General features: G+C 70.5%; 52 protein-coding genes (2 of these 52 cut by a window edge). 21 read left to right on the top strand and 31 right to left on the bottom strand.

All coding sequences use genetic code 11. The features are described from left to right. The 15 genes from ACFVYF_RS28415 to ACFVYF_RS28345 all read right to left on the bottom strand — a co-directional run. Nucleotides 1–1043 carry the 5' portion of an ABC transporter permease gene (locus tag ACFVYF_RS28415; RefSeq protein ID WP_389459845.1) on the bottom strand. Its footprint begins 85 nt before the window's first position, so 1043 of the gene's 1128 nt are visible here — the first part of the coding sequence; the start codon lies at nucleotides 1041–1043; its stop codon lies beyond the left edge, outside the window. Then, nucleotides 1040–2704, bottom strand: coding sequence for an ABC transporter ATP-binding protein (locus ACFVYF_RS28410; protein ID WP_389459907.1), 1665 nt, complete (start codon nucleotides 2702–2704; stop codon nucleotides 1040–1042). The genes ACFVYF_RS28415 and ACFVYF_RS28410 overlap by 4 nt, the downstream gene beginning before the upstream one ends. Before the next feature lie 213 nt (nucleotides 2705–2917). Continuing rightward, nucleotides 2918–3970 (bottom strand): BMP family protein, encoded by a 1053-nt coding sequence (locus ACFVYF_RS28405; protein ID WP_389459843.1) that lies wholly within the window; start codon nucleotides 3968–3970, stop codon nucleotides 2918–2920. Nucleotides 3971–4273: 303 nt separating this feature from the next. Then, complete coding sequence (locus ACFVYF_RS28400; protein WP_389459841.1) at nucleotides 4274–5308, bottom strand: BMP family protein; 1035 nt, start codon at nucleotides 5306–5308, stop codon at nucleotides 4274–4276. Between the two features lie 264 nt (nucleotides 5309–5572). Next, the gene (locus tag ACFVYF_RS28395) at nucleotides 5573–6808 is read right to left on the bottom strand and encodes an amidohydrolase (RefSeq protein ID WP_389459905.1); all 1236 of its coding nucleotides are present in this window, start codon (nucleotides 6806–6808) and stop codon (nucleotides 5573–5575) included. 441 nt (nucleotides 6809–7249) lie between these two features. After that, nucleotides 7250–7936 (bottom strand): contact-dependent growth inhibition system immunity protein, encoded by a 687-nt coding sequence (locus ACFVYF_RS28390; RefSeq protein ID WP_389459839.1) that lies wholly within the window; start codon nucleotides 7934–7936, stop codon nucleotides 7250–7252. Between the two features lie 86 nt (nucleotides 7937–8022). Beyond that, nucleotides 8023–8322, bottom strand: coding sequence for an RNase A-like domain-containing protein (locus ACFVYF_RS28385; RefSeq protein ID WP_389459837.1), 300 nt, complete (start codon nucleotides 8320–8322; stop codon nucleotides 8023–8025). An 87-nt stretch (nucleotides 8323–8409) separates the two neighbouring features. Beyond that, complete coding sequence (locus tag ACFVYF_RS28380) at nucleotides 8410–9009, bottom strand: hypothetical protein (RefSeq protein ID WP_389459835.1); 600 nt, start codon at nucleotides 9007–9009, stop codon at nucleotides 8410–8412. A gap of 57 nt (nucleotides 9010–9066) precedes the next feature. After that, nucleotides 9067–10818 carry an RNase A-like domain-containing protein gene (locus ACFVYF_RS28375; RefSeq protein ID WP_389459834.1) on the bottom strand — a complete coding sequence of 584 codons (1752 nt, stop codon included), beginning with the start codon at nucleotides 10816–10818 and terminating at the stop codon, nucleotides 9067–9069. After that, the gene (locus ACFVYF_RS28370) at nucleotides 10818–11138 is read right to left on the bottom strand and encodes a WXG100 family type VII secretion target (RefSeq protein ID WP_389459832.1); all 321 of its coding nucleotides are present in this window, start codon (nucleotides 11136–11138) and stop codon (nucleotides 10818–10820) included. Before ACFVYF_RS28370 ends, ACFVYF_RS28375 begins: the two co-directional genes overlap by 1 nt. A 39-nt stretch (nucleotides 11139–11177) precedes the next feature. Continuing rightward, nucleotides 11178–11609: a WXG100 family type VII secretion target gene (locus ACFVYF_RS28365; RefSeq protein ID WP_389459831.1), complete on the bottom strand. Its 432-nt coding sequence runs from the start codon at nucleotides 11607–11609 to the stop codon at nucleotides 11178–11180. A 97-nt stretch (nucleotides 11610–11706) separates the two neighbouring features. Beyond that, complete coding sequence (locus ACFVYF_RS28360; protein WP_389459829.1) at nucleotides 11707–12804, bottom strand: hypothetical protein; 1098 nt, start codon at nucleotides 12802–12804, stop codon at nucleotides 11707–11709. Nucleotides 12805–12833: 29 nt separating this feature from the next. Then, a complete protein-coding gene (locus tag ACFVYF_RS28355) occupies nucleotides 12834–13772 on the bottom strand; it encodes an N-acetylneuraminate synthase family protein (protein ID WP_389459828.1) in 939 nt (312 codons plus the stop codon). A 14-nt stretch (nucleotides 13773–13786) separates the two neighbouring features. Further along, a complete protein-coding gene (locus ACFVYF_RS28350) occupies nucleotides 13787–15100 on the bottom strand; it encodes a cytidylyltransferase domain-containing protein (protein ID WP_389459826.1) in 1314 nt (437 codons plus the stop codon). A gap of 32 nt (nucleotides 15101–15132) precedes the next feature. Continuing rightward, nucleotides 15133–16440 (bottom strand): DUF6716 putative glycosyltransferase, encoded by a 1308-nt coding sequence (locus ACFVYF_RS28345; RefSeq protein ID WP_389459825.1) that lies wholly within the window; start codon nucleotides 16438–16440, stop codon nucleotides 15133–15135. 198 nt (nucleotides 16441–16638) lie between these two features. Here ACFVYF_RS28345 and ACFVYF_RS28340 point away from each other — a divergent pair, with 198 nt between their 5' ends. From ACFVYF_RS28340 to ACFVYF_RS28330, 3 genes are read left to right on the top strand one after another with little or no spacing between them, the layout of a single operon-like run. Next, complete coding sequence (locus ACFVYF_RS28340; RefSeq protein ID WP_389459824.1) at nucleotides 16639–17619, top strand: glycosyltransferase family 2 protein; 981 nt, start codon at nucleotides 16639–16641, stop codon at nucleotides 17617–17619. Continuing rightward, complete coding sequence (locus ACFVYF_RS28335; protein WP_389459823.1) at nucleotides 17616–18950, top strand: alpha-2,8-polysialyltransferase family protein; 1335 nt, start codon at nucleotides 17616–17618, stop codon at nucleotides 18948–18950. Before ACFVYF_RS28340 ends, ACFVYF_RS28335 begins: the two co-directional genes overlap by 4 nt. Beyond that, nucleotides 18947–20113 (top strand): acyltransferase family protein, encoded by a 1167-nt coding sequence (locus tag ACFVYF_RS28330; protein ID WP_389459822.1) that lies wholly within the window; start codon nucleotides 18947–18949, stop codon nucleotides 20111–20113. The genes ACFVYF_RS28335 and ACFVYF_RS28330 overlap by 4 nt, the downstream gene beginning before the upstream one ends. A gap of 48 nt (nucleotides 20114–20161) precedes the next feature. Here the strand turns inward: ACFVYF_RS28330 and ACFVYF_RS28325 are convergent, their stop codons facing one another. Beyond that, entirely contained in the window at nucleotides 20162–20812 is a 651-nt protein-coding gene (locus tag ACFVYF_RS28325; protein ID WP_389459821.1) for a TetR/AcrR family transcriptional regulator C-terminal domain-containing protein, read from the bottom strand. Nucleotides 20813–20882: 70 nt separating this feature from the next. Between ACFVYF_RS28325 and ACFVYF_RS28320 the strand changes: the two genes are divergently transcribed. Beyond that, the gene (locus tag ACFVYF_RS28320; protein ID WP_389459819.1) at nucleotides 20883–22307 is read left to right on the top strand and encodes an FAD-dependent oxidoreductase; all 1425 of its coding nucleotides are present in this window, start codon (nucleotides 20883–20885) and stop codon (nucleotides 22305–22307) included. Between the two features lie 97 nt (nucleotides 22308–22404). On the opposite strand, the gene leuE is transcribed toward ACFVYF_RS28320, so the two are convergent. The 3 genes from leuE to ACFVYF_RS28305 form a co-directional block, all read right to left on the bottom strand. Further along, complete coding sequence (leuE, locus tag ACFVYF_RS28315) at nucleotides 22405–23070, bottom strand: leucine efflux protein LeuE (RefSeq protein WP_389459818.1); 666 nt, start codon at nucleotides 23068–23070, stop codon at nucleotides 22405–22407. A 30-nt stretch (nucleotides 23071–23100) separates the two neighbouring features. Continuing rightward, on the bottom strand, nucleotides 23101–23682 hold the full coding sequence (locus ACFVYF_RS28310) for a Uma2 family endonuclease (RefSeq protein WP_389459816.1): 582 nt from the start codon (nucleotides 23680–23682) through the stop codon (nucleotides 23101–23103). Nucleotides 23683–23772: 90 nt separating this feature from the next. Next, nucleotides 23773–25353 (bottom strand): methylmalonyl-CoA mutase, encoded by a 1581-nt coding sequence (locus tag ACFVYF_RS28305; RefSeq protein WP_389459815.1) that lies wholly within the window; start codon nucleotides 25351–25353, stop codon nucleotides 23773–23775. Between the two features lie 228 nt (nucleotides 25354–25581). Between ACFVYF_RS28305 and ACFVYF_RS28300 the strand changes: the two genes are divergently transcribed. Next, nucleotides 25582–26436, top strand: coding sequence for a L,D-transpeptidase family protein (locus tag ACFVYF_RS28300; protein ID WP_389459813.1), 855 nt, complete (start codon nucleotides 25582–25584; stop codon nucleotides 26434–26436). Nucleotides 26437–26694: 258 nt separating this feature from the next. Here ACFVYF_RS28300 and ACFVYF_RS28295 read toward each other — a convergent pair whose 3' ends face one another. From ACFVYF_RS28295 to ACFVYF_RS28270, 6 genes are all read right to left on the bottom strand, one after another. Then, entirely contained in the window at nucleotides 26695–27732 is a 1038-nt protein-coding gene (locus ACFVYF_RS28295; RefSeq protein ID WP_389459812.1) for a hypothetical protein, read from the bottom strand. Next, the gene (locus ACFVYF_RS28290; protein WP_389459811.1) at nucleotides 27732–28394 is read right to left on the bottom strand and encodes an RNA polymerase sigma factor; all 663 of its coding nucleotides are present in this window, start codon (nucleotides 28392–28394) and stop codon (nucleotides 27732–27734) included. The genes ACFVYF_RS28295 and ACFVYF_RS28290 overlap by 1 nt, the downstream gene beginning before the upstream one ends. A 396-nt stretch (nucleotides 28395–28790) precedes the next feature. After that, the gene (locus ACFVYF_RS28285; RefSeq protein WP_389459810.1) at nucleotides 28791–30296 is read right to left on the bottom strand and encodes an ATP-binding protein; all 1506 of its coding nucleotides are present in this window, start codon (nucleotides 30294–30296) and stop codon (nucleotides 28791–28793) included. A 386-nt stretch (nucleotides 30297–30682) separates the two neighbouring features. After that, the gene (locus ACFVYF_RS28280) at nucleotides 30683–31414 is read right to left on the bottom strand and encodes a hypothetical protein (RefSeq protein WP_389459808.1); all 732 of its coding nucleotides are present in this window, start codon (nucleotides 31412–31414) and stop codon (nucleotides 30683–30685) included. A gap of 36 nt (nucleotides 31415–31450) precedes the next feature. Continuing rightward, the gene (locus ACFVYF_RS28275) at nucleotides 31451–32068 is read right to left on the bottom strand and encodes an RNA polymerase sigma factor (protein ID WP_389459807.1); all 618 of its coding nucleotides are present in this window, start codon (nucleotides 32066–32068) and stop codon (nucleotides 31451–31453) included. 158 nt (nucleotides 32069–32226) lie between these two features. Next, nucleotides 32227–32679 (bottom strand): hypothetical protein, encoded by a 453-nt coding sequence (locus tag ACFVYF_RS28270; RefSeq protein ID WP_389459805.1) that lies wholly within the window; start codon nucleotides 32677–32679, stop codon nucleotides 32227–32229. 182 nt (nucleotides 32680–32861) lie between these two features. On the opposite strand from ACFVYF_RS28270, the gene ACFVYF_RS28265 reads away from it, so the two are divergent. Beyond that, nucleotides 32862–35606 carry an FG-GAP-like repeat-containing protein gene (locus tag ACFVYF_RS28265; protein ID WP_389459804.1) on the top strand — a complete coding sequence of 915 codons (2745 nt, stop codon included), beginning with the start codon at nucleotides 32862–32864 and terminating at the stop codon, nucleotides 35604–35606. A gap of 263 nt (nucleotides 35607–35869) precedes the next feature. On the opposite strand, the gene ACFVYF_RS28260 is transcribed toward ACFVYF_RS28265, so the two are convergent. The 3 genes from ACFVYF_RS28260 to ACFVYF_RS28250 all read right to left on the bottom strand — a co-directional run bounded on the left by ACFVYF_RS28260 (nucleotide 35870) and on the right by ACFVYF_RS28250 (nucleotide 38908). Then, complete coding sequence (locus tag ACFVYF_RS28260; protein ID WP_389459803.1) at nucleotides 35870–36217, bottom strand: hypothetical protein; 348 nt, start codon at nucleotides 36215–36217, stop codon at nucleotides 35870–35872. Between the two features lie 182 nt (nucleotides 36218–36399). After that, nucleotides 36400–37041, bottom strand: a complete 642-nt coding sequence (locus ACFVYF_RS28255; protein ID WP_389459802.1) for a hypothetical protein — start codon at nucleotides 37039–37041, stop codon at nucleotides 36400–36402. A 217-nt stretch (nucleotides 37042–37258) separates the two neighbouring features. After that, nucleotides 37259–38908 carry a glycoside hydrolase family 20 protein gene (locus tag ACFVYF_RS28250; RefSeq protein WP_389459800.1) on the bottom strand — a complete coding sequence of 550 codons (1650 nt, stop codon included), beginning with the start codon at nucleotides 38906–38908 and terminating at the stop codon, nucleotides 37259–37261. 380 nt (nucleotides 38909–39288) lie between these two features. Here ACFVYF_RS28250 and ACFVYF_RS28245 point away from each other — a divergent pair, with 380 nt between their 5' ends. From ACFVYF_RS28245 to ACFVYF_RS28220, 6 genes are all read left to right on the top strand, one after another. Next, nucleotides 39289–39909: a 2-oxo-4-hydroxy-4-carboxy-5-ureidoimidazoline decarboxylase gene (locus ACFVYF_RS28245; RefSeq protein ID WP_389459904.1), complete on the top strand. Its 621-nt coding sequence runs from the start codon at nucleotides 39289–39291 to the stop codon at nucleotides 39907–39909. Between the two features lie 148 nt (nucleotides 39910–40057). Then, on the top strand, nucleotides 40058–40438 hold the full coding sequence (gene sdhC / locus ACFVYF_RS28240; RefSeq protein WP_389459799.1) for a succinate dehydrogenase, cytochrome b556 subunit: 381 nt from the start codon (nucleotides 40058–40060) through the stop codon (nucleotides 40436–40438). Nucleotides 40439–40443: 5 nt separating this feature from the next. Next, nucleotides 40444–40938 carry a succinate dehydrogenase hydrophobic membrane anchor subunit gene (locus tag ACFVYF_RS28235; RefSeq protein WP_389459797.1) on the top strand — a complete coding sequence of 165 codons (495 nt, stop codon included), beginning with the start codon at nucleotides 40444–40446 and terminating at the stop codon, nucleotides 40936–40938. Between the two features lie 19 nt (nucleotides 40939–40957). Continuing rightward, nucleotides 40958–42712, top strand: coding sequence for a succinate dehydrogenase flavoprotein subunit (sdhA, locus tag ACFVYF_RS28230; protein ID WP_389459796.1), 1755 nt, complete (start codon nucleotides 40958–40960; stop codon nucleotides 42710–42712). Next, nucleotides 42712–43491: a succinate dehydrogenase iron-sulfur subunit gene (locus tag ACFVYF_RS28225; RefSeq protein WP_383278432.1), complete on the top strand. Its 780-nt coding sequence runs from the start codon at nucleotides 42712–42714 to the stop codon at nucleotides 43489–43491. Before sdhA ends, ACFVYF_RS28225 begins: the two co-directional genes overlap by 1 nt. Nucleotides 43492–43761: 270 nt before the next feature. Then, complete coding sequence (locus tag ACFVYF_RS28220; protein ID WP_389459794.1) at nucleotides 43762–44169, top strand: VOC family protein; 408 nt, start codon at nucleotides 43762–43764, stop codon at nucleotides 44167–44169. A gap of 217 nt (nucleotides 44170–44386) precedes the next feature. Here the strand turns inward: ACFVYF_RS28220 and ACFVYF_RS28215 are convergent, their stop codons facing one another. After that, nucleotides 44387–45400: an aldo/keto reductase gene (locus ACFVYF_RS28215; protein WP_389459793.1), complete on the bottom strand. Its 1014-nt coding sequence runs from the start codon at nucleotides 45398–45400 to the stop codon at nucleotides 44387–44389. A gap of 229 nt (nucleotides 45401–45629) precedes the next feature. Here ACFVYF_RS28215 and ACFVYF_RS28210 point away from each other — a divergent pair, with 229 nt between their 5' ends. The 3 genes from ACFVYF_RS28210 to ACFVYF_RS28200 all read left to right on the top strand — a co-directional run bounded on the left by ACFVYF_RS28210 (nucleotide 45630) and on the right by ACFVYF_RS28200 (nucleotide 47430). Next, nucleotides 45630–46037: a hypothetical protein gene (locus tag ACFVYF_RS28210; RefSeq protein ID WP_389459791.1), complete on the top strand. Its 408-nt coding sequence runs from the start codon at nucleotides 45630–45632 to the stop codon at nucleotides 46035–46037. Further along, nucleotides 46034–46561 (top strand): thiol-disulfide oxidoreductase DCC family protein, encoded by a 528-nt coding sequence (locus ACFVYF_RS28205; RefSeq protein WP_389459790.1) that lies wholly within the window; start codon nucleotides 46034–46036, stop codon nucleotides 46559–46561. The genes ACFVYF_RS28210 and ACFVYF_RS28205 overlap by 4 nt, the downstream gene beginning before the upstream one ends. 176 nt (nucleotides 46562–46737) lie before the next feature. Beyond that, nucleotides 46738–47430 carry a TetR family transcriptional regulator gene (locus tag ACFVYF_RS28200; RefSeq protein WP_389459902.1) on the top strand — a complete coding sequence of 231 codons (693 nt, stop codon included), beginning with the start codon at nucleotides 46738–46740 and terminating at the stop codon, nucleotides 47428–47430. Nucleotides 47431–47521: 91 nt separating this feature from the next. Here the strand turns inward: ACFVYF_RS28200 and ACFVYF_RS28195 are convergent, their stop codons facing one another. Then, nucleotides 47522–49933: an MMPL family transporter gene (locus ACFVYF_RS28195; protein WP_389459900.1), complete on the bottom strand. Its 2412-nt coding sequence runs from the start codon at nucleotides 49931–49933 to the stop codon at nucleotides 47522–47524. Nucleotides 49934–50091: 158 nt separating this feature from the next. Here ACFVYF_RS28195 and ACFVYF_RS28190 point away from each other — a divergent pair, with 158 nt between their 5' ends. The 3 genes from ACFVYF_RS28190 to ACFVYF_RS28180 are packed head-to-tail and all read left to right on the top strand — an operon-like array spanning nucleotide 50092 to nucleotide 52508. Next, nucleotides 50092–50808, top strand: coding sequence for a response regulator transcription factor (locus ACFVYF_RS28190; RefSeq protein WP_389459788.1), 717 nt, complete (start codon nucleotides 50092–50094; stop codon nucleotides 50806–50808). Continuing rightward, a complete protein-coding gene (locus ACFVYF_RS28185) occupies nucleotides 50805–52280 on the top strand; it encodes an ATP-binding protein (RefSeq protein WP_389459786.1) in 1476 nt (491 codons plus the stop codon). Before ACFVYF_RS28190 ends, ACFVYF_RS28185 begins: the two co-directional genes overlap by 4 nt. Beyond that, nucleotides 52281–52508 carry a hypothetical protein gene (locus ACFVYF_RS28180; protein WP_389459785.1) on the top strand — a complete coding sequence of 76 codons (228 nt, stop codon included), beginning with the start codon at nucleotides 52281–52283 and terminating at the stop codon, nucleotides 52506–52508. A gap of 76 nt (nucleotides 52509–52584) precedes the next feature. Here ACFVYF_RS28180 and ACFVYF_RS28175 read toward each other — a convergent pair whose 3' ends face one another. Beyond that, nucleotides 52585–53640 carry an alpha/beta hydrolase gene (locus ACFVYF_RS28175; RefSeq protein WP_389459784.1) on the bottom strand — a complete coding sequence of 352 codons (1056 nt, stop codon included), beginning with the start codon at nucleotides 53638–53640 and terminating at the stop codon, nucleotides 52585–52587. Nucleotides 53641–54249: 609 nt separating this feature from the next. Here ACFVYF_RS28175 and ACFVYF_RS28170 point away from each other — a divergent pair. The 3 genes from ACFVYF_RS28170 to ACFVYF_RS28160 all read left to right on the top strand — a co-directional run. Further along, entirely contained in the window at nucleotides 54250–54996 is a 747-nt protein-coding gene (locus tag ACFVYF_RS28170; RefSeq protein ID WP_389459783.1) for an AfsA-related hotdog domain-containing protein, read from the top strand. A gap of 92 nt (nucleotides 54997–55088) precedes the next feature. Next, on the top strand, nucleotides 55089–55736 hold the full coding sequence (locus tag ACFVYF_RS28165; RefSeq protein ID WP_389459781.1) for a methyltransferase family protein: 648 nt from the start codon (nucleotides 55089–55091) through the stop codon (nucleotides 55734–55736). A gap of 4 nt (nucleotides 55737–55740) precedes the next feature. Continuing rightward, nucleotides 55741–57107: the 5' portion of a PEP/pyruvate-binding domain-containing protein gene (locus ACFVYF_RS28160; RefSeq protein WP_389459780.1), read on the top strand. Its footprint extends 1315 nt past the window's final position; only the first 1367 of its 2682 coding nucleotides appear in the window; it begins with the start codon at nucleotides 55741–55743; its stop codon lies off the right edge, out of view.

Below are 57107 nucleotides of genomic sequence, written 5' to 3'. Positions count from 1 at the left end.
AGGCCCCACACGCGGACGGCCTCGTAGGAGATGACGACCGCGAAGACGATCAGGCCCTGCATGATCGTGGCGATCTCCTTCTCGTACGCCACCGGAGTCGCGTAGTCGAGAGCGGGGGACGCCTTGTCGAGGAAGGCGATCAGCAGCGCGGCGAAGGCGATGCCGACCGGGCTGTTGCGGCCGAGCAGGGCGATGGTGATGCCGGTGAAGCCGAGACCGGTCGGGAAGCTCAGGCTGTAGGTGTGGGCGTCGCCCAGGAGCAGCGGCAGCCCGGAGAGACCGGCGACCGCGCCGGAGATCAGCATCGCGGTGAGCACCATGCGCTTGGCGTCGACGCCGGAGGCCGCGGCGGCGGACTCGGAGGCGCCGGTGGCGCGCAGGTCGAAGCCGAAGCGGGTGCGGTTGAGGACGAGCCAGTACAGGACGCCCGCCAGGACCGCGAGGAAGACCATGCCGTAGATCTCGCCGACGCTCTCGCCGAGGTCGAGGCCGGGGAACCAGCCGGACTTCTTCATGATGCCGGTCGTCATGTTGTTGCCGACCTGCACGCCGAAGTGATCGGAGAGGGTGAGGTAGCCGATGACGCTGGTGGCGATCGCGTTGAGCATGATCGTCGCGACGACCTCGCTCACTCCGCGGGTCGTCTTGAGAACGCCCGCGATACCGGCCCAGAAGGCGCCGGTGCACATGGCGACGATCATCAGGACGGGGATCTGCAGGAAGGACGGCAGCGCGATGTGCGCGCCGACCACGGCGGTCATCATCGCGGCGAGGCGGTACTGGCCGTCGACACCGATGTTGAACAGGTTCATCCGGAAGCCGATGGCCACCGCGAGAGCCGCCAGGTAGTACATCGACGCCTGGTTGATGATCAGCACCTGGACGTCGGAGTACGACGCCTGCTGGAGCATCAGGGAGTACGGCTCGAACGGGCTCTTGCCCGAGGCGAGCAGCACGACCGAGGTCAGTGCGATCGCCGCGACGAGCGCGATGACCGGGCCGGCCAGCGCGAGGAGCACCCGCTCCTTGTCGAACTTCTTCATCGGGCCTCGTCCTCCGGGGCGGCACTTTCCTCGACATGCTCCAGGTGTCCGGAGGCGGCGCCGGTCATGGCCGAGCCCAGCTCCTCCGGGGTGACGGTCGCCGGGTCGGCGTCCGCCACGAGCCTGCCGTTGTAGATCACCCGAAGGGTGTCGGACAGGCCGATCAGCTCGTCCAGGTCGGCGGAGATCAGCAGCACGGCCAGGCCCTCGCGGCGGGCCTCGCGGATCTGGTCCCAGATCGCGGCCTGCGCCCCGACGTCCACACCGCGGGTGGGGTGGGCGGCGATCAGGAACTTCGGCTTGTGGCTCATCTCGCGGCCGACGATCAGCTTCTGCTGGTTGCCGCCGGACAGGGAGGCGGCGGTGACGTCGATGCCGGGGGTCCGGACGTCGTACTCCTTGACGATGCGGCGCGTGTCGGCCTGGGCGCCCTTGATGTCGAGCCAGAAGCCCCGGCTGCCGCGTGTGTTGGGCTTCTCGGTGACATGTCCGAGGATGCGGTTCTCCCAGAGCGGGGATTCCAGCAGGAGGCCGTGGCGGTGGCGGTCCTCGGGGATGTAGCCGATGCCGGCCTCGCGGCGCTTGCGGGTGGGCCAGGGGACGATGTCCTCGCCGAGGAAGCCGATGGTGCCGGAGTCGGCGTCCTTCAGGCCGATCAGCGCGTCGATGAGCTCGGTCTGCCCGTTGCCCTCGACGCCGGCGATGCCCATGACCTCACCGGCGTGGATGGTGAAGGTGACGTCGTCCAGGACGCGCCTCGCGTCGCCCCCGACGGCGGCGTCGCCGAGCAGTCCGCCGGCGGTGGGCTCCGCCCCGGCGCCGAGGGAGGCGCCGCCGCTGGCGTAGACGGTGAGGTCCTTGACCTCGACGACGGGCTGGTCGGTGACCGTGGACTCCGCCGTCTCCGGGGTGGGCAGTTCGCTGCCGACCATCATCTCGGCGAGCTGGCGGGAGGTGGTCTCGGCGGGGACGGCCGTGCCGACCGTCGTACCGCGCCGGATGACCGTGATCTCGTCGGCGACCGACAGCACCTCGCCCAGCTTGTGCGAGATGAAGATGACCGCCAGGCCCTCGGACTTGAGCTCGCGCAGGTTGCTGAAGAGCGCGTCGACCTCCTGCGGCACCAGTACGGCCGTGGGCTCGTCCAGGATCAGCGTGCGCGCGCCGCGGAAGAGGACCTTGAGGATCTCCACGCGCTGGCGCTCGGCGACACCGAGGGTCTCGACGAGGACGTCCGGGCGGACGTTCAGCCCGTAGCGCTCGGAGATCTCCCTGATCTTCTTGCGGGCGCCGCCGCCGATGCCGTGCAGCTTCTCGCTGCCCAGGACCACGTTCTCCAGGACGGTGAGGTTGTCGGCGAGCATGAAGTGCTGGTGGACCATGCCGATGCCGCGCACGATGGCGTCGGCCGGCGACGAGAAGGTGACCTGCTCACCGTCGACGGCGATCGTGCCCTCGTCCGGCTTCTGCATGCCGTAGAGGATCTTCATCAGCGTCGACTTGCCGGCACCGTTCTCGCCGACGAGGGCGTGGACCGTGCCCTTGCGGACGCTGAGGTGGATGTCGTGGTTGGCCACCACTCCGGGGAAACGCTTGGTGATCCCCGCCAGCTCGACCGCGGTCGACTGTGCGGTGAGCGGAGGGCTGCTGGACGCGTCGATGGCGCACTCTCCTTGGAAAAGGGGCCGATCTACGCGCGTAGCGCCCCTGCTTTAAATAGTGCCCGGGCCTGACCCTCCCGAGCAGTCTGCCGCGCGAACGGGGCGCGGGGAGGTCATCCTCCCCACACCCCGTTCCGTGGCCGTAACGCTGCCATTACAGCGCTGCCTTGGCCATGGCCGCGACGTTCGGTGCAACGTCTTGACGTTGGTTCGTTACGAGGTCTTCACCTTGATCGAACCGTCCTTGATGCCCGCCTCGGCCTTCTTCAGCGCGGCCTGCAGGTCGGCGTTGTTCTTGAAGGCGGGGTTCGAGTCCGCGAGGCTGACACCACCGGTGGCGAGGCTGGCGCGGACCACACCGGTCTCGGGCTTGCCGTCGTGGACCGACTTGGCGAGGTTGTAGACCGCGCCGGCGACGTCCTTCATGGCCGAGGTGAGGATGTACTTCTTGTACTTCGCCAGCGCGTCCTGCTTGTACTGGTCGGAGTCGACGCCGATCGCCCAGATCTTGTGCGCGGCGGCGGACTTGATGACGCCCTGGCCGGACAGGCCCGCGGCGGCGTAGACGACGTCGGCACCGGCGTCGATCTGGCCCTCGGCGGCGCTCTCGCCCTTGTCCGGGCTGGAGAAGCCACCCTCCTGAGCCGTCTCGGTCAGGTACTGCGACTTGACCGTGACGCCCTTCTTGGTGTCCTCGACGCCCTGCTTGAAGCCCGCCTCGAACTTGTGGATCAGCGGGACGTCGACACCGCCGACGAAGCCGACGGTGTTCGACTTGGTGGCCTTGGCAGCGGTGACACCCGCGAGGTAGGAGGCCTGCTCCTCGTGGAAGACCAGGTCGGCGATGTTCGCGGCCTTGTTCTGCTCGTCGTCGACGATGCCGAAGGTCACCTTCGGGTACTTCGCGGCGACCTCCTTGACGGCGGCCGCGTAGGCGAAGCCGACGCCGATCACGGGGTTGTAGCCCGACTTGGCGAGCTGCTCCAGGCGCTGCACCTTGTCGGCGTCGGACTCGCCGTCCTGCGGCTCGACGGCCTGGCTGGTGTAGCCGAACTCCTTGTCGGCCTTGTCCAGGCCGGCGGTGGCGGCGTCGTTGAAGGACTGGTCGCCCTTGCCGCCGACGTCGTACGCGAGGGCGAGGCCCTTGCCCTTCCCGCTGCTGGAGCTGCTGGAGGCGTCGGTGGACGATCCGCCACAGGCGGAGAGGGAAACGGCGATGGTAGCGGTCGCAACGCCCGCAACCGCGATTCGGGACACCCGGCGCATGGAACGTGACTCCTTTGTGCAAGCGCCCAAACCAGGCGCTGGTTCCGCCGCAGCGTAACGCGCGTAGACCAGACGGAAAACCCCTTCTGTCCGGTCCGTTACCGAGCTGTGGCCACAGTCGGGGCACAGCCTACGGAACGCGGAACGCCCCTTGCGGGAGGCAAGGGGCGTACGACCTGCGCGGCGTCCCCGGGGACGCGCGCGAGGCCTCCGGTTCACGCGCCGCACAAGGTGGCGCGGGTCACTCGGGGCGGTCCGTCCACGCCGGCCGCGGCGCGGAGCGTGGGGACGGGCCGCCGGGAATCACTTGGTGTCGACGGTGACCTTGCCGTCGATGATGTCCTGCTTGGCCTTGTCGACGGCCGCGACGACGTCCGTCATGGCCTTGTACTTGGGGTTGCTGTCCGCGAAGCCGACGCCGCCGGACTTCAGGTCACCGCGCACGACTCCCGAGAGCGGCTTGCCGTCGACCACGGACTTCGCCAGGTCGTACACCGCGCCGCCGACGTTCTTCAGCGCGGAACCGAGGATGTAGTCCTTGTACTTGGCGAGGGCCTTCTGCTGGTACTGGTCGGAGTCGACCCCGATGGCCCACACCTTCTTGCTCGCGGCCTCGGAGATCACGCCCTGACCGGAGAGACCTGCCGCGTGGTAGATCACGTCGGCGCCCGTCTCGATCTGGCCGCTCGCCGCGTCCTTGCCCTTGTCCGGGCTGGAGAAGCCGCCCTCCTGGGCCGTCTCGGTCAGATACTGCGACTCGATCTTGATCTTCGGGTTGACGGACCGCGCACCCTGCTTGAAGCCCGCCTCGAACTTGTGGATGAGGGGGATGTCCACGCCGCCGATGAAGCCGATGTGGTTCTTCTTGGTGGTCTTGGCGGCGGCGACACCCGCGAGGTAGGAGGCCTGCTCCTCGTGGAAGACCAGGTCGGCGACGTTGGCCGCCTTGTCCTGCTCGTCGTCGATGATGCCGAAGGTGACCTTCGGGAACTTGGCGGCGACCTCCTTGATGGCCGGCGCGTAGACGAAGCCGACGCCGATCACCGGGTTGTAGCCCGACTTGGCGAGCTGCTCGAGGCGCTGCACCTTGTCGGCGTCGGACTCGCCGTCCTGGGGCTCGATGTCCGAGCCGCCGATCTTGAACTCCTTCTGGGCCTTCTGGAGTCCGGCGTACGCGGCGTCGTTGAAGGACTGGTCGCCCTTGCCGCCGATGTCGTAGGCGAGGCCGATGCCCTTCCCGGAGTACCCGGAGCCGGTCTTCTTGCCGGAATCGCTGTTCGCCTCGTCGCTGGACTTGCCGCAGCCGGCGGCCGCGAGGGCGATGACCGCGACGGTCACCGCCGCTTGGGAGAACCTGGTCCTCCGAGATATCAGACGCACAACAAGCACCCTTCATCCCTACGGCACCGTCGCCGGTCCGCTTCCCCAGTACGCCGTCACCGCAGCGATTGCGGCGCACAGTAACGCGCGTAGAAGAGGAGGGGAACGGGGTTTCGCCCGGCCGTTACCGATTCGTGCCGCCCACGGGTTACGTTTGCGCGCGGCCGGTTACGGACGGGTGACGCAAGTGGACGAAGGGGTACCCAAAGGGCACCCCCCGCGTCACGGTCGGGCCGCGTCCAGCAGGGCGGCCGCGGTGAACAGCTCGACCCCGACCTCGATGGCCGACTCGTCCACGTCGAAGTCGCCGCGATGCAGGTCACGAGTGGTGCGGTCGCCCGGCGTACGGACCCCGAGGCGGGCCAGCGCGCCCGGCACATGCTCCAGATACCAGGAGAAGTCCTCGCCACCGAGGCTCTGTTCGGTGTCCTCGACGGAGTCGGCGCCGCGGCGGGCCGCCATCGCGCCGCGCAGCAGCTCGGTGACGACCGGTTCGTTGACGACCGGCGGGACGCCACGGACGTAGTTGATCTCGGACTTCGCGCGGTGCATGTTGGCGATCTCGTCGATGGCCGCGTGCAGGAGGTCGGGCGCGCTGCGCCACGCGTCGAGGTCCAGGCACCGTACGGTCCCGGAGAGCTCGGCGTGCTGCGGGATCACGTTGCAGGCGTGCCCCGACTCGATGCGTCCCCAGGTCACGGAGAGGCCGCTGCGGGCGTCGACCCGCCGGGCGACCAGGGCGGGCACGTCGATGGCGACGCGCGCGGCGGCCGTGACCAGGTCGGTGGTGAGGTGGGGGCGCGCGGTGTGTCCGCCCGCGCCGTCCAGCGACACCTCCAGCCGGTCGCACGCGGAGGTGATCGGGCCGTGCCGCAGACCGATGCGGCCCGCGTCCACCTTCGGGTCGCAGTGCACGCCGATGATCCGGGCGACCCCTTCCAGCGCCCCGCACTTGATGGCGTCGGCCGCCCCGCCCGGGAGCACCTCCTCCGCCGGCTGGAAGATCAGCCGCACGGGCTGCGGGAGGGCGCCCGTACGGTGCAGCTCGGCGAGGACGAGCCCCGCGCCGAGGACGACGGTGGTGTGCACGTCGTGGCCGCAGGCGTGGGCGCGGTCGGGCACGGTCGAGCGGTACGCGCAGTCGGTCTTCGTGTCCGGGATGGGCAGGCCGTCGATGTCCGCCCGCAGGGCGAGCATGGGCCGCCCGCCGGCCCACACCCCGTCCTCGCAGCCGATGTCACAGATGAGGCCGGTCCCGGTGTCGAGCACACGCGGCTTGAGGCCCGCCTGCTCCAGGCGGGCCTTGAGTGCCGCGGTGGTGCGGAACTCCTGGTTGCCGAGCTCCGGGTGCATGTGCAAGTCGCGACGGAACGCCACGAGTTCGGCGCGCAGTGCCTCCGGCAGCGCGCCGGGGAGCACGGCTTCCCCGGGGTGATCGGCCTCGGACTCTCGGGACATCAGTTGGTTCACCCTTTGAAGGGTAGGGCGACCGGGCGGCCAACTAACCCACGATCAACAAAACTTCAGCCCGTTAGGGGAAGAAAAACTGGCCGCCCGGCGCATAGGTATCGGCGGGGATGGGTAAACTCGCCCGGCTTTCCGGACGGTTGATCTTGAACCGGCGGCCGGCGCGGGCTGACCGCGTGACCCCTGTTCTCAACGCTCGGGAACACCCATCGCATTCCCGCACCTCCACGGATATCACGCCCGCGCCCCTTCTTCGCTCCGGAACCAGCACCGCCACGCGACGCTTTCGATACGTTCCGTGACGACCTGTGTGCTCTCCGGCGAGGTGGGCCGATACGAGCCCGCGGATGCGGATGCGGATGGGGATGCACAAGGGGATGCGGATCCGGGTGCGGCGAAGAACACATCCCTCCGCCCCCCGGCGGCCGCAGATCACCCGGGTCCGGGCGGTCCGTAGTCCGGGGCCGGGCTGCTGAGCCTGTCCGCGACGAGGGCGAGCCAGCCGCTGGGCGTGCAGGGGGCGGGTGGGTCGACTTCCATGCCCAGTTCGGCGACGGCCAGCGCGTAGTCGCTCTCGTCCAGGTCCAGGGCGAGGAGTTCGCGCAGTTCGCCGGCGAGGCGGGCGACGAGCTGCGGGTGCGTGCCGGTGACGTAGTCCCCGACGGCCGCGTCGTGGTCGTCGAACTCGTCGGGCATGTCCTGGGAGAACCAGCCGCCGAGGAACTGCGCGAGCTCCGGGAAGCGGGCGTGCCATTCCCAGTGGGTGGCGGGAGCGGCGGGCGGCGGGGCCTCGCCGGTCTCGACGCTGTGCTTGATGTGATCGGCGATGCAGGACAGCCACTCCTGGATGTCCGACTCGGGCAGGCCCACGTCGGGGATCGCGTAGAACTCGCCGAGGCGCAGCCGGAGCCGGCCGGGCGGATTGCGGGAGTACTCGCGCAGCTGCTCCTGAGCCGTGGCCAGTGCCCAGGGGCGGGTGTGCCAGGTGTGGCGCAGGTAGGCGGTCAGCGCCTGGCTCGGCCTGTCCGGGGTGTCGTCCGCCGGCTGCCCGGCGTAGGCGCGGACCACCTGGTCCAACTCGCCGTAACGGCGGTCGTGTTCGAGGGGGCTCAAGGGCACGGCGATCAGCCTCTACAGATCTCTACGGGGCTTTACGGGTCTCTACGGGCGGGGCTCTACCGGGCGGGTCTCTACCGGGCAGGTCTCTACAGGTAGACGGGGAAGGTGGCGTGGACGACGAAGCCGTGCGGGCTCGCCGCGTCGCGCTTGAGCACCACGCGGGCTGCGCGCACGTCGACGGGTTCACGGCCGGCCAGCATCATCGCCTGCAGCAGAACCCGGCCCACGGGGTCGGGCCGACTCGGCCAGGCCGCCTCAATACTCAGCCGCGGCCGCGTGGACCGGGCCAGCCAGCGGTGAATGACCTGCTCGTTGGCGGTGACGACCTGCTGGGTGGCCCACTGAGCGGTCTCCCGGTCGGGGTAGGTGGCGGATCGGGTTCGCATGCGTGACTCCTGACTTTGCGACGTACGCGGCGACCCGGTGAGGCGCGTGCCGCTCGCGCCTGCGCTCCTCGTTTCCTGACGTTCCGTTCAGGTGGCGTCGAAGGACCAGAAAAGACCGAGTTCGGTCCCGGACACCGCGATCAGGCCGAGATCCCAGTCGTACTGGGAAAGGGGGGTACAGCCAGTGATCGCCTCGTAGAAGTCCGGGGGGTCGGTATGGCTTCCGGTGCGCGCTCCCGGGTAGCCGGCGTTCGTGTGGAAGGACGTCTCCACCGGAAAGCGGGAGAGGATCACCCGCGCCTTCCGCTCCAGTTCCGGCCGGTGGGTCTCGAAGTCGTTGTGGGCGCGTTCGCTGGGCACGTTCAGCCACGTGGTGGACAGCATGACGAGCAGCCTTTCCACCGACGTCCGGGGCACCGCGCGCAGTCCCTTCTGCCAGGCCACCGCTTCTTCCGGGTCGGAGGGGGGCAGGACGAAGGGGAAGAACGGGTCCTCCAGGCGTTCCTCCTCGCCTTCGTCGACGTCGATCCACTTCCACGACCGGGGATCCGCCGTCTCCCGACGCATGACCGCCGCGACATCCCGCACCCAGTCCTCGTGGTCGCGGGGACCCACCAGGACGTACGAGTACCGCCGCTCGTACATGGTGAGCGCCTCGGCCCAGGCCTCGGCATCCGGCGTCGACATCACGGCTCCTTTTCCGACTGTCGTGTTCTGTGAGGGAGGGTTCAGCCTATTCGCGGCCTACTTGGGCATGGACGTGACCACGACGAACGGCGGGTCGAGGCTGGGGTCGTAGGAGAGGCGGGTCTGCACACCGTGCGCGTCCGTCACGGGCGTGGCCTGGCCATTGACCACCCGCGAGGTGCGTCCGGTCACCGGGGCCACGGCCAGCGGGTCGTTCGCGGCCGCACCCACGGAGCTGACCTCGAAGACCTGGCTCGGCGGGGTGGGCGGGGGCCCGGTCGCCAGCCACGCGTCGATGTCCCCGCTCTTCTGCCGGATGCAGTCCTGGGTGTAGTTCTGGGCCGAAGTCAGGTCCGTGAAGGTGGACGCCGCCGGGATCTTCGGCTCGCCGTTCCCCTTGGCCTGGTCGCGCAGCCGTTGCAGGAGCTGGTCGTCAGTCTTGCCGACGTGCTTGTCGATGGTGTGGCCGCCGCCGAGGTCCTCGGCCATGGCCAAGTCGATCGTGTACTTGTACGGGATGGGGTTCGCCCCGTTCAGCAGCTTGTGTTCCTTCTTGAACTCGTTCATCGACCGGCCGCCGAAGGCCTCGGCCCTGGCTTCCGCGGCGATGAACGTGGGGGCGCTCCTGATCGCCTCGTCCAGTTCCCATTCCAGCTGAAGAAGCGTGCTGGCCGCGTCGCTGAACTTCTGCTGGTAGATCCCGACGGCCCGGTCCACGGCTTCCCTGTCCATGTGCTTGCGGAAGGTCATGACCAGCTCGCCGAACATGGCAGTGCCGGTGAGTTTGAGCAGTTCCATCGGGTTGAGTCCGGTGGTCAGGTCCTCCACCATCCCCTTGGCGGCGTTCTTCGCCAGGTTGGTGTTGGTCTCCCGGCAGGTCTTCACCACCTGGGCCAGTTCGTCGCAGGTCTTCTGGACGGTGTCGGCGGTGTGGTGCAGGACCTCCAGGATCGGCCGGCGCTGGGCGGGCGCCACCGTCCCCGAGGTCTTCCAGCTGCGGCCGCCCTGCTGGGCGATGTTGCCCTGCGCGTCGCGGTTGCGGCCCCATGCGGTCGTTCCCCAAATCGACTGGCAGAACGACTTCATCGCGCCCTGCCACTCGCTGTTGCCCCCGGGGTCCGTCATATAGCTGATGGCGGACGTGAAGGTGTCGCCCGCCTTCAAGGCCGTGCTCGCCGTCTGCCGCCATGCGGTGGCCATGCCCTTGAGGTCGTCCTCATGGGCGCCCGGGGTGATCTCGTGGGTCTTGCCGAGATTGAGCCCGTACTCGATGGCCGGCCGGATGACGTCCGCAAGGAAGTCCGGGATCTCGCCCAACGCCCCGGAGATCGCCCAGGAGTCGGCATCCTCACCGGTGCCGCTCCACTTGATGTCGTTGACCTTGCCGTAGTTGGGCTGTTTGTCGATGACGACGGGGGGCGTGCGGCGTGGTGGCGGCCCCTGCATGCCACGCGCGAACCAATCGGCCGACGCGTAGTTGTTGGCCGTCACCGTCAGACCGACCGCGACGCCGCCAACACTCACCACGCTGGCTGCCCAGGCCTTGAAGAACTTCTCGGTGATCTGCATGTACACGTTGGCGAAGGAGTCGGGCCCCCATCCGGCGCCTGCCGACTGGCTGTACTCATTGAGCGCGTCGACGAGTTGGGTGGCACCCTTGTCGTAGTCGAACTGCCCGTCGCGCACCACCGCCGATGTGTAGTACAGGTGCGGCGGCTTCACGTCGAACCCACCGCCGCTGTCGGGCGGCGGTGGCTTCAACTGGTCCCGTTCCTGCTGGCGTTCGGCATCGCTGGGGCGGTCAGCCATCAGCCGCCTCCCCACCCACGCAGCACCGCCCGATGCGCGGCCGCATAGTTGGTGTGGCCGGTGGTGACGTACTCGTGCAGCCACTTCTGCGCTGCCTGGAGGTCCTGGGCCAAGTGGTCCCACTCGTCGAGTTTGTCGACGAAGACCTCGCGGGCCTCGCCCTGCCAGGACAGGACAACGGGTACGGCGCGGTCGTAGAGGCCGTCCAGTTTGCCGTTGAGCTTCTTGAGGATGTCCTCGAGTTCGGCGGCGAGGTCGTGGAGGGTGGCGAAGGAGACGGCTATGTGGTCGTCATCGGCTTCTCCGGTCGGCGTCGGCATGAATCCCCCTTTGATGGTCAGCGACTGCGGGCGCGGGGTTCAGAAGGCGTCGAGACCGCTGCGCGGGCGCGCGGGTACGGCGGGCGGCGCGGCGTCCGGATGGGGCGTCGACAGCTTGTCGACCTCGCTGTCGACGTCCACCTGAATCCGCCGCATCTGCTCCAGCACGTCCAGGTCGTGCCGCGAGAAGCCGTCCCGGCTCAGCCGTACGGCCTGTTCCAGGTGCTTCATCACGTCGCGGATGCGTACGGCATCCTCGGCTGCGGCGCGATGGAACTCGCGGTACGCCGTCGCGGCCGGGCCGCGCCAGCCCGCCTCGATCCGGTCGACGACCGCGTCCATGCGCTTGACCTGCTGGTCCAGGTGATCCTGCATGTCGTCGAGATCGTCGGCGAGCTTGGTCAGGTCGTCGTGCGAGGCGTGCAGATCACGCCGAGCGCCCTGTCCGCCCTGCTGTCCGTGGGAACCCACTGTGTACCCCCGTCTCCGTCACACAGATCCCTCAACCCACGTGTCGTACCGGGAAATCGTACGTGGTGACGGTGACAGTTCCCATGCGGCACGTCACTCAGAGCGCCGCGCTCACCGCCGACAACCGATGCACATCCCGGGCCGTCCCCGTGACCCCCGACAGGAAGCCCTGGGCGCGGGGGGAGGCGTTCTGGGTCAGCCAGGCGGGGTCGATGTCGCAGACGGCGACGCGGACCTCGGTGCCGGCCAGGGCCAGGGGGAGGGTGTGGACGACCGTGGACGGGAAGCTGAGGATCGTGCGGCCGATGGGGCCGCGGCGGGCGATCAGTTCGAGGGGGAGGTCGGGGCGGACGATCTCCAGGCCGGTTTCCACCGCCAGGCGGTGGAGTTTGTCCACGCTCTCGCGGCGGTGGGCGAAGTAGCGCGTCGCGCCATGGGCCTTGGCCAGGGAGCGGACCGCTTCCAGGTAGCGGTCCGGGTCGACCACGCCCGTCTCGACGAGGGAGGTCCCCACCAGGTCGGCGCCCTTGGTGATGCGGGGCGGGCCGAAGCGGGCCCGGGTCCAGGAGAAGTCGTTGGAGGTGATGCGGACGCCGTCCGGCGCCGAGTCGATCGGCATGGAGGAGAAGACCTCGACCGTGCGGCGGCCGGTCGGGGTGAGGCGGCGGCGCGCGATTCCCGACACGGGCGCGAAGAGCACGTCGCGGACGCCGGGCCGGCCACCGCGCCGGTGCCAGCGCACCAGGCGCTCACCGCTGGCGAGCTGGGCGACGAACTCCATGGTCGCCGTGCCGTCGTCGACGACCACCAGCTCGCGGGCGCGGGTGATCGACAGCAGCAGTTGTACGTAGCGGGAGAAGGGGTCCCCCATCACGATGCGCCGGGCTTTGCGCAGCAGCCGGGCGAGGCCCCCCACCGTGTGGAACGGGGCCGTCGTACCACCCCGGGCCTCCTCCCAGCGGACCGCATACCCCTCGTCGCGGGCCAGTTCGGCCATCCGGCGCAGCTGGCCGCGGGTCATCGGGTCGGTGGGAGAGAGCACTACCAGGGTGAGCCCCGCGCCGGGCGCCGGTGCGCTGCCCTCCGCCGTGCCGAGGGCGTTCGCGTGCGCCCACTCCAGCACGTTCAGCAGCTGTACCGGACTCTCGACGAAGGCGAGAGTGTGGGGGCCGGCAGAACCGGCGCGAGGGCTCATCGGTGTACGACCGTCCCGTCGTAAGAGGCTCAGACCGCGACCGGCTCGCCCGCCGCGGCGGCGATCTCCGCCTCCGCGACGACACCCGGGACGCGGCGCAGCTTCTTCATCGGGCCGAGCTCGGACTCGTAGACCTTCTTGACGCCGTCACCGAGGGACGCCTCGATGGTGCGGATGTCGCGGACCAGGCGGGTCAGGCCCTGCGGCTCGACGGAGGCGGCCTGGTCGGAGCCCCACATCGCGCGGTCGAGGGTGATGTGGCGCTCGACGAAGGCGGCGCCGAGGGCGACCGCGGCGAGGGTGGTCTGCAGGCCCGTCTCGTGACCGGAGTAGCCGATCGGGACGTTCGGGAACTCGGCCTGCAGCGTGTTGATGACGCGGAGGTTGAGTTCCTCGGCCTTCGCCGGGTACGTCGAGGTGGCGTGGCAGAGCAGGATGTTGTCCGAGCCGAGGACCTCGACCGCGTGCCGGATCTGCTTCGGGGTGGACATGCCGGTGGAGAGGATGACCGTACGGCCCGTGCCGCGCAGCGAGCGCAGCAGCTCGTCGTCCGTGAGGGAGGCCGAGGCGACCTTGTGGGCGGGGACGTCGAACTTCTCCAGGAAGGCGACGGCCTCGGTGTCCCACGGGGAGGCGAACCAGTCGATGTTCTTGCTCTTGGCGTAGTCGTCGATCTGGCGGTACTCGTCCTCGCCGAACTCCACGCGGTGGCGGTAGTCGATGTAGGTCATGCGGCCCCAGGGCGTGTCGCGCTCGATGTCCCACTGGTCGCGCGGGGTGCAGATCTCCGGGGTGCGCTTCTGGAACTTGACGGCGTCGCAGCCGGCCTCGGCGGCGGCGTCGATCAGCTTGAAGGCGTTCTCGAGCTCGCCGTTGTGGTTGATGCCGATCTCACCGACGACGTAGACCGGGTGGCCGGGGCCGGCGGTCTTCGAACCGAAGGTGCGCAGACGGGAGTTGGTGCTCATGGCGGGGAAGTTCCTTACTTGTCGAGGGAGTCGAGAGAGGGGCCGAGGATCCAGCTGGCGATCTCTCGGATCGCGCCGTCGCCGCCGGGGAGGGCGGTGACCGCGCGTGCGGCGCCGCGCACGACGTCGTGGGCGCTCGCGACCGCCACGGGCCAGCCCACGAGGGCGAAGCACGGGAGGTCGTTGACGTCGTTGCCGACGTAGAGCACGCGCTCGGGCGCGATGCCCTGCTCCTCGCACCACTGCTTCAGTGCGAGGTCTTTCCGGTCGATGCCGTGCAGGACCGGGATCTTGAGCTTCCGGGCCCGGGCGGCAACGACCGGGTTCTGTTCCGTGGACAGGATCAGCATCGCCAGTCCGCTCTTGCGGAGGGCGGCGATACCGAGGCCGTCCCCGCGGTGCACGGAGACGAACTCCCGTCCGTCGGAGTCGATCAGCACCCTGTCGTCGGTCTGGGTGCCGTCGAAGTCGAGGACGACCGCGTCGATGTCGGCGGCGGTCGGGAGCGAGCCGGGCCGGCCCGCGTCGAAGAGGGGGGCCAGCGCGCGGGCGCGGGCGAGGTCGTGCGGGTCGTCGATCTCCAGCACCCGGGCCGGGTCGGTGCGGACGAGTTCCGTACGGCCGAAGAAGCGGTGCTTGGCGGTACGGAAGCCGGTCGCGTCCATGCCGTAGACGGCGCCGGTCTCCAGCAGGTCCTGGGGGCGGTCCTGGCGGCGGGGGCGGAAGGACTTGTCGTGGTTGATGCCGTAGCCGCCGCTGGTGGCGGTGCCGGTTTCGGTGACCAGGGTGTCGGTGCCGCCCACGGCCGCCGTACGACCGCCGCCGGCCGCGACCGGGGCGGTGGGCTCGTCGTCGCCGTCGCGCCAGACGAAGCCGTGGAAGGGGGCCACGGTCAGCGCCGTGTCCGCGCCCTTCTCGACGACCGCGTTCACGACCCCGTCGATGTCCTCGCGGACGATGAACGGGCTGGTGCACTGCACGAGCAGGACCACGTCGACCGCGGCGCCGTGCAGGGCCTCGTGGGCCTCCATGGCGTGCAGGACCGCGGCCTCGGAGGTCGCGGTGTCGCCGGCGATGGCGGCGGGCCGCAGCACGACCTCGGCGCCGGCCGCCCGGGCGGCCGCGGCGATCGCGGTGTCGTCCGTGGAGACCACGACGTCCGTGACGAGCCGGGTGGCCCGGCACTCGCGCACGGCGCGCGCCACCAGCGGTACGCCGCCGACCGGGGCGAGGTTCTTCGCGGGCACGCCCTTGGAGCCGCCGCGCGCGGGAATCACCGCGAGCACACGGCGTACCGTCGCCGCTCGGCCCGCTTCCGGGTTGGACATTGGCTGTACTCCTTGACGTGGGATCCGGTGGCTCACAGCTCCCCCATCCGCCTGATGACGGGCGCGACGCGCTGAACGCCGTGGCGGTAGGCGCCGCGGGCCGCGCGGCGCACGATCTGCCGTACGGGACTGGGCTCCCGGTCGGCCGCGGGGGCGCCCGGCAGCGGGCTGCCGTCGGGGCCGAGGTGGTGGCGGGCGAGCAGGCCGGGCAGATATCCGGGGGCGGTGGCGGGCGTGTAGTAGGGGGCGAGGGGCGGGCTTCCGGCCGCTTCGAGCAGCTCGCGGATCCGGCAGCGGGCGACGTCGAAGGCCGTGTCGTACGCCCCGTCGGCGGCGACGCCCTGGCGGGCCACCCAGGCCGCGTCGGGCACCGGGCGGTGGCCGGCGTCGAGCTGGTCCCAGGAGGCCAGGCAGCCGGAGCCCACGAAGTGGTGGTTGCCGAGCGCCTCGCGCACCCCGAGGTCGGTCAGGACGACGGTGGGGACGCGGCGGTGCAGGGACTCCAGGGCCGCCGTGGAGCTGATCGTGACCAGCAGGTCGGTGCGGTCCAGGACCTCGCCCATGTGCCCGTACACCAGACGGAAGTTGGCGGGTGGGTCCGCCTTCTGCACCAGCTTCTGGTAGGGCAACTCCTCGATGTGCGTGGTGTGTTCACCCGGCTTGGAGCGCAGCTTCAGCAGGACCTCGCGGTCCGGGTGGAGGCGCGCGTGCCGGATCAGCCGGTTCAGCAGATACCTACGGTCCTTGCGGGTCTCCGGCACCGAGGGCTGCGCGGCGAAGACGACCGTGTACGGGTCGTGCTCCTCGTAGCGCGAGCCGCCCAGGAAGGGCAGCGCCACCTCCGTCACCGACCCGGCGTCGGCGCCCACTCCCTCGTACACGGCACGGAAACGGTCCGCGTCCTGACGGGAGTTGGCGAGGACGAGGTCGGCGCCGTGCCGCAGCAGCAGGCCGTCGGCGAGCTTCTCGTAGACGACACCGACATAGCCGGTGACGACCACGGGCCGCTTCGTCCGTCCGTCCCAGGCGTGGGCGAGGCCGTGCAGCATCGCCTGGACGGCACCGCCGACCAGCGCCAGCACGACGATGTCGTACGTCTCCTGGCCGAGGGCGCGCAGGAACTCGACGCCGGTGACCTCGCGGAGGGTGTCCGCACGGACGCCGACCTCTTCGAGCTGGCGGGGGGTGGGGGTGGCACGGCCGCGCAGGAGGAAGCCGTCGAGGCGGATGTCCGATTCGGCAGGGGAAATGCGGTTCGCGGTGAGCGAACCCCATTTCCACCGGGTATCGGAATCCGCGAGTACGGCGACCCGCAGGGACTTCGTGGTACTTGCTGGCACGTCAACGACGCTAGGAACCCATTTCGAGGTGCGGCCCAACCTGAATGCAACAAACGGTTAACAGCACATCGACGAATGGCGAATCGGCCCATGATCGGCACAGAAATCAGTTGGGTTCACTGCTTCGCCACGCGTCGTTCACCTGACATCTCACCAACGGTCAAGACGAATGCCGGGCCGCCGCCTAACGTCACAGGGGTGGTCAAGCTCTCCGTCATCGTGCCGTTCTACAACGTGCAGCAATATGCGCCCGACACTCTGAGGAGTCTGCGGGCGAACGCGCGCCAGGACTTCGAATTCATTCTCGTCGACGACTGCTCGCGCGACGAGACACCAGACATCCTCGCGCGCGCGGAGCGCGAGCTCCCGGGCGCGGTGCATGTCAGACACGAGAAGAACGGAGGACTGGCGACCGCGCGCAACACGGGCATCGACGCGGCGCGCGGCGAGTACCTCACGTTCCTCGACGGGGACGACTGGCTCGCCCCCGGATACTACGAGCAACTCCTGGCCTCCATCGAGGACTTGGGCTGCGACTTCGTCCGTACGGACCATGTCCAGTGCACCGCGCGCGCCCGTTCCATCCACCGTGTCCCGCACGGCCGGCGAGGCGTGGTGATGCGCCCGCGGGACGCGATCCTGCCCACCGACCGGTCCACCTCCGTCGACTACGCCTACGCCTGGGCGGGCATCTACCACCGCCGCCTGGTCGACCGCGGTCTGCTGCACTTCACCGACGGACTGCGGACGGCGGAGGACCGGCCGTGGATCTGGAAGCTGCACCGGGAGGCGGAATCCTTCGCCACGGTGGGGCTCCTCGGTGTGTTCTACCGGCGCGGTGTCGCCTCTTCTCTCACCCAGATCGGTGACGTGCGGCAACTGGATTTCATTCGCGCGTTCGACCAGGTGGTGAGCGAAACCGCTGCCGACCGCGACGCGGAAAAACTGCTGCCCAAAGCCGTGCGTACGTATTGCGCCATCATTTCCCATCATCTGGGATCCATCGAAAGGTTCGAGCCTGCGGTGGCACGGAAACTGAAGTCGATGAGCGCGGTCGCACTGCGGCGCATGCCGCAGGACGTGCTCGACGACGCCCTCGACTCGATGGACATCCAGCGGGCCACCCGGCTGCGCCGGCTGCGCCGCCGTCCGGCTCCCGCCGCGGGGGTGGCCGCGTGACCACCCAGATCTTCCTGACGTCCACGCTGTACGGCACGGCCACTCTCGCCGCGGCACTGGACAGCGAGTGCTTCGGACCGGCGGACCGGCGCATCCTGCTCGTCTCGAACAACGCGGCGACGCCCGAGACGACGCCGTCCATCGACGAGATGCCCGGCTTCGAGCACCTGCGCGGCCGGTTCGACGAGGTGATCTCGTGGAACGAGACCATCTCCCCCTTCCACCCGGGAGGCTGGGCGCCGCGGCTCGACGACGTACCGCTGTGGGAGCGCCATCTGCGGCTCGCCTGGGACCTCGGGGACGACGACATCGAGCTGGCCGTCGAGTCGATCCAGGTCAACCCCGCCCTCGGCATCGCCCAGATCTTCACCGGCGCGCCCGTCACCGTCTACGCGGACGGCCTGATGAGCTACGGCCCGACCCGCAACAAGATCGACCCGCTGGTCGGCACCCGCGTGACCCGGCTGCTCCACCTGGACCTGGTGCCGGGCCTGAAGCCGCTGCTGCTCACGGAGTTCGAGGTCGGGCCCGAGATCGTGCCGACGGACGCGTTCGTGAAGGTGCTGGCCGAGCTGGAGGACACCGGGGACGAGCTGCCCGCGCTCGACGAGCCGGCGATGCTGCTCGGCCAGTACCTCTCGGCGCTCGACATCCTCACCGCCGAGGAGGAGGAGAACCTCCACGTACGGATGCTGAAGGGTGTCGTCGCGCTCGGCCACACCCGGGTGGTGTTCAAGCCGCACCCCACGGCCCCGGCCCGCTGGTCGCGGCTGCTGGAGAAGGAGGCCGAGAAGCTGGGCGCCGATCTGACGGTGGTGGACACCCCGGTCCTCGCCGAGGTGCTCTACCAGCGGATGCGGCCCGCCCTCGTCGTCGGCTGCTTCTCCACCGCGCTGCTCACCGCGTCCGCGCTGTACGGCCTGCCGGTCGCCCGGATCGGCACCGGGACGCTGCTGGACCGCCTCACGCCGTACGAGAACAGCAACCGCGTCCCCGTCACCGTCGTGGACGCGCTGCTGCCCGAGCTGACGGACCGGGCGGCGGTCACCGGACAGCGCTCCGGGCTGGACGTGGCGGCGCTCAACGGTCTCGTCCAGGCCGTCGGGTTCGCGATGCAGCCGAAGATCTACCCGGAGCTGCGCCCGCACGCCGAGCGGTATCTGACGCAGCGGCTGGACCAGCACACCTGGCGCTACTTCAAGCGGCGACGGCTGACCTCGCTCGCGCTGCCGGGTGCGGTGCCGGCCCAGCTCGCCTTCATCCCGCGCAACGCGACGGTCCGCCGGGTGGCCCGCCGTGCGCGCTCCTTCAAGCGGGCGGCCCTCGGATGAACGCTTCCGTGGAGCCTTCCGTCGAAGCACAGCTCCCGGCGTCGCCCGCGTCCCCGGCGGACGCGGAGCCCGTCGGAGTTCCCCCGCGGATAATTCCCCGAGCGCACGCGCCTCGCCTGCGTGCGCTCGACGGGCTGCGGCTGATCGCCGCGCTGATGGTCGCCGGGTATCACTACGGCGGCCGGGACGGCGAGGTCACCGAGGCGTGGGGCAGTTCGCCCAAGCACCAGTTCCCCACGCTGCACGAGTGGTTCGCGTACGGCTGTCTCGGCGTGCAGGTCTTCTTCGTGATCAGCGGCTTCGTGATCTGCATGAGCGGCTGGGGCCGGCCGCTGCGCGCGTTCTTCGCCTCCCGCGCCTCGCGGCTGCTGCCGTCGTACTGGGCGGCGGTGATCCTGGTGACGGCGGTGTTCGCGCTGCCCGTCGTCGCCTATCAGGCGGTCTCGCCGAGCGACGCGCTGGTGAACCTGACGATGCTCCAGCAGCCGCTGGGCGTGGACCGGGTGCTGGGGGTCTGCTGGACGCTGTGGGCCGAGGTGCGCTTCTACGCGTTGTTCGCCCTGTGCATCGTGCTGCCCGGCGCCAACCGGCAGCGGGTCATCCTGTTCTGCGCGGGCTGGACGCTCGCCGCGGCCATCGCGCAGACCGCGAACCAGCCCCTGCTGAACATCATCCTGATGCCGGAGTACGCGCCGTTCTTCATCGGCGGTGTCGGCCTGTACCTGGTCCACCGCAACCGGCGGGACGCGTACGCCTGGGGCATCGTCGGCGTGAGCTGGCTGATCGGCCAGCACTACGCGGTGATGCGCCTGTGGCACGCGCCGAACCCGGACTTCTTCTCCTACCGCACCTCGTTCGGCATCATCCTGGTCGTCACCTTCGGCTACCTCGCGGTCGCCGCGATCGCGCTGGGCGGGCTGAACCGGGTGAACTGGCGCTGGCTGACGGTCGCGGGGGCCCTGACGTACCCCTTCTACCTGATCCACGAGCATCTGGGCTGGGTCGCCATCAAGGCCTACCACCAGACCCTGCACATCCCGTCGTACGGGACCTTCCTGCTCACGGTCACGACGATGCTGCTGCTGGCCTGGCTGCTGAACCGCTACGTGGAGAACCTGCTCGCGCCCCGGCTGCGCGCGGTCCTGTCGGCGGCGCGCCGGTAGGACGCCGGCCCCGCAACCGAGCGGCAGGCTGACGAAGCGACCTGGAACTCAGGCGATCCCGTAGCGTGCCTCGATCCCGGCGATCAGCAGCCGGAGTCCCTCCTCGAAACCCTCGTCGTAGGTCTGGAACAGCTCGGTGCCCGCTGCGGCGGCGAGGGGGAAGTCCGCCATACGCGCTGCGCGCTCCTCGACGTCGTAGCCCCTGCGGGGCTCCCCCGGCACCGGGCGGACGCCCTGCTCCTCGGTGACGAAGCCGACGGTGAAGAGGAAGACGGTGAAGGTGGCACGGGCGGCCTGCGGGAGCTCGAAACCCGCCTCGACCAGGGAGCGGAGAACCGCTTCCTGGTCGGCCGCATGTTCGGTGTTGGTGAAGCGGGAGCCGCTGAAGACCTTCGCGCCGTCGCGGTAGCTCAGCAGGGCCGCGCGCAGGCCGCGGTTGGCCGCGAGAAGCCGCTCCTGCCAGGTGACAGCCCCCGGACGCCCGGCCGCCGCGACCATCCGGCGGTACATCTCCGTCGCCATCTCGTCGAGCAGCTCCTGCTTGTTCTTGAAGTGCCAGTACAGGGCCGGCGCCTGGACGTCGAGCTCCTTCGCGATGGCCCGGAGGGTGAGCCCGTCGAGGCCGACCTCGTTGAGCAGCCGCAGCGCGGTCTCGCTGACCAGACGCTTGTCCAGCTTGGGGGTTTTCTGAGTAGCCACGCTTGACAGCTTAACGCCGTTAAGGGCACGCTCGGGAGCAACGCAACTTAACGACGTTAAGGAGATCCCCATGGATGTCGTCGACACGGACGTACTCGTCGTCGGGGCCGGTCCCTCCGGTCTCGCCCTCGCCATCGACCTGGCCCGGCGCGGAGTGCGCGCGCTGGTCGTCGAGCGCGGCGACGCGCTCTCCCCGGGGTCGCGTGGCAAGGGCATCCAGCCCCGCACGCTGGAGGTACTGGACGACCTCGGGGTCCTGGACGCGGTGCGGGCGGCCGGCGGCCCCTACCCGGTGGGGCTGATCTGGCAGGACGGGGTCCCGCAGGGCGAGCACCGGATGGTCGACGAGGTCGAGCCGACGGAGGCCGAGCCGTACGCCGGGACCTGGATGCTGCCGCAGTGGCGTACGCAGGAGATCCTCCACGCGCGGCTGCGGGAGCTGGGCGGCGACGTGGTGTTCGGCCGGGAGCTGGCGGCGATCGCTCAGGACACGGACGGGGTCAGCGCGTCGTTCACGTCAGGCCCCCCGGTCCGCGCCCGCTACGCCGTGGCCGCGGACGGCGGCCGTTCCACCGTGCGGCGTGAGCTCGGCATCGACATGACCGGCGAGACGGTGGATCCGAACCCGTTCCTGGTCGCCGACGTCCGCCTCACCGGACTGGACCGCGACCATCTGCACATGTTCCCGCCGCGGGGCGACGACGGCGGTTTCACGGTGATCTTCCCGCTGGCGGGGACGGAGGACTTCCAGTTCATCGCCCAGTTCCCGGAGGGGACGGACATCGATCTTTCTCTGGACGGCGTCCGCAAGGTCGTCGCCACGCGCACGCACCTCAGTCCCGACGACGTGACCGAGCTGCGCTGGGCCTCCAACTTCCGGCCGCGGGCCGCGCTCGCGGACCGGTTCCGCGTGGGCCGCGTCTTCCTCGCGGGCGACGCTGCGCACGTTCACTCGCCCGCGGGCGCACAGGGCCTCAACACCAGCGTCCAGGACGCGTACAACCTGGGCTGGAAGCTGGGTGCGGTGCTGAGCGGCAAGGCTCCGGAGTCCCTCCTCGACTCCTATGAGGAGGAACGGCGCGCCAACGCCGCCGCCATGCTCGGCCTGTCCACCCGGGTCCACCGCGGTGAGACACAGCGCGGGAAGGAGACCCGGCAGCTCGGCCTCGGCTACCGCGACTCCGCGCTCACCGAGGAGACCCGGGCCGGCCTCGCGGACGACGCGCTGCACGCGGGCGACCGCGCACCGGACGGCCGGCGCGGCGGCGTACGGCTCTTCGACGCGTTCCGGGGCCCGCACTGGACCCTCCTCGCCGTCGGCACGGACGCCGAACTCCCGCCCCTCGACGGCGACTTGGTGCACCCGGTCCGCATCCCCGCGTACGAGGCGTACGGCACCGGCGTGTTCCTGGTGCGCCCCGACGGCTACCTGGCCTGGGCGGGCGGGACGGCGGACGGAGTGGCCGGCTACCTCACGCGAGTACTGGGCCGCTGACCTGCCATGAGCACGGGACAGCGGCGGTCCCGCTCGCCGGGCCGGTGAGGCGGCCTCGGACGGAACCCGCCCCGCCCCAGGCGGAGCTCACTGGGTCTCAGATGGAGCTCGCCAGCGACAGCTTCACCGCGAAGCCGAGGAACAGCGCGCCCGCGGCCGAGGTGGCACCCGCCGACAGACTCCTGCGGCGGCGGAAGGCGGCCGCGAGCTTCGTACCGCCGAAGATCAGCGCGGTCAGGTAGAGGAAGCTGAAGACCTGGGCGAAGGCGCCGAGCACGACGAACGAGAGCGCGGGATAGGCGTATCCCGGGTCCACGAACTGCACGAAGAAGGCGACGAAGAAGAGGATCGCCTTGGGGTTGAAGAGGCTGACGACCAGCGCCCGCCGGAACGGCCGCTCCTCGGCGGCCGACGCGGCCGGGGCGGCCTGCGCGTCCAGGGCCTCCGCCCGGTCCCGCCGGGTCCGCCACATCGACCACGCGGCCCGCAGCATCCCGAACGCGAGCCAGGTCAGATAGCCGGCGCCCGCGTACTTCACGACTCCGAAGAGCACGGCGTTCGCCTGCAGGAGGGAGGCGACTCCGGCGGCGGACAGGGTCATCAGCACGGTGTCCCCGCACCAGACACCTGCGGCGGCCGTGTACCCGGTCCGTACCCCGCGCCGGGCGGCGACGGACAGCACGTACAGGGAGTTCGGGCCCGGGAGCAGCACGATGAGGACGAGGCCCGCGAGATAGGTCGGGAGGTCGATGACGCCAAGCATGCAGACGAGTGTCGCACGGGCGTACGACAGTCAGCCGCCGCCGTCCAGGAGGGTGTCCACGGAGAGGTCGAGGGTGACGCCGACGGCCTCGGGGACCGGGACGCTCTGGCCGCGCTTGAAGGTCCCCGGGTCGGGATACTTGCCGTCCGTCGGGTCGGCGTAGAGGAGGACCTCGTCGTGCCTGCGATCGGCGATCAGGTAGGCGGGGATGTTGGCCCGCGCGTAGACGTCGACCTTGGTTGCCGTGTCGTTGGTCCAGTTGGAGGACGTCACTTCCAGTACCAGCCGGAAGACGTGTGGCGCGTAGCAGTTCTTCTCGACGAGCGCGTCTTTGTAGTCCGCATCGACGACAGAGAAGTCAGGCACGGCATAGTCGTCGGGTCCTGTAGGCAGCCACAGGCCGACCCCTTGCAGATATCTGAGCCCTGCCTGCCTGGCCCTCGCCCGTGCGAACTCCTCGACGAGCCAGGTCAGCGTCTCCTGATGGGCGCCATCCGGCGGCGGTGTCACAACAATGCTCCCGTTGAGGATCTCCACCCGGTGCCCGGGCAGCTCCTCCCACAGCCGGTCGGCAGCTTCGGCAAGCGACGACTCGTGCAGCATCACGGCCACGGCACCCTCCTTCGGGGAACACCCTCCACGAGCGTATCCGGAGACGTGCGGCTTCCGCCTCCGATCACCCCTTCGGATGACCACCCCAGCTCAGAAGGCATCCGTCGGCACGTACGTCCCCCACACCTCCCGGAGGGCGTTGCACACCTCGCCCACCGTCGCCCGGGCCCGCAGCGCGTCCTTCATCGGGTAGAGGACGTTGTCCGTGCCCTCCGCCGCCTTCTTGAGCGCGGCCAGGGCCGAGTCCACCGCCTCCTGGTCGCGCTCGGCTCGCAACGTGGTGAGCCGGGCGGCCTGCTGGGCCTCGATCGCGGGGTCCACCCGGAGCGGCTCGTAGGGGTCCTCCTCGTCCAGCTGGAAGCGGTTGACGCCGACCACGACCCGCTCGCCGGAGTCCGTCTCCTGGGCGATGCGGTAGGCGGAGCGCTCGATCTCGCCCTTCTGGAAGCCGTGCTCGATGGCGTTGACCGCGCCGCCCAGGTCCTCGACCCGGTCCATGAGTGCGACGGCGGCCGCCTCGACCTCGTCCGTCATCCGCTCGATCACGTACGAGCCCGCGAAGGGGTCGACGGTGGCGGTCACATCGGTCTCGTACGCCAGCACCTGCTGCGTCCGCAGGGCCAGACGCGCGGACTTGTCCGTCGGCAGCGCGATCGCCTCGTCGAAGGAGTTCGTGTGCAGGGACTGCGTGCCGCCGAGCACCGCGCCGAGGCCCTGGACCGCCACCCGCACGAGGTTCACCTCGGGCTGCTGGGCGGTCAGCTGCACGCCGGCCGTCTGCGTGTGGAAGCGCAGCATCAGCGACTTGGGGTTCTTCGCCCCGAACTCCTCGCGCATGACCTTCGCCCAGATGCGGCGCGCGGCACGGAACTTGGCGACCTCCTCCAGGATCGTCGTACGGGCGACGAAGAAGAAGGACAGCCGCGGGGCGAAGTCGTCGACGTCCATGCCGGCCGCGACCGCCGTCCGCACGTACTCGATGCCGTCGGCGAGCGTGAACGCGATCTCCTGCGCGGGAGAGGCCCCGGCCTCCGCCATGTGATAGCCGGAGATCGAGATCGTGTTCCACTTCGGGATCTCGGTCCGGCAGTACTTGAAGATGTCCGCGATCAGCCGGAGCGAGGGCTTGGGCGGGAAGATGTACGTCCCGCGCGCGATGTACTCCTTCAGGACGTCGTTCTGGATCGTGCCCGTGAGCCGGTCGGCCGGGACGCCCTGTTCCTCGCCGACGAGTTGGTACATGAGCAGCAGGAGGGCCGCGGGGGCGTTGATCGTCATCGACGTCGAGACCTTGTCGAGCGGAATGCCGCCGAACAGGATCCGCATGTCCTCGACGGAGTCGATCGCCACGCCCACCTTGCCGACCTCGCCGTGCGCGATCGGGGCGTCGGAGTCGTGCCCCATCTGGGTGGGCAGGTCGAAGGCGACGGACAGGCCCATGGTGCCGTTCGCGATCAGCTGCTGGTAGCGCGCGTTGGACTCGACGGCCGTACCGAATCCGGCGTACTGGCGCATCGTCCACGGGCGGCCGGTGTACATCGACGGGTAGACACCGCGGGTGAACGGGTACTTCCCCGGCTCGCCCAGCTTGTCCGCCGGGTCCCAGTCCGCAAGGGCGTCCGGACCGTAGACCGGTTCGATGGGCAGTCCGGACTCCGACTCGCGCGCCATGGTGGGTGCCTCCGCATTGCTTGGTTACTGGCTGGTACTGACGACCTTCGCGACGGACTGTAGCGGCGGGCATGCGCCCGGTGGAGGGGCCCGCGCTGGGAGCTTCCTCACAGACCCGGCGGGGGCCACAACACCACCATGCCGCGTAGTTCGCGACCGGTCATGTGCGGGGAACATCTCAGGTGACACAGCCGTGCTGCGGCGATCCGTGAGACGACGGGGGCGGGAATGCGTACCACTGGCATGGGGAGATGGATCGCCACCCTCGTGGCGCTTGTCGCCGTGACCGGCTGCACGGCCCAGGCCGGTGGCACGGACGGGCACCGCTCGCCGGTGCACATCGACATCCCGTCCGCACCGGACGGCGGCAAGGACAAGGGCGCCGGCAGGGGCGACGGGAAGGGCAGTGATGCCCCGTCGGCGACGCCGGCGCCGACACCGACCGCCGCCCCCAAGGTCCTCTGGTCCCGCGGCGACCAGGGCGTCGACGTCCGCGAGGTCCAGGCCCGACTGAGCCAGCTCGCCTGGCTGTTCGAGGGCCCGACCGGGTCGTACGACGGCTCCACCGTCACCGCGGTCAAGGGTTTCCAGCGCAAGCGCGGGCTGCCGAGCACCGGCAGGACCGACACCGTGACCTGGCGGCGGCTGGTGGGGATGACGCACAAGCCGGGCAAGTGGGAGCTGTACGCGTTCGGCGGGCAGCCCGCGGCCAAGCCGGACGCGCGCTGCATGACCGGCCGGGTGCTGTGCATCAGCAAGACGAGCCGGACGCTGCGCTGGATGATCGACGGCAGGACGGTCTCGACGATGGCCGTCCGGTTCGGGGCGCAGTACACACCCACCCGCGAGGGTGTGTTCAGCGTCTACTTCAAGTCGCGCCACCATGTGTCGACGATCTACGACTCCCCCATGCCGTACGCGATGTTCTTCAGCGGCGGCCAAGCGGTCCACTACTCGTACGACTTCGCGGCGCGCGGCTACGCGGGCGGCTCGCACGGCTGCGTGAACGTCCGGGACGAGGGGAAGATCTCTTCGCTGTTCGCGCAGGTCCGCACGGGTGACAAGGTCGTCGTCTACTGGTGACGGAGGGCGCGGCGAGAAGTGTGGGGCGCGGGCGGGACCGGGGGAACGTGTCCCGCCCGCGCCTGGGTGCACCAAGCCGTGGGTACGGGGGGAACCCCGGCTCGATGCGTCGGCCGATGACCAGTCGGCTCACTCATTACTGCGCCATGGCGGCCGAAAATGTCACACCCGAGCCGGAGAAAGTTCAAAGAAATAAGAAACCGCTGGTCAGCGACTTCCTGCGCGCCGAGCCCGGAGAGTTCTCCCAGCTCAGGAGGGTCACGGCAGGGGCAGCGCGCTGTACGTCGGCGACGGGTTCGGGCCGGCCGGCGGTGTGGCGCTCCGGGCAGCCTTCGGGGTGGTCAGCGACTTGACGAGGGGGACGACGGTGGGCGCGGGGGTCAGCACCCCGCCGTCGCCGCTGTGGTCGTCGCTGCCCCGGAATATCCGGCCGCCGTCGGCCTTGTCGCCTTTGCCGCTCTTGCCGGAGCTCTTTTCGCGGCCCTGGCCATCGCTCCCCAACACGGCCGCGCAGTACGTCGTTACGCGCGAGGAACCCCGGGCCGCGTCCTCCAGGGCGCGTCTGCGCTCCCGGTCCAGCTCCTTGCCCCTGCGCAGGTCCCGGCAGGACGACAGCAGGCCGCGCCACTTGCCGTAGCGGCCGGACTTGCCGCGGCCGGCCGCGCCCGGCCGTCCGCTCGCGACGCCGTCGTCCTCGGCCTCGTCGGGCGCGGAGCCGCCGGCGGCCGGTCCGGTCGTGGTGCCGTCCGGCGTCGATGCACCGGCTCCGCCCTCCGCCGTGACACCGGGCGACGGCGACAGGAGCGGCTGCTCGGGCGTGACGGCTGCGGAAACCGAAGTCCCGGGCGTCGGCGCGTGATCACGGAACGGAGTCGGCAGCGCTCCGGTTCCGGCCGCCACGGCGACCCCGCCGATCATCCCGGCGGCCAGCGCGGCGGCGAGTCCGATCCGCACCGGCCGGCCCCAGCGGGCCCGCCGTCCGCAGGGCCCGGAACGTCCGAGCCGGACCAGACCGGCGTCGCCCGAGTGGGCGGCGGAGTGCGTACGGCCGCGGCGGCCGAGGAACGCGTCCTCGCCGTCGGGGCCCGTGCGCGCACCGCGGAAAGCGGCCAACGCGGCGGCCTCTCCCGGGAGTTCGGCGCTGCTCAGACCGGCTTCGGCGGCCAGCGTGCCCAGCGCTTCGGCCAGTCGGTCCGCCTGCTTGCGGGCGTCGGCGTCGACGGCTTCCAGCGGCTCTCCGCGCAGCAGACGCTCCGCGGCGTCGCGGTCCAGCCACTCGTACTGCTCGTCGGCCATCACATGTCCTTCTGCGTCCGCGGGCGCGTATGCGTCACACCGGCGGACGTCACCGCGCGTGTGCACGGTTCTCTCTGCGGGGGTACGGCGCCGAGTGCCTCCGCGGATTCCGCATCCGCGCCGAGGAGCTCCGCGAGCCGCTTCAGACCGCGGTGCGCGGCCGTACGGACGGCGCCGGGGCGCTTGCCGAGGGTCTCGGCCGCGGTCTTGGCGTCGAGGCCGACGACGACCCGCAGCACGACGGCCTCGGCCTGGTCCTGCGGGAGCTGGGCGATGAGCGAGAGGGTGCTGCCGGTGGCCAGGGCCTCGATGGCCTCGCCCGCGGTGTCGGACTCGGCGGCCTTCCCGGTCAACTCGGTCTCGTCGCCGCCGATCGCGGGACGGCGCCCGCGCATACGGATATGGTCGAGCGCGCGGTTGCGGGCGATCCGGGCGGCCCAGCCGCGGAACCGGTCGGCATCTCCGCTGAACCGGTCCAGGTCCCGGGCTATCTGCAGCCAGGCCTCGGACGTCACGTCCTCGGCGTCCGGGTCGCCGACCAGTGTCCGTACGTACCCGAGCAACCGCGGGTGCACAGCGCGGTACACAGTCCGGAACGCGGTCTCGTCCCCGTCCTGTGCCGCAAGCACCGCGGCGGTCAGCTCCGCGTCGTCCCCCAGCACCGCGCCCCTCTTGCGCCTAAGCCGGCACCGCTCTCGCGGACCGGGTTCTCGCCGTCGTGGTCTCTCACTTGATGGTCGCCGCGGTCGTGGGGCCCGTTCCTGAGCGTGGCCTGTGCCGCAGTCCGGCGCGAAAGGAACGTTACGGCTTGAAACCGCTCTCCGTCCATGTCCGTACAAGATGCAACTAACCCGTGATGCAGTGGGGTGTGACACAAAACGCACGTACGGCGCTGTAGAGAGTACGGGCCGCGCGGCCCGTGCCGCGCGACGGCCGGGGCCTCTCCTGTGGGGGGTGGCGGCCCCGGCCGTTGCCACGGTTTCGGGGCTCTGACCTGGGATTTTGCGCAGATTCCGCAGCCGGCCGCTCATCGGTGAACGCGGCTCGGCGGCCCGGCTTCAGCTGCCGTAGAGGGTGGCCAGGTCGACCAGGAGGAGATCGTCACGGCGGTCGGCCCGTTCGACCAGGTCGGGATGGAAGCCGTGCAGTGAGTACAGGGCCAGCGTGGTGGCCGCGGTGTCGTAGCCCTGGTCAGCCAGGAGACCACGGATACGTTCCAGGCGCTCCAGGTCACCGGTCCCACGACGGGCGGCAGTTGCCTTGGCCTCGCCCAGCAGCGCGATCCTCGCGCGGGGAGCCTGCGGGCGCTCACCGGCGGCCAGGGCGATGACGTCGACCTCGTGCTTCGTCCGGGCGGCCTGGTCGGCGACCTCGGTGGTACCGACCGGGCCGGGCAGGCCACCGGGCAACAGGGTGTGGGCGTAACGACGGGTGAAGTCGCGGGCCAGGTCCTCGAAGTGCGGCCCGAGGATCTTGGAGTTGAAGGTCGGAGCGGCCTGTTGCCATACCTGCTCGGCGAAGCCCTGCTCCACGGCGGCGGCCTGCGGGAGGGTGATGAGCTGGTTGAAGCGGATGACCGGGTCGGCGAGCGTGATGACGGGGTGCCTGGAGCGGAGGATGTCCTGTTCCCGCTGGATGTAGCCGGTGGATTCCAGTACTCCGAGCGGGTGGGCGACGGCGTTGCGCGGGCGTTCCAGGGCGGCACCGATCTTGCTGGGGGTGGTGGCTCCGTTCGCGATCGCGGTGAGGATGTCGTAGTAGAGCGTGTGCTGGGTGATCCTCGGGTCCTCGCGCAGCAGGTACTCGGTCTCGGTACGCGAGTACACCGCCCGCCCCGGGTCGAGAAGCGTCCGGGTGAGCCAGGTACCGAAGCCGTCGTCCGGATGCGGCCGGGCAGCCACCGGCCGGTAGCCAGGTGCCCCGCCCAGAACCGCGTGCACCTTCAGCGCGGTCAGTGGGTCGGCGATCCGCCAGAAGGCCCGGCTGTCGCGGTAGTCGAAGGGACCCAGTCGCAGATCGACCACGGCACGTCCGCGAAGCGGCTTGGTCCCCGAGAGCAGTTCGTGCATGACGCTCATCGCGGAGCCGCACAGGATCAGCCGCGGCCCCCGCCCGGCACCGGGCCGTGCGCCGCGCTGGCGTTCGTCGTAGAGCTGTTGCAGCAGCCCCGGGATCTCAGGCGAGTGCTGGAGCAGGTACGGCAACTCGTCGATCACCAGGAGCGGGTGCGACGAACGGGCGGTCACCTCAAGGGCGTTGGACAGGACGTCACGCCAGTCGGTGAGGCGCAGGCTCCCGGGCCGCAAGCCGGCGTGGGCGGCGACCGCGTCACTGAACCGCTGGATCGCGGGCAGCCGCCCCTCCTCCCGGACCGCTGTGACGTACAGGCCGCCGACCTGCTCGGACAGGGCCTGCAAAAGGTACGACTTCCCATGCCGCCGCCGCCCCGACACGATGCCGAGCCGCATCGCCGGATCCGGATCAGTGAGGAACTCCGCGAGCAGGTCCCACTCCCGGTCCCGGTCGACCACGTCGTCCGGCTTGACCGGCAGGCTCTCTTTCACTCGCTCACCCACAACATCGACTGCGACGGAATGCGTCTAAGTATACTTCGACAGAAAGCGTCGTACTGGAATTGTCCCTGAGTCGGTGACACCCGACGGCCGGCCGCATGACCAATGCGTGACCAGCGACCAGCAGCGGCCAGGGACAGTCAGAAAAGCCCAGATGCGGGCCGATCCGGGCAGCAAAGAAACTGCACCTGGGCGCCAAAGCGCCAGGTCAGAGGCCCTTTATGAGGTGGCCGGGCCAGGAGTGGCGGCCCCGGCCGTTGGCCATCGGGGGCAATGAGCCCGGCGCCGGACGGCGACGGCGAGCCCCGCCGCGGACGGGTTCCGAACGCATTCCGCTTCCGCCGGCCGACAGGCGGGCGGGCAGGCGGGCGGGCGGCCTACTGCGTCGCGACGGCGCCGCTCTTCGGCTTCTTCGGCTCGGTCGTCTCGGCCGGAGTGGCCGGAGTGGCCGATTCCGTCGCCTCGGTTTCCCCTGCCGTCCCGGCCTTCTTGTCCTTCTTCTCCTTCTTGGGCTTCTTGGGCTTCTTCTCTTTGCTGGGCTTCTGCTCCTTCCCGGACTCCTTGGGCTCCTTGGGCTCCTTGGGCTTTTTCTCCCCGCTGTGCTGGGTGGCCGGGGGGCGGCCGAGGGGGGTCGTGCCGGTGGGGCCGGCCGAGGGGCCCGGTCGATCGGCGGGGCGCGTGGTGCCGCTGGAGGGCCCGCCCCCTCGGTGCTCGTCGTCGTCGAACGACAGACCGGCCGGGCCGATGCCCGCGAAGGCGGCCCCGCCCAGGGCCAGACCGGCGATCAGCGCCGCGAGCGCCGCCCGCAACGAGCGGCTCGCCCGGCGCTGTTCCCGCGGCCGCCAGTCGTCCCGCCGCCGGCTCCGGCCCGCGTGCGCCCCCTGCTCCCGGGCGGCCCGGAACGCGGCGACCGCCCGGCCCTCCGCCGCCGGATCCACCGGACCGCCCCGCACGGCGGCAACCAGGGCGTCCAGCGCGGGCCCCAGGCCGAGAGACGGCCCGGCAGCCGCAGGGAAGCCGGGCCCCGTGCCCGTGGGAGCCGGGCGGGAGGCGGCCCGGGGGGCGGCCCGGTGCGCGGGCGTCCCCCCGTCGCTCTGCCGTTCACCCATGTCCGTGTCCGTTCCTGGCCGTCGATTTCCTCGCGGTCATCCCGACTCCCCCAGCGTCCTCGGGCCCTCAGGCGTCACACCTTCGGCCCCGAGCTGCCGGCCGAGCCGCTTCAGGCCGCGGTGGGCGGCGGTGCGGACCGCGCCGGGGCGCTTGCCGAGGACGCGCGCGGCGGCGGGACCGTCGAGCCCGACGACCACCCGCAGGAGTACGGCTTCGGCCTGGTCGCGGGGCAGCCCGGCGACCAGCTGCAGGGCGTACTCGGTGGAGAGGGACTCCAGGGCCTGGTCGTGCGTGCTGTGGGTCCCGGGAAGCTCCAGGAGGTCGTGTTCGAGCGCGCTCGCCCGGGGCCGCACCCGCTGCCGGCGCAGATGGTCGAGCGCCCGGTGCCGGGCGATGGTCGCCGTCCAGCCCCGGAACCCGGCCCCGTCGCCCCTGAAGCGCCCCAGATCCCGCGCTATCTCCAGCCAGGCGTCGGACGCCACGTCCTCGGCCTCGTCCCCGACGATGCCCCGCAGGTATCCGAGCAGTCCGGGCTGCACGATCCGGTACGCGGCCGCGAACGCGGCCTCGTCCCCCTCCTGCGCCCGCGCGACGGCCGTGCCCAACTGCCCGTCGTACGCCTGCACGCGGCGGGGTTCCCCTCCCTGGCCCAACACTGTCCTCGTTCGTACCGAGTCGTCACGGATGCACACCGTGTGACACGGCCGACCGTGTCCACGCCCCCATGGTCATCAGCGTCCGGCCCCAGATAAATGTCACAGCTCGTCAGAAGCCCTTTGCTCAGGGCTACTTGGTGCCGCACCGTACTCGATCAGGCGGTCCGCCGCCCGCACCCGATGGGCCGCGCCTCCCGGCCGTGCACCTGGAGGTAGAGCATCCGTACGGATTCGGACGCCCCCGCATCGAACCGCTTCACCACCTTGCCGAGCGGATTCCACAGCCGCCCGTCCGGCATCCGTACCCCGACCGGCTGGCCGAACAACTCCCGCTGCTGCGCGTCGAACTCGACCCACACGCCCCCGGCCCGCCGGACGAAGACCTCACCGACGTAGATCCCGAGGCCGTACAACACCTGCCGCGCCCGCGCCCGTTCGGGCTCCCCCTTGCGCACCCCGTCCACGATGAAGTCGACCACTCTGAGACTGTCCACGGAGTAGTCCAGCGGCAGCCGGTTGCGCGCCGTGACCTGTCGTACGAACTCCCCTGCCTGCCACCGCATCCGTATCTCGATCCCGCTCCGCCGCCCCACGCGTTCCCCTCGCATCCGTCCCACCCCCGTACGACTGCGCATGCCTCTTCAGACCAAGCGGATCCGGCCCGCGGAACGTCACGCCCAGGCCGGAGTGATGTACGGCACACCTAATGCGGGTGACGGGAGCGTCCTTGTGGGCTCAAATAGAAGGTCGCCCGCGCGACGGGTGTGTTGTGTGTGAAGTTTCACTAGGGGTGGGGCATTTGAGTCGACGAAAGACCCATGCGTACAAACCGCTGAGTCTGAAGCGGCGGACATGGCTGACGCTGGGGGCCGTCGTGCTGGGCGGGGCGGGTGTCGCGACGTACGCGGTCGCGAATCCGAGCGGTGACGCCAACGCCGGGGCCGCGCGCGGCAAGCGGCCCGTCGCGGTGCACGGCCTCGCGCTGAAGAGCGGCGGCGCCGGCGCACGCGAGCTGGACCGGACGAGCACCGAGGCGTTCTCGCTGGTCGGGATCTCCTGGACCGCGGCGGCCACCGAACTCGACGGCACCGCTCAGGTGCGCACGCGCAGCAGCGCGACCGGGAAGTGGAGCGGCTGGCAGAGCCTCGATCTCGGGTTCCGGCCCGTCGACCGGGCCGAGCCGGGGGCCAAGGACGCACGCGGTGCCTCCCAGCCGCTGTGGGTCGGGGCCAGCGACGGGGTCGAGGCCCGCGTCGTCGCCGCCGACGGCTCCGCGAGCGACGGGCTGCCCGCAGGACTCCAGGTCAACCTCGTCGACCCCGGCGTGACCGCGGCCGAGGCCGCGAACCCGGGGTCCGGCAGCGGCACTTCCGTCGCGGCCGGCAGGGTGAGCGGCACGACGGACACCGGCGCGCTGAGCAACGCCGCCTTCGTCGCCAAGGATCCGAGCGATCCCGCGACGGCCACCGCCTCCGGCTCGCCGTCCGGGTCCGCGAGCGCGTCCGCGTCCGCCTCGGCATCCGCGTCCCCATCCGACTCGGCGAGTGACGGCCCGGCCGCGCCGCCCGCCCCCCGCGCCTCGACCGTCGTCGAGCCGCCCGTCGTCCCCCGGGCCCGCTGGGGCGCCGACGAGTCGACGGTGGCGGACGCGCCGGAGTACATCGACAAGATCAGCGCGGTCTTCGTCCACCACACGGGCGGCACGAACGACTACAGCTGCGCCCAGTCCGCGTCGCTGGTGCGCGGTCTGATGGCGTACGACATCCAGGTCCAGCAGCGCAACGACCTCGGCTACAACTTCCTGGTCGACAAGTGCGGCCGGATCTTCGAGGGCCGCGCGGGCGGCGTCGACCTGCCGGTGCGCGGCGAGAGCACGTACGGCTTCAACGGCGACTCCACGGGCATCGCCGTCCTCGGCGACTTCGAGGGCGACCCGACCAGCACACCGGTGAAGGCCGCGGGCAAGCCGTCGCGGGCCGCCGTGGAATCGGTGGCGCGTCTCGCCGCGTGGAAGCTCGGCCAGTACGACGGCGCCCCGAGCGGCTCGGTGACACTGACCGCCGACGCCGACACCGGCACGTACCACAAGGGCGATCGGGCCACGGTCAACACCATCGCGGGCCACAAGGACGTCGACACGACGACGTCCCCCGGCAAGAACCTGTACAGCAAGCTCGCCGAGATCCGCCGGTACGCGTCGAGCCCCGGCAGGAACTCCGCGATCCCGACCGCCGACTACACCGGCGACGGCGTCACCGATCTGGTCGCGGCCACGCCCCAGCAGGGCAGCGGCTGGCTCACGCTCGTGCCGGGCGGGGTGAACGGCCCCGTCTCCGCCTCGAAGCTGAAGCTCAACCAGGGCAGCACGGGCGTCCCGGGTGCCGCCGAGTCCGGCGACCAGTGGGGCGCCGCCACCGCCTGGGGCGACATCAACGGCGACGGGGTCGCCGACCTCGCGATCGGCGCGCCCGGCGAGGACGACGCCACGCACAAGGACCGCGGCGCGGTGACGATCCTGTACGGGCCCAAGTTCGACACGGGCGCCGACACCATGGCGCTCGGCGACGACTACAACCCGAACAGCGCCAAGTTCGGTGCGACGGTGGCCGTCGGCGACTTCAACGCCGACGGCAAGGCCGACGTCTTCACGGCGTCCACCGGCACCGGCGGCAACTGGGCGGCCCGCTTCGACGACGGCCACGAGGTCGCCGGCGACCTCACCACCGTCAGCGGCGCCCTCGCCTACGCGGACGCCGCCTCCGGCGACTTCAACCGGGACGGGTACGCGGACGTCGCCCTCACCTACCGTGACGCGTCCGGCGCCGGCAAGGTCACCTGGTTCAAGGGTTCCAAGGCGCTCGGTCTGTCGAAGGTGTCCACGCTCACCGTCAAGGGCGGCCGCTCCATCGCCGCGGGCGACGTGAACGGCAACGGCTACGACGACATCGTCGTCGGCCAGCCCTACACCGCCGAGTCCGGCGCCCACGCGGGCGGCCAGGTCACGATGGTCCCGGGCACGTCCACCGGTTTCACCACCACCGGCCTGACGACGATCCACCAGGGCACCACGGGTGTGGAGGGCGCCGCCGAGTCGGGCGACGCCTTCGGCACCTCGGTCTCGGTGGGCGACGTCAACGCCGACGGTTACGCGGACGTCCTCACCGGCGCTCCGGACGAGGACATCACCCGGGACGCCAAGAACCGTTCCAACGCGGGCTCGGTCTGGCTGCTCAAGGGGGCCACGGCCGGCCTCACCGGCACCGGTTCGGTCGCCCTCTCGCAGGACACGGCCGACATCCCGGGTTCCACGGAGACCGACGACAGGCTGGGCTCCGCGCTCTCCCTGAGCGACCTCACGGGCGACGGTTTCGCCGACCTCGTGATCGGCGCGGAGGGCGAGGACACCGGCACCGGCACGCTGCTGTACGTGCCCGTGGCGAACGGTTCCGTCGTCACGGCCAAGTCCGCGTACTACGGCATCACCCAGCTGGGTACGGCGACGGCGGTCCACCTGGGCCAGGTGCTCACGCCGTAGCGGCGCACGGCGCCGACACCGTCACGCGGTGCGGCGCCGAGGCCCAACACGGTGCGGCTCCAACGCCATTGCGCGGTGCGGCGCCGACCGTACCGACAGCGCACGACCGGCCGGGGTCCTGTCCTACAGGGCCCCGGCTGCCGTATGCCGGGCCCCGACCGCCGTATGTCCGGCCCCGGCCCCGGTCGTCGTATGTCCGGCCCCGGCCCCGGTCGTCGTATGTCCGGCCCGGGCGAGGGGCGTTCGCCCCGACCCGGCCGGCGTCAACTCCTGCCGAAACCCGCCGCGTCCCGGCACAGCAGCCGGAGCGAGCCGTCGCCCGCGTAGCAGCGGCGGGCCTCGTCGATCGGGTCCCACAGCCGCCCGTCGGGCGTGCGCAGCCAGTGGTCGCCGCCCGACTGCCACCACTCGGCGCCCGTGTGCCGGGCGACGACCTCGCCCGCGTACGCGCCGAAACCGCGCAGCACGCTCTCCACGGCGGCGTACGGCGCGGCCTCCCGGCGTATCTCCTCGATCAGCCGGTCGACCCGCCACAGGCTCTGCGCCGAGTAGTCGAGTCGCAACCGCGCTCCTTCGCGCATCGTCGCGACCGCGTCCGCGGCCCAGCGCATGGGCTTCGTCGCGGCGTGCGGCCGTGTCGCTTGCTGTGCAGTCCAGGCAATGTGAGCAGTCACACTGGCAGCAGCGTCCCGGGAGCCGGATTCGTCACGCGTCCGAGGAGCGTTCGCCACAACGGCCCAGGACCCCCACTCCTGCCCGCAGGACGGTCACAGGACCCCCTCAGGAACGGGGTTTACGCCCGTCCGCGGGCTCTTCGTGACACCACCGCGCGCAGCACGCGACGCCCTTCCGTGGACACGTCCAGCGCAGGGCGCAGACCCCCCGCGCCGTGGTCGGCGAGCAGTTCCAGGATGGTGACCTGGCGGCGCAGTTCGGCCGCCACGAGCGGTGACATGCCGTCCGTACGGCCCTCCCGGCGGGCCGACACCGAGGACGAACCGTCGTCGGCCGCGTCGAGGAGCCGGTGGATCTGCAGGGCGGCCACGGAGCAGGCGTCGGCCCAGGCGCGCAGCCCCCCGGACGAGGGCTGCGCGGGCACGGCGTCGAGCATCCGGCGGGCGAGCGCGGAGGCCTCGTCCTCGTCGCGCAGGGCGGCGGCAGCGGGCGACGGCCGGCCGGGGCCGGCCGGGACGCGCTCCGCGGCGCCGCCGGTGCCCGCCCGGGCAGCCGTCGCGGCGCGGTCGCCGGAGTCCAACTTCGCGCGCGCCTGCTCCAGCCGGTCCTCCCACGCGTCCCCGTCCACGAGGCTCGCCCACAGCGGGCGCAGGATCTCGTCGTCGCCGCCGAGCAGCGGAACACAGCGGTCCAAACAAGCCAGCCCGCTTGCCGCAAGGCCCCGCTCATCGGCCTGAGCGATCAGCTCCACCAGGCTCATCAACGCCTCCTTCGACTCCACGAAGTCCCTCGTCGGGGCGCCTGTTTCTTACGGAGCCCGCACTTCCCCTTACTGCGTGCGACGAGCCGTGAGTGTCACAGCGGCACCACGCCGAGCCGGTCGAGGAGCCGGAAGAAGAGGTTTTCGGCCAACGGGCCGGGGCCGGTGGACCGTACGTCGAGCAGCGGTTCGACGGGCACCGCGCGCCCGGCCCGGCTCAGCCGAGCCGGTCCGCCAGCTTCTTGAAGTCCGCCCAGGACAGCGGCGGTTTGTCCGGATCCCACAATTTCTGGACCGTCGCCCGCAGTGGCATCCGGACACCGGCCGCCACCTGGGCCTGCGTCTGCGACCCGGCGAGATCGCACCAGACGGCGAAGGACCCGCCGAGTATCTGCCCGTCGTACTGCCGGGACACCGGTGTGGAGCCGCGCAGGACCAGCGGGGTCCACTGCTCGTAGATGCGCTGTCCGGTCGGATAGACGAAGGTCTGCGGCTGCCCGAGGACGTAGTAGAGGTACTCGTCGTTGTAGTTGAGCACCTTGCGGCCCGCGCTCAGGTACTCGGACGGCTGGCGGGCGCCGATCTCCTTGCCGGTCCAGTACGCGACCTGGAGGTCGCCGTCCGCCTGGACCTTGCCCCCGCTGAAGAAGCCGTCGTTCCACGCCCGGGGCGTCCGGTCGTGGCCGCTGACCACCTTGGCCCGGTCGTTGAGCCAGCCGGTCGCGAGGTCGGCTATCCCGGCGCCCGAGCCGTAGGCGTTCACGGCCGCGGTGGCCAGCTGCGGGTAGGAGGCCGCCGGGTTCGACACCGTGAGCGCCTGGTACTCGTCGCCGCCGAGGTGCCAGTAACCGCCGGGGAAGAGACCGGCGTACTCGTTCAGCAGGTCGTCGACGATGTCCGCGGAGGCCTGTTTGGAGATGTCGACCGCACCGCGGGTGGCGACCCCCTGCGCATTGCGCAGCTGGAGGTCGGGGTGCGCGGCGATCACGGCACCGAGGTGGCCGGGTGAGTCGATCTCGGGGACGACGGTGAGGTGACGGCTCTCGGCGAGCGCCACGATCCTGCGGACCTCGTCCTTGGTCAGGTGCTCCTTCGACACGATCTCCGGATGCGAGTCCGACTGGATCCGGAAGCCCTGGTCGTCGGAGAAGTGCAGGCCCAGCTCGTTGAACTTCAGGTCGCCCAGTTCCCTGACCCGGTCCTCTATCCAGCCGGCCGTGAAGTGCTTGCGCGCGATGTCGAGCATGAACCCGCGCCGCGGCTTCGCCGGCTGGTCGCGGACCTCGCCCTCGGGCGCCGTACCGCCGTCGTGCACTTCCTGCTTGAGGGTGCGGGTGCCGTAGAAGACCCCCGCCTGCGCGGGTGCGCTGATGGTGACCCGGCGGTTCTTCACCGTCAGGGTGTACGACTCCGCATTCGCGTCCGTGCTGTTCAGGTCCAGCTCGACATCGCCGTCCCGGGGATCCGTCTCTCCCGCGTACGCCAGCTTCAGCTCGCCGGCGAGCAGCCGCCCCTCGTCCGCGAGACCGGCGTCGCCGACGACCACGCGGCCGCCCGATGCCGGACGCCAGCCGGGGCCGCGGGCGGGGGTGTGATCCCGTACGGCGGGGATCGTGCGAGGCGCCTGGGACAGGGGGTACGAGCGGCTCGGTGACGGAGAGGTGGAGGGGGCCGCCTTGGGCGGCTTCGATATCGCGGTGCCGGACGAGGGCGTGCCCGCCCCCGATGCCCCGTCGTCTCCCGAGGGCCACAGGGCGACGGTCGCCGCTGCGGCGCCCCCCAGGGCCACCGCGGCCGCGGCCGCGATCGCCGCGACCAGGGCCGGCCGCCTTCTGCGCGCCGCGGCCCGGCGCCTGCGCGCGCTCACCGCTGTCCGCCCTTCGCCTCGGCCGTCCGGGTCCAGTCCACGTCGTACTTCGCCCCGGCCGTCCGGGTCCAGTCCACGTCGTACATCGCCCGCGCACCTCCTCGCGCACGCTTCGTACGCTGGTCGTGTCCCCCTCGTAAGCCTCCTGGCACGGAGACCTCCCGCACACCTCCTTGTACGCCGTCCAGGTGAACCTAAGCCTGCGCGCCGTACGTCCACCACACATTCCGAAACTCTCTCGTGCGGGTGAAAATCAGGCGTCCGTCGGACAGCTCATGACCCGCATCGATAACGTGGCGGCACATCGCTCACACGTTTCCCTTCCGACACACACGTGACGTCCACGCGGCGTCACCGGATCCCATCGCCGAGGACCCACGCTGCCTTCGCACCGTCACCCACGCCTCCCCGGCCAGGTCGCGCTTCCCGAGCAGAAGGGCGCGGCGCCGTCCCCGGTCCGTCTGGAGCCGTTCAATTCCGCGCCCGGCGACGTCGTCGAGCGTGCGCTCCTCGCCTGCTGCCGCAGCCTCCGCTGGGCCCGGCGCCTGGCCGACCACCGGCCCTATCCCGACCTGGACGCGCTGCTCGCCGCCGCCGACGAGGCGGCGTACGACCTGACACCCGCCGACCTCGCCGAGGCGCTGGCCGGCGAGTCCCTCACGGTCCTCCCGGACGGGGCCTACTCCGCCGCGCACACCGCGCTCAGCGCCGCGCACGCCGCGTACGAGAGCCGCTTCGGGCATGTCTTCGTGATCTGTGTGGACGACTTCGACCCGGCGGAGGCCCTCGACCAGGTGCTCGCCGGGATCCGCTCCCGGCTCACCAACGACCCGGAGGAGGAGCTGGTCCTGGCGGCCGAGGAACTCCGGCGACTCGCCCGTGGCCGGATCACCCGTCTTGCACAGACGTTCGAGCGCCCCACCGACCCGGCCTCCCCAGGCGCCCCACGCCCGGAATCGGCTGATTCGGGCCGGCCTGATAGCCCGTACGTGCCTGTTTGATTGCCTGTTTGATCACACAGACGGGCCCGCTGTAAGCGTTCCGACAAGTCGTCGCTACGATGGCCGGGGCCGGTGGACCGTACCCGGCCGGGCCCGACCGACACAGAAGCCGGCGCGGCCCCAATCCCCGCTTTCGGAGGGTTCTTCCGTGCCGGCTGGAACGCTGTACCGCGGCCGGGAAGGAATGTGGTCCTGGGTGGCTCATCGAGTCACCGGCGTCCTCATCTTCTTCTTCCTGTTCGTACACGTGCTGGACACCGCTCTTGTCCGTGTCTCCCCCGAGGACTACGACAAGGTCGTGTCCACGTACAAGACCCCGATCGTCGCGCTGCTGGAGTACGGCCTCGTCGCCGCCATCCTCTTCCACGCGCTCAACGGCCTGCGTGTCATCGCCGTCGACTTCTGGTCGAAGGGCCCGCGCTACCAGAAGCAGATGCTCTGGTCCGTCGTCGTGATCTGGGTCGTGCTGATGGCCGGGGCGATCTATCCCGTCCTGGGCCACGCCGCTCGTGTTCTCTTCGGGAGCTGACGCAGATGTCCACCACTGAATCCACGAGCGCTGCCGGCATCGGCCCCGTCGAGGGCGCGGGCGAGTTCTCGGCGTACAGCGTCGACAACCCGGCCCCCTTCATCGAGGCCCCGCGGCAGCGCACCAAGAAGACCCCGAAGTCCACCCGTGGCAACTTCGAGATGTACGCCTGGCTCTTCATGCGCCTGTCCGGCATCGTCCTGGTCGTCCTGGTCCTCGGCCACCTGCTCATCCAGCTCGTCCTCGACGGCGGCGTCTCCAAGATCGGCTTCGCCTTCGTGGCCGGCCGCTGGGCATCCCCGTGGTGGCAGGTCTGGGACCTCGCGATGCTCTGGCTCGCGATGCTGCACGGCGCCAACGGCCTGCGCACGGTCATCAACGACTACGCGGAGCGCGCGAACACCCGGCTGTGGCTCAAGGGCCTGCTCTACACCGCCACGGTGTTCACCATCCTGCTGGGCACGCTGGTGATCTTCACCTTCGACCCGAACATCCGCTAGGCACGGGGCTGCGAGAATCATGAAGATCCACAAGTACGACACCGTCATCGTCGGCGCCGGCGGCGCCGGTATGCGCGCCGCCATCGAGTCGACGAAGCGCAGCCGCACCGCCGTGCTGACGAAGCTCTACCCCACCCGCTCCCACACGGGCGCCGCGCAGGGCGGCATGGCCGCCGCGCTCGCCAACGTGGAGGAGGACAACTGGGAGTGGCACACCTTCGACACGATCAAGGGCGGTGACTACCTGGTCGACCAGGACGCCGCCGAGATCCTGGCGAAGGAGGCCATCGACTCCGTCCTCGACCTGGAGAAGATGGGCCTGCCGTTCAACCGCACCCCGGACGGCACCATCGACCAGCGCCGCTTCGGCGGTCACTCCCGCAACCACGGCGAGGCCCCGGTCCGCCGGTCCTGCTACGCCGCGGACCGCACCGGCCACATGATCCTCCAGACGCTGTACCAGAACTGCGTCAAGGAGGGCGTGGAGTTCTTCAACGAGTTCTACGTCCTCGACCAGCTGATCACCGAGGTCGACGGCGTCAAGCGCTCGGCGGGCGTGGTCGCCTACGAGCTGGCGACCGGCGAGATCCACGTCTTCCAGGCGAAGGCCGTGATCTACGCGTCCGGCGGCACCGGCAAGTTCTTCAAGGTGACGTCCAACGCACACACGCTGACCGGTGACGGCCAGGCCGCGGTCTACCGCCGTGGCATCCCGCTGGAGGACATGGAGTTCTTCCAGTTCCACCCGACCGGCATCTGGCGCATGGGCATCCTGCTGACGGAGGGCGCCCGCGGTGAGGGCGGCATCCTCCGCAACAAGGACGGCGAGCGCTTCATGGAGAAGTACGCGCCGGTCATGAAGGACCTCGCCTCGCGTGACGTCGTCTCGCGCTCCATCTACACGGAGATCCGTGAGGGCCGCGGCTGCGGTCCCGAGGGCGACCACGTCTACCTCGACCTCACGCACCTCCCGCCGGAGCAGCTGGACGCCAAGCTTCCGGACATCACCGAGTTCGCCCGTACGTACCTCGGCATCGAGCCCTACACGGACCCGATCCCGATCCAGCCCACCGCGCACTACGCGATGGGCGGCATCCCGACGAACGTCGCGGGTGAGGTGCTCGCGGACAACACGACCGTGGTTCCCGGTCTGTACGCCGCCGGCGAGGTCGCCTGCGTCTCGGTGCACGGCGCCAACCGGCTGGGCACCAACTCGCTGCTGGACATCAACGTGTTCGGCAAGCGAGCCGGTATCGCCGCCGCCGAGTACTCGGCGAAGGCTGACTTCGTCGAGCTACCGGCGGACCCGGCGTCGCTGGTCGAGGCGCAGGTCGAGCGGCTGCGCAACTCGACGGGCACCGAGCGGGTCGCCGCGCTGCGCCTGGAGCTGCAGGAGTGCATGGACGCCAACGTGATGGTGTTCCGCACCGAGCAGACGATCAAGACGGCGGTCGAGAAGATCGCCGAACTGCGCGAGCGCTACCGGAACGTCGCGATCCAGGACAAGGGCCGGCGGTTCAACACCGACCTCCTGGAGGCCATCGAGCTGGGCAACCTGCTCGACCTCGCCGAGGTCATGGCCACCTCCGCCCTCGCCCGCAAGGAGTCGCGCGGTGGTCACTACCGCGAGGACTACCCCAACCGCGACGACGTCAACTTCATGCGCCACACCATGGCGTACCGCGAGGTCGGCGACGACGGCACCGAGTCCATCCGTCTCGACTACAAGCCGGTCGTCCAGACCCGCTACCAGCCGATGGAGCGTAAGTACTGATGGCTACCCCGACCCTGGACAAGGCGGACAAGGCTGACCAGCCGGAGCCCGGCTTCGCCGACTCCCCGTACATCACCGTCACGTTCCGCGTCCGCCGGTTCAACCCGGAGGTCGCGGCCGAGGCGATCTGGGAAGACTTCCAGCTGGAGATCGACCCCAAGGAGCGCGTCCTCGACGGGCTGCACAAGATCAAGTGGGAGCTCGACGGATCGCTCACGTTCCGCCGGTCCTGCGCGCACGGCATCTGCGGCTCGGACGCCATGCGGATCAACGGCAAGAACCGCCTTGCCTGCAAGACGCTGATCAAGGACATCAACCCCGAGAAGCCGATCACGGTCGAGCCCATCAAGGGTCTGACGGTCCTGAAGGACCTCGTGGTCGACATGGACCCGTTCTTCCAGGCGTACCGCGACGTGATGCCCTTCCTCATCACGAAGGACACCAACGAGCCCACGCGCGAGCGACTGCAGACCGCCGAGGACCGTGAGCGCTTCGACGACACGACGAAGTGCATCCTCTGCGCCGCCTGCACCTCCTCGTGCCCGGTGTTCTGGAACGACGGCCAGTACTTCGGTCCGGCCGCGATCGTCAACGCCCACCGCTTCATCTTCGACTCGCGCGACGAGGCCGGCGAGCAGCGGCTGGAGATCCTCAACGACAAGGACGGCGTGTGGCGTTGCCGCACGACGTTCAACTGCACGGACGCCTGCCCGCGCGGTATCGAGGTCACGAAGGCGATCCAGGAGGTCAAGCGAGCGCTGATCACGCGCCGCTTCTGATCCTTCCGCGGGTCCCGTGCGTTTCGTACGGTGAGGGGGCCCCGTTCCCGGTTTCGTACCGGGGGCGGGGTCCCTTTCGGTTGTCCGCTTCCCCGTGAACTCCCTTACGTCAACTCCCTTGCGCCATGGGCCTCGCCGACGCGGCGTTCCGAGGTGGCGTTCCGGGGCCGCGCACGCGACGGCGGGCGGCGGCCTCCCCCGGCCCGGCCACACGGGTGACCCCGCGGCCGCGTCCCCGGCCGCGCGCAGATGACGTTCTAACCTGATGGCATGTCAGATGACGAGTCGTACGAGCTGCTCGGTTTCGACAATGTGCTGCTGCCGGTCGGTGATCTCGGCGAGGCGGTCGCCTGGTACGAGCGGGCCGGGTTCCCCGTCGGGTTCCGGCTCGACGAGGCCGGGATCGCCGTGCTGAAGGTGGGCAAGGAGACGCCGGGGGTGCTGCTGCGGCTGGACGAGGAGCTGAGTCACCGGCCGCCGCCGTGGGCCTCGCCGCGGGTGTGGCTGGAGGTCAGGGACGCCAGGGCCACGGCCGAGGCCCTGACCACCGCGGACATCCGCCCCCTCGACGAGCCGTTCTCCACGGCCACCGGATGGACCGTCGAGGTCGCCGACCCTTGGGGCAACATCATCGGGTTCACGGACTACTGCAAGCGGCCGGAGCTGCGCCGGGTTTGAGTACGGGGCTGGGTACGGGTGCGTACGGGTGCGTACGGGCTCGGGCTCGGGCGTCCCGGAAAGCACCGGGCTGCGGCCCGGCCGGCGGCCCCGGCGGCACCCGGGACCGTATCCCGGGGGCCGAATCCCGGGGCCGTAGCCCAGGGCCCGTACCCGGGAGCCGTACCCCAGGGAAGCACCCCCGGAGCCCCCTCCGGAGACCGCGACCGCGTCCCCGCTACCGGCGGCGCCTCAGCGACGGGTCCGAGAGCGCCGGGTTCTCCGTGAAGTAGTTGTCGGCACGGTTCAGGTCCGTGCCGGGCGGGACGATGGCGTCGATGCGGTCCAGGACATCGGCGCCGAGCGTGACGTCGACGCCGGCCAGCAGGTCGGTCAGCTGGTCCATCGTGCGCGGGCCGATGATGGCCGACGTGACGGCCGGGTGGGTGCGGACGAACGCCAGGGCCAGGTGCGGCAGGGGCAGTCCCGCGTCCGCGGCCACCTTCTTCAACTCGGCGACCGCGTCCAGCTTCGCCGCGTTGCCCGGCAGGGACGGGTCGAACTTGTTCTTCTCCCTGGCCGCCCGGCCGCTCGCCGACAGGTCCCGCCCGGACAGCCAGCCGGCGCTGAGCGGCCCCCAGGTCAGCGTGCCCATGCCGTACTTCTGCGCGGCGGGCAGGATCGTGCCCTCGACGCCGCGCGCCAGGATTGAGTACGGCGGCTGCTCGGTGCGGAAGCGGACGTGTCCCCGCCGCTCGGCGACCCACTGGGCCTCCACGATCTGCTCGGCCGGGAACGAGGACGAGCCGATGGCCCGCACCTTGCCCGACCGCACGAGGTCGGACAGAGCCGAAAGGGTCTCGTCGATGTCCGTCAGCGGATCGGGGCGGTGCATCTGGTAGAGGTCGATGTAGTCCGTGCCCAGGCGGCGGAGGCTGTCCTCGACGGCCCGCACGATGTAGCGGCGGGAGCCGCCGGCCTGGTTGGCGTCCTCTCCCATGCCCGACCGGAACTTGGTCGCCAGCACGACGCTTTCACGGCGGCCCTTGAGCGCCTTGCCGACGATCTCCTCGGACTCCCCGGCGCCGTAGACGTCAGCGGTGTCCACGAAGTTGATGCCCGCGTCCAGGGCCGTGTGGATGATCCGTACGGCGTCGTCGTGGTCCGGGTTGCCCCACCCTCCGAACATCATCGCGCCGAGCGCGTACTCACTGACCGAGATGCCGGTGCCGCCGAGAATCCTGCGCTTCATGGGGATCCTGCCTCCTGGGAGTTCGCATGGTTCATGCACACACCATGCAACCATCCTCGCACCCTCGCCTCCTCGCGCCCGCATCCTCGCCCCCAAGGTTCGGCAATTCCTGCTTGAACGCGTTCAAAAACAGGTCTACAGTCATGCCCAGAAGCTTTTGAACGCGTTCAAGAAGCGCTTCGAGGGCATGGCGAGGCCTCCGTGCGGGGGTTTCCGAAAGGGGTGGGTCATGGATCTGACGGTCGTCGCGTACGTCGTGTATCTGGTGGTCAGCGTGTCGCTGACGGTGTGGGTGGCGCGGACGCTGAGCCAGAACGGACGGGTCTTTCTCTCCGACGTACTGCACGGGAACGAGAAGCTGGCGGACGCCGTGAACCACCTGCTGGTGGTCGGCTTCTATCTCGTCAACCTCGGGTTCGTCGCGCTGTATCTGAGCGGGGACAGCGACATCGCGAACACCCGGGAGGTGTTCGAGGCCCTGTCGACCAAGCTCGGGGTGGTCCTGCTGGTGCTCGGCGTCATGCACCTGGGCAACGTCTACGTGCTCAACAAGATCCGGCGCCGGGGTGTCATGGAGCGGGAGCAGCTGCCGCCCGTCGCGCCGCAGGACTGGGTCGCCCCGTCGGCCGGGGCGTGAGCACCGTGACCCGGACGGCCACCGGTGCCGCCCCGGACCGGGACGCCCCGCGCGTCCCGGTCCGCGGGCTCACGGTTCTCTACGACGCGCGGTGCTCACTGTGCACCTTCCTGCGCGACTGGCTGGTGAAGCAGCGGCAACTGGTGCCGCTGCGGCTCGTGCCGGCGGGCTCCGAGGAGGCGCGGGGACGCTTCCCGGGGCTCGATCACCGGGCCACCCTCGACGAGATCACCGTCGTGGGAGACGGCGGCCAGGTCTACCGCGGCTCCGCCGCCTGGATCGTCTGCCTCTGGGCGCTGCGCGAACACCGGCCGCTCGCCCACCGGCTGAGCACCCCGGCCGGTGCCAAGCTCGCCAGGGGGGCGATGCTGGCGGCGGCCAAGTGGCGGCAGACACAGCAGGCCAGGCCGGCCGGCTGGGGCGGGGGCGCCTACTACAACGGTGACGGCTGGTCGTACGACCCGCGGTCCGGGTGGGTCTACACACCTCCCGGCTGTGACGGCGGCACCTGCGCCACTCGTTAGGCTCTGTTCCCGTGCCAGCACCGAACGAGGACAGCCCCGACGCGGGCCGGGAAACCGGCGCCGAGACCAGCTCCGACACCGGCGTCGGCCCCGGCCCGGACACCGGCCCCGGTGTCGGCGCCGGCTCCGGCTCCGGCTCCGACAAGAGCCCGGCCAAGAGCGAGCAGACCCGTGCCCTGATCCTGGAGACCGCCCTCAAGCTGTTCCAGGAGCGGGGGTACGACAAGACGACCATGCGGGCCATCGCCAAGGAGGCCGGGGTCTCCGTCGGCAACGCGTACTACTACTTTGCCGGCAAGGAACACCTGATCCAGGGCTTCTACGACCGGATCGGCGCCGAGCACCAGGTGGCGGTCCGGCCGGTCCTGGCGCGCGAGAAGGACCTGGAGGCGCGGCTCGCCGGGGTACTGAAGACGTGGCTGGACGTGGCGGAGCCGTACCACGAGTTCGCGGCCCAGTTCTTCAAGAACGCCGCCGACCCGGACAGCCCGCTCAGCCCCTTCTCGGCCGAGTCCGCGGGCCCGCGCGAGGAGTCCATCGCCCTGCACCGCGAGGTGCTGGCCGGGTCCAAGGCGAAGGTGCCGGACGAACTCCGGGAAGTGTTGCCGGAGTTGATGTGGCTGTCCCAGATGGGGCTCGTCCTGTACTGGGTCTTCGACCGGACGGAGGGCCGCGAGCGCAGCTACCGGCTCGCCGAGCGCGGTGCACGACTCACCGGGCGGGGCGTCTCCCTGGCCCGTTTCCGCGTACTGCGCCCGCTCGTCCACGAGGTGCACGAGCTGTTCACGGACTTCCTGCCGGGCATGACGAAGATGCTGCCGGACCCGGCGGGCAAGGGGCAGGGCCGGAAGGACGAGACGTCCGGGTGAGGACGCCGGGCCGCCCGGCCCGTTCTCAACGACACCCCTCAGCTCGACGACAGCCACTGGCGGGCCGCGTACGTCAGCTCCACGACAGGCCCTACCGGACCGCGTCCGCCTCGTCCGACGAGGTCAGCTCCACGTCGTACACCAGTGGTTCCCCGCTCACCAGCACATGCCGTGCGCGGGACCCGTGCGAGGGGGCCGTCGCCGCCAGCAGATACGTCCCCGGGGCCGGCACCGAGACGATGTACGAGCCGTCGGCCAGCGAGGTCACCCGGTCCAGCTGACGCCCGCCCTTGGAGAGCAGGGTGAGGACGGCCCCGTCGACCGGGTCGCCCTCGGGGTCGCGGACGAAGCCGTGGACGACCGTCGCCCCCTCCCCGGCGGCAGGCGCCACGGCCTCCGGCTCCTCCCGCGGCTCCACCGCCAGATGCGGCAGCCGCTTCTCGAGTCCGGCCGGCAGCCACCAGTTGGAGCGCCCGAGCAGATGCATCGCGGCCGGCACCAGCGCCGTACGGAGGATGAAGGCGTCGAGTGCGACCGCCGCCGCGAGTCCGATGCCGGCCATCGCGCCTTCCGTGTCACCGCTCAGGACGAACGCGGAGAACACGCAGATCATGATCAGGGCCGCGCAGTTGATGACCCGGCTCGTCTCCGCGAGGCCGACGCGGACCGCCCGGGCGTTGTCCTTGGTGTGCACCCACTCCTCGTGCATCCGGCTCACCAGGAACACCTGGTAGTCCATCGACAGGCCGAAGAGGAGGGAGAGCATGATCACCGGGAGGAAGGAGGTGATCGGGCCCTCCTTGCCGAAGCCCATGGCCTCCGCTCCCCAGCCCCACTGGAAGACCGCGACCAGGACGCCGAAGGACGCGGCCGCCGCGATCAGGTTCATCAGGGCCGCCGTCAGCGGGACGACGAGGGAGCGGAAGGCGACGAGCAGCAGCAGGAAGCCGAGCGCGATGATCGTCGCGATGAAGTACGGGAGCCGGTCGCCCGTCACGGCAGCGAAGTCCTTGAAGACCGCCGTCACTCCGCCCACATGGGCCTTGGTGCCCGACGCGGGGATCACGTCGTCGCGCAGCCGGTCGATCAGCTGGTCGGTCCGCTCGGACTGCGGTGACGTGGTGGGCACGACCTGGACGACCGTGATCCCGTTCGCCGGCGGGGCCGCGGCCACCTGCGCCACTCCGTCGGTGGACTTGATGGCCGACACCAGTCCGCTCGCGTCGCCCCGCTCCACGACCACCTGGAGCGGCCCGTTGAAGCCGGGCCCGAAGCCCTCGGCGAGCAGGTCGTAGGCCTGCCGGGTCGTCGTGGAGGTGGGCTGGTTGCCCTGGTCGCTGGTGCCGAGGCGCAGCGAGAGGACGGGGACGGCCAGTACGGCCATCACCACGACCGCCATCAGCGCGGTCGACCGCGGGCGCCTTTGGACGTACGCCGACCAGCGCGCCGCAAGGCCGCTCGCCTCGTGCGACTCCGGTCCCGTCTCGGCGAGCCGGCGGCGCTGGCGGCGGCTGAGCACCTTCGTGCCGAGCAGTCCGAGGAGAGCGGGCAGCAGGGTGGTCGCCGCGAGGACGCTCAGGACGACGGTCAGCGAGGTCGCGATGACCACGCCGTCCAGGAAGCGCATGTTCATCACCAGCATGCCGGCGAGGGCGATGCACACCGTGCCGCCGGCGAACAGGACGGCCCGGCCCGCGGTGTTGAGGGCGGTGACCGCCGAGTCCTCCGGCGCCGCGCCGCGCAGGATGCCGCGCCGGTGCCGGGTGACGATGAAGAGCGCGTAGTCGATGCCGACGCCCAGGCCGATCAACGAGCCGAGCAGCGGGGCGACTTCGGGCACGTCGGTCACGTGGCTGAGCAGCGTCGTCGACATCAGGCCGGTGCCGACGCCGGCGATCGCGATGACGATCGGCAGCACCATCGCGAAGAGCGAGCCGAAGGCGAGGAAGAGGACCACGGCCGCGGCCGCGATCCCGACGACCTCGGCGGTGCCGGTGGGCGGCTCCTGGATCCTGGTGATCGCCTGCCCGCCCAACTCGACCTGCAGTCCGTCGCGTTCGGCGCCCTGGGCCGTGTCGACGACGTCCTGCACTGTCTCCTTCGGCACGCCGTTCGCCTGCTCGGTGAAGGTGATCCGGGCGTAGGCGATCCGCCCGTTCTCGCTGATCTGGGCGGCGCCCCGGGCGCCGGCGTACGGGTCGGTGACCTCACCGACCCCCTTCATCCCGCCGATCTCCTTGAGTGCGGGCTCGATCCGGGACCGTACGGACTCGTCCCGTACGGATCCGCCGTCCACCTTCCACACCACCGTGTCGGTGTCGCCCGAGCTCTGCGGGAAGGCCTTCTTCATCAGGTCGGTCGCGGTCGTGGAGTCCGTGTCCGGGAGGGAGAAGACGTTCGAGTAGTCGGTCCCCGCGGCCGAACCGGCCGCCCCCAGACCGAACAGGGCCCCCACCCACAGCAACAGGACCACCAGCCGGTGCCGATAGCACCACCGTGCCAATGTCGTCACGCTCAACGCTCCTTCATCGGGTCCCCCGGGTCCTGACACCACAGGATCCCGGCGGGCCCCGGCGCGGGGACACGACGCGCCCATGACTCTCAAGGAACTCCAAAGCGACAGCCGCCCGCAGCACCGACAGGTGTGCGGATACTGGGCACATGACCGGTCACGAAGGGGCGCCCCCGGCGGGCCACGAGGGGGCCACCGTCCTCGTCGTCGAGGACGAGCCGAGCATCGCGGACGTGCTCGCCATCGCCCTGCGCTACCACCGGTTCGCGGTGATGACCGCGGGCACCGTCCGCGAGGCGCTCGCCCTCGCCGAGCGCACCCGCCCGGACGCGGCGCTGCTCGACGTGATGCTCCCGGACGGCGACGGCCGCGCGCTCGGCCGCGAACTGCGCGCCCGGCGGCCCGACTTGGCGCTGGTCTTCCTCACCGCGCGGGACGCGCCCGCCGAGATCGTCGGCGCGCTCGGCTTCGGCGACGACTACATCACCAAGCCGTTCAACATCGACGAGGTCGTCGCCCGGATCACGGCCGTGCTGCGCCGCACCCGCGTCGCCGACGTCCTGCCGCAGCTCCCGCCGTTGCGTTACGGCGATCTGGAGCTGGACGAGACGACGTACTGCGTCCACCGCGCGGGCCGCAGTGTGGAGCTCACCCCGACCGAGTACGCGCTGCTGCGCTTCCTGGTGCGCAACGGCGGCCGGATCGTGCCCAAGGAGCAACTCCTGCGCCACGTCTGGCAGTACGAGCACACCCCGCCCGAGTCGACCGTCGTGGAGACCTACATCAGCTATCTGCGCCGCAAGCTGGACACCCTGGGCGCCCCCGTGATCACCACCCGGCGGGGCGTCGGATACGGACTCGCATGAGCGTCCGGCACCCGCGCCGCCGGCACGGCATCCACTCCCTGCGCGGCCAGCTCACGCTGGCGAACGTGGGGCTGCTGGCCCTGGGCATCATCGTGGCGACGGCCGTGAGCCTGATGGGCATGCGGCACTATCTGCTCGGCCAGGTCGACGCCGGGCTGCTCAAGACGCGCAACTCACTGAGCAGTTCAGGGCTCACCCTGCGGCAGATCGACTCGCTGACCACGCTGGCCGTCGTCCGCGACCGGTTCGTGCCGCCCACGGACGGGTCGCCCAAGCCGGCCTCGATCTTCACCATGGTCGACGCCGACGGAAAGGCCGTCTCCATGGGCGGCGTCACGCCGACGAACAGCCAGCGGGCCCTGGCCGCCGCCGTGGACGACGCGCGGGCCCTCGCCACGGACCCGGAACCCCACGACGTCACCGTGCGCGGCGCCCCCTACCGGGTGACCGCGATCCGGCTCGCGGACGGCCCGTACCTCCTGCTCGCCAGCTCGACGGACGCGCTGCACAAGGGCATCGCCGAGGCCCTCAAACTCGACCTGGCCATCGGCAACCTGCTGCTGGCGCTGCTCGCGGTCCTGACGATGTTCAGCGTGCGCCGCCGGATGCGGCCGCTGGAGGACATGGTGGAGACCTCGTCGGCCATCGCCGAGGGGGACCTGACCCGCCGTGTCCCCTCCAGCCACCACCCCACCCAGGAGGTCGAGCAGCTGCGGCTGGCCCTCAACTCCATGCTCCAGCAGGTCGAGTCGGCCCACCGGACCCGCGAGCGCAGCGCGGCTCAGCTGCGCCGCTTCGTCGGGGACGCCTCCCACGAGCTGCGCACCCCGCTGTCGGCGATCCGTGGCTACCTCCAGCTCTACGACAAGGGCATGCTGCGCGAACCGGCCGAACGCAAGCGGGCCTGGGAGCGGATGAACGCCGAGGCGGACCGCATGGGCCGGCTGGTCGACGAACTCCTCATCCTGGCCCGTCTGGACCAGCGGCCCGAACTCCGCTTCAAAAGCGTCGACTTGAGCGCGCTGGTGCGGGACGCTGCCGCGGATCTGCGGGCCCAGCAGCCGGGCCGCCCGGTGACCGTGCACGCCGACGGCACGCTCCTGGTGGACGCGGACGAGTCGGGCCTGCGCCAGATCCTCGGCAACCTCGTGACCAACGTACGCACGCACACGCCCGCCGATGTGCCGGTGCGGCTCGGTCTGGAGCGCGCGGGCGGAGTCGTACGGCTGTGTGTCGCGGACGAGGGACCGGGGCTGGCCGAGGACGACGCGGCCCGCATCTTCGACCGCTTCTTCCGCGCGGGCAGCGGCGCGGGCAGCGGCCTCGGCATGGCCATCGTGCTGGGTGTGGTGACGGCCCACGGCGGCGAGGTGGCGGTGCGCACGGCACCGGGCGAGGGGCTGTCGGTGACGGTGACCCTGCCGGCGCGAACGGTCCGCGCGCGGCGGGACACGGGGGCGGGACACGCCTAGGTGGACGTCGTCGACGTACGCGTGCCCGTCTGCTACGGCCCGGACGCCGAGCTCGCGCGTGCTGCCGTACTTCAGCTGGGCATGGCGAAGGAGTGGGTGACCGGTCTGGATGCCGCGTCCGCCGAGCGCGCGCTCGACCGGCTTCGCGCGACTCTCGACGCGCACGACACCGGCGACGGCGTCTGGTTCGACTCGCGCGCCTGGCTGGTCATCGCGCACCGGCCCTGACCACCTGCGCGATCCGCGCTCACCGGCACCGCTTTCGCGTGCGCACGGCTCGGCGCCGTACCGGATCGCAGGAGGTTCATGCGCGCGCGAGCCAGGTGGCCAGGTGGTCGACGGCCTGCTGCCCGTCGGGCTCGGTCGGCCGGTCGAGGGAACGGTGGGCCGCACCGTCGAGTTGGTGCAGGACGGCGGTGACGCCGGCTGCTTCGAGCTGCTCCGCGAATCGCTCGGCGGACGTGCGCAGCGTGTCGTTCTCGCAGGCGAGGATGAGTGTCGGGGGGTGGTCCTCGGGAGGCGTGCCTTCGCCGGCGAAGGCGTGCGGGTCGAGGAGATGGTCGGGGCCCGCGTAGTTGACGCACATGTCCGCTATCCAGTCGAGCGGGAGGCAGGCGTCCTGCGTGGCCTCGCGTACGGCGGCGAGGGCGCGAGGGTCCCATTCCGGCAGCCGGCCGTGCACCAGGGGGTAGGCCAGCAGCAGTGAGGCGGGCAGCGGTCCGCCGGTGTCGAGCAGCACACGCGCGGCGGCGGCGGCGAGGTTGCCGCCCGCACTCGCACCGCCGAGGTGAAGCCGTTCGGGCGGCACGCCGAGACTCTCGGCGCTGTGTTCCACCGCCCAGTGCCAGCCGGTGAGGACGTCTTCGCCGGGGGCGGGGTGGCGCAGACCGTTGAGTGCTTTGCGGTAGTCGAGGGCCAGTACGGGGGTGCCGCCGGCCGCGAGAGTGCGGGCGACCCAGTCCGACTCGGGCATGTCGAGGCCGCCCGCGACGAACGCGCCCCCGGAGACCCAGACCAGCGCCGCGCGGGCCGGGAGCCCGGCGGCGCGGTAGAGGCGGGCAGGTACCTGGTGGGGGCCCAGCCGCAGAGGACGCACGGTTACGGCGTCCAGCTCCGGGGACCGGCTCACCGGCCCGGCGGGATCGAGTTCGCCCATGAGAATGCCGGCGGCGGGCCCGGCCGCTTCCAGGAAGCGCACGAAATCGGCGAAGGGCGGCGCCTTGGCCGTACTGGCCCCTGCTCCGCGGCGGGCGGCGCGGCGCAGCACCGCGTCGGGAAGCAGACGTACGGCGTGACCGGCCAGCGCCCAGCGCAGACGACCCCGGCCGGGGCGGGAGACGGCGACACGGCGCTTGTACAAGGACACTCCTCAGTCGGTGGGCGGTGCTGCACCGCCTTCTGTTCCAGTGTGAATCGTCGCCCGGGCAGGCACCGTCGCCCGGGCAGGCACCGATGGCTTACGGGTCGGTCTTGGCGGACTCGGCTGCGCCGGCGGCCGTGAAACGACCACGGGGTTCACAAAACGCCGCAGGGCGGCATTCTTTCCGACAGAGACCTCCTATTGGCTCCTTTCCTGCCCGCCGGGTATCACCTTTGAGAGTCTCGGCGAGCAGGGCACGCCTGTCCACGCAAGTCGCATAGGGATTCCTTATCGGCGACGCTGGAAACCCTTATTGGCCACCCGCGGACCGGTGTGCCACAGTCGCCAGATCACATATTTCGCCGAGTGCCGGTGATCGGGTTTCGCTGTGTGAGGAGCATGGCTGCGGATCTCGCAATGGCCGGGCAGGGCTGCGCCGGCGACGGGCGGACGGGGCGTGGAAAACACCGCGGCAAATACCGCTGAAAACACCACAGAAAATTCTGCCCCCTCACCAGGCGAAGGCGCATCAGAGAGGAAAAAATGACGGAGAATGTCCTTTTCATAGTGGGAGATCACCTGTCAGGATCTTCGCCCCGGGAGGACCTCATGGGTCTGTCCCGGTTCGCCGAACTCCTCAAGACGGACCACTTCAAGGACGGACTGCCCTTTCTGATGGCCGGGCAGGGCATCGGCGACCACGAGGCCGAATACCTCCGCCGGCTCCTGGCCCGTCACGACTTCACCGGCGCCCGCCTGCACCAGCTTCCCGTCCTGCCGTTCGCGGGACGCGCGGAGACCCATAAGACGCGTGCGGAGAACGTACTGATCGCCGACCTTCGGGAGTCCGGCGACGGCACCTATACGGCTGCCCTGCGGGTGAACGACTCCAACGAGATGATTCTGGACCACGGCAATGGAGACCATGTCTCCGGAATGGTTCTGATGGAGGCGGCCCGTCAGATGGGGCTGGCCGTGGCCGAGCGGTATTTCATCCCGGCCGGTGAACCGAGCCGGCGTTTCACCATCCACGACTGGAATGTCCAGTTCCGGCGCTTTCTTGTTCCGCTGCACGCGGAGTTGGTACTGAAGATGTTCCCGCCGGTCCGCACACGGTCAGGAACGCTGCGCTTCAAGATTCACTGCGAAATAGTCCAGGCCGGAGAGTGCTCCGCCGTGCACGAGATCTCGTTCTCGGCATTCCCTGCCGATTCCCTGAAGCGGCTCGAGGACCGGCAGATCACCGAAACCCTCAAACGGGTGGCGGCGGAAACCCGGGACATCGAAGGCGGCGACGCGCAGGATCCCGCGGAGTCCGGCGTCGGCCATGCGTCGCGGAGCCACTTGCCCGCGTAGCGGACTCCGCACCGGGCGGACGCTCCTCCGGCGACCCCTGCCGCCTCCCCGGAACAGCAGCATCACGACAAAGGCCACATCGGAGTCTCACCATGTCCTGGCTCGCTCGCCGTCTTCCCCTCGTTCTTCTCTCCGCAGCGCTCGTGATCGTCACCGCTGCCCTCGTGCTCCAGGTCCTGCAGTGGCCGGACCCCCTGCACGTGACCGGATCCGTTCTCGTCGCGTGCTATCTGGCCTGGCTGCTGGTCGAGTCGTACACCACCGTGCAGAGCTCGAAGAGCTCGGAAACCGTGACGGACCGGGGCACGGTGCACGTCTACGCGACAGCCCGTCTCCTGACGCTGAGCACCGCTCTCCTGGTGCCGGACGACTGGGGAAGCTACCGCCCCTGGATGGCCGCGGCAGTCGTGGTGTTCGTGGGCGCGGTGCTCCTCAGGCTGTGGGCCATCCGCACGCTGGGCCGCTTCTACTCACACCGTGTGCGCATGGTGGGCGACCACGAACTCGTCCAGGGCGGGCCCTACCGCTTCCTGCGCCATCCCGCCTACACCGGCATGGCGCTGGCTCACGTGGCCTTCGTCTCCTTCTTCCTCAATCCGTTCAGCGCCGGGGCCCTGGTGGTGTTCCTGCTGCCCACGCTGGTGGTCCGGATTCTGGTCGAGGAACGCATGCTGTTCCGGCTCGACGGATACGCAGAATTCGCCGCCGGCCGTAAAAGGCTCATCCCTTTCGTTTGGTGAGGAAATGAAAAAGAGTTGCATTCTTACCGGCGCTGCTCTTCACAAAGAGAGTGCCGTGGGACCCAAGTTCTCTCGCCAGGCCGACATGGTATCCGCAGGGCTGCCGGTACCTCATTTCTTCTGCATTTCACAGGACGCTTTTCTGCGGGTACGTGAGCTGGTCGGCGATCAACTGCAGTCCGCTCTCGACGATCTGGACCACGAGAACCCCGACTCTCTTGCCTCGGGCGCGGAGAAGATACGCCAGTTGTTCCTGGACGCCGCCCTGCCGCCCGAGGTCGAGGCCGATGTGCTCGCCGCCTTCGACGCGACGTTCGGACCGGACGCGACGGTGTCGGTGCGTTCCTCGATGGTGGGAGCGTCGGGCAGCGGGAGCGAGGACTCCGCCGACGACGCCATGGCGGGGATCAGCGACAGCTTCCTGTACGTCTCGCGGCACCAGGTGATGGACCGCGTACGGCGCTGCTGGGCTTCCGCCTTCGGGATGCAGGCCCTCGTCTACCGCAGGATGCGCGGCGAGACGCCCATGGACGCCGCGGTCAGCGTGGGGGTCCAGCAGTTGATCCCGGGGCGGCGCTCGTTCGTCGTCTTCACCTGCAACCCGCAGTCCGGCACACGGGACACGGTCGTGGCGGCCGGTCTCGGCATCGGCGAAGGCGTGGTGAAGGAGAAAGTCCCCGTCGACCACTACTTCCTGGACAGGGGCACCGGGGAGGTCACCGCGACCACGGTCGACAAGACGGAGCGCATGGCGGAGGACCCCGGCGGTGAGGGCCTCGATCCGGTGCTGGTGCCCGTCGAGGCGGAGAGCGCGGGCCGGCCCGCGCTCTCCGAGGAGGAAGTGCGGAGCATCGCCGCGCTGGGCGACCGGGCGGAGGCGCTGTTCGGCAGCCCGCAGGACGTCGAGGGCACCATCACCGCCGACGGGACGGTGTACCTGCTGCAGTCCCGGCCCATCGTCTTCGACAGGAAGCGTCAGCGCCTGTGGAGCAACGCGAACATCACGGAGAGCTTTCCCGGCGTCACCACGGCCCTGACGTATTCGTTCGCCCAGCAGTTCTATCTCGAGGACTTTCGCGGCCTTTACCACCTGCTTGGTGTGCCCGCCAAGGAGATCGAGCAGCACGAGTCGGACCTCCGGAACATGATCGGTCTGCTCAACGGCAGGGTCTACTACGCCCTGGACTCCTGGTACCGGCTCCACAGAATGTCCCCGCTGTTTCCCGCCTGGCGGCCGAGCTGGCAGCGGATGATGGGCATGTCCCCGTCGGTCCACGACGCGCAGCCGGACATCTTCGGCCGCGGTCCGCGTGACCTCCTGGCCTGCGCCCCGGCGATTCTGCGCCTGGCATCGCTGCGTGTGCGGCACGC

Source organism: Streptomyces sp. NPDC058274, assembly GCF_042881375.1.
In the GTDB taxonomy this organism is placed as follows: Bacteria; Actinomycetota; Actinomycetes; order Streptomycetales; family Streptomycetaceae; genus Streptomyces.
This window is presented reverse-complemented; position numbering and strand designations above follow the sequence as displayed.

Coding starts and splice junctions, on each gene's coding strand:
- ACFVYF_RS28405 (WP_389459843.1), bottom strand. CDS start 3,970: ATGCGCCGGGTGTCCCGAATCGCGGTTGCGGGCGTTGCGACCGCTACC.
- ACFVYF_RS28395 (WP_389459905.1), bottom strand. CDS start 6,808: ATGTCCCGAGAGTCCGAGGCCGATCACCCCGGGGAAGCCGTGCTCCCC.
- ACFVYF_RS28385 (WP_389459837.1), bottom strand. CDS start 8,322: ATGCGAACCCGATCCGCCACCTACCCCGACCGGGAGACCGCTCAGTGG.
- ACFVYF_RS28380 (WP_389459835.1), bottom strand. CDS start 9,009: ATGTCGACGCCGGATGCCGAGGCCTGGGCCGAGGCGCTCACCATGTAC.
- ACFVYF_RS28375 (WP_389459834.1), bottom strand. CDS start 10,818: ATGGCTGACCGCCCCAGCGATGCCGAACGCCAGCAGGAACGGGACCAG.
- ACFVYF_RS28370 (WP_389459832.1), bottom strand. CDS start 11,138: ATGCCGACGCCGACCGGAGAAGCCGATGACGACCACATAGCCGTCTCC.
- ACFVYF_RS28360 (WP_389459829.1), bottom strand. CDS start 12,804: ATGAGCCCTCGCGCCGGTTCTGCCGGCCCCCACACTCTCGCCTTCGTC.
- ACFVYF_RS28355 (WP_389459828.1), bottom strand. CDS start 13,772: ATGAGCACCAACTCCCGTCTGCGCACCTTCGGTTCGAAGACCGCCGGC.
- ACFVYF_RS28350 (WP_389459826.1), bottom strand. CDS start 15,100: ATGTCCAACCCGGAAGCGGGCCGAGCGGCGACGGTACGCCGTGTGCTC.
- ACFVYF_RS28330 (WP_389459822.1), top strand. CDS start 18,947: ATGAACGCTTCCGTGGAGCCTTCCGTCGAAGCACAGCTCCCGGCGTCG.
- ACFVYF_RS28320 (WP_389459819.1), top strand. CDS start 20,883: ATGGATGTCGTCGACACGGACGTACTCGTCGTCGGGGCCGGTCCCTCC.
- leuE (WP_389459818.1), bottom strand. CDS start 23,070: ATGCTTGGCGTCATCGACCTCCCGACCTATCTCGCGGGCCTCGTCCTC.
- ACFVYF_RS28305 (WP_389459815.1), bottom strand. CDS start 25,353: ATGGCGCGCGAGTCGGAGTCCGGACTGCCCATCGAACCGGTCTACGGT.
- ACFVYF_RS28300 (WP_389459813.1), top strand. CDS start 25,582: ATGCGTACCACTGGCATGGGGAGATGGATCGCCACCCTCGTGGCGCTT.
- ACFVYF_RS28295 (WP_389459812.1), bottom strand. CDS start 27,732: ATGGCCGACGAGCAGTACGAGTGGCTGGACCGCGACGCCGCGGAGCGT.
- ACFVYF_RS28280 (WP_389459808.1), bottom strand. CDS start 31,414: ATGGGTGAACGGCAGAGCGACGGGGGGACGCCCGCGCACCGGGCCGCC.
- ACFVYF_RS28270 (WP_389459805.1), bottom strand. CDS start 32,679: ATGCGAGGGGAACGCGTGGGGCGGCGGAGCGGGATCGAGATACGGATG.
- ACFVYF_RS28260 (WP_389459803.1), bottom strand. CDS start 36,217: ATGCGCTGGGCCGCGGACGCGGTCGCGACGATGCGCGAAGGAGCGCGG.
- ACFVYF_RS28255 (WP_389459802.1), bottom strand. CDS start 37,041: ATGAGCCTGGTGGAGCTGATCGCTCAGGCCGATGAGCGGGGCCTTGCG.
- ACFVYF_RS28235 (WP_389459797.1), top strand. CDS start 40,444: ATGTCCACCACTGAATCCACGAGCGCTGCCGGCATCGGCCCCGTCGAG.
- sdhA (WP_389459796.1), top strand. CDS start 40,958: ATGAAGATCCACAAGTACGACACCGTCATCGTCGGCGCCGGCGGCGCC.
- ACFVYF_RS28225 (WP_383278432.1), top strand. CDS start 42,712: ATGGCTACCCCGACCCTGGACAAGGCGGACAAGGCTGACCAGCCGGAG.
- ACFVYF_RS28220 (WP_389459794.1), top strand. CDS start 43,762: ATGTCAGATGACGAGTCGTACGAGCTGCTCGGTTTCGACAATGTGCTG.
- ACFVYF_RS28215 (WP_389459793.1), bottom strand. CDS start 45,400: ATGAAGCGCAGGATTCTCGGCGGCACCGGCATCTCGGTCAGTGAGTAC.
- ACFVYF_RS28210 (WP_389459791.1), top strand. CDS start 45,630: ATGGATCTGACGGTCGTCGCGTACGTCGTGTATCTGGTGGTCAGCGTG.
- ACFVYF_RS28190 (WP_389459788.1), top strand. CDS start 50,092: ATGACCGGTCACGAAGGGGCGCCCCCGGCGGGCCACGAGGGGGCCACC.
- ACFVYF_RS28185 (WP_389459786.1), top strand. CDS start 50,805: ATGAGCGTCCGGCACCCGCGCCGCCGGCACGGCATCCACTCCCTGCGC.
- ACFVYF_RS28170 (WP_389459783.1), top strand. CDS start 54,250: ATGGGTCTGTCCCGGTTCGCCGAACTCCTCAAGACGGACCACTTCAAG.
- ACFVYF_RS28165 (WP_389459781.1), top strand. CDS start 55,089: ATGTCCTGGCTCGCTCGCCGTCTTCCCCTCGTTCTTCTCTCCGCAGCG.